This is a genomic window from Tritonibacter horizontis (genome assembly GCF_001518015.1).
GTDB classification, from domain to species: domain Bacteria; phylum Pseudomonadota; class Alphaproteobacteria; order Rhodobacterales; family Rhodobacteraceae; genus Epibacterium; species Epibacterium horizontis.
This window is the reverse complement of sequence record NZ_LPUY01000060.1, coordinates 56,008-105,751: the sequence shown is the minus strand read 5'-3', so window position 1 is coordinate 105,751 and position 49,744 is coordinate 56,008. Positions and strand designations below refer to the sequence as shown.

43 protein-coding genes and 4 pseudogenes (1 of these 47 cut by a window edge) are annotated in these 49,744 nt (G+C 61.6%); 25 read left to right on the top strand and 22 right to left on the bottom strand.

Annotation, left to right across the window (positions count from 1 at the left end; all coding sequences use genetic code 11):
- Nucleotides 1–51 precede the first annotated feature (51 nt).
- The 10 genes from TRIHO_RS24200 to TRIHO_RS10305 all read right to left on the bottom strand — a co-directional run bounded on the left by TRIHO_RS24200 (nucleotide 52) and on the right by TRIHO_RS10305 (nucleotide 9,713).
- Entirely contained in the window at nucleotides 52–288 is a 237-nt protein-coding gene (locus TRIHO_RS24200) for an MBL fold metallo-hydrolase (protein WP_408646186.1), read from the bottom strand.
- Entirely contained in the window at nucleotides 285–530 is a 246-nt protein-coding gene (locus TRIHO_RS24195; protein WP_232367766.1) for an MBL fold metallo-hydrolase, read from the bottom strand. Before TRIHO_RS24195 ends, TRIHO_RS24200 begins: the two co-directional genes overlap by 4 nt.
- Before the next feature lie 139 nt (nucleotides 531–669).
- Nucleotides 670–1,236, bottom strand: a complete 567-nt coding sequence (locus TRIHO_RS10340) for a biotin transporter BioY (protein WP_068242831.1) — start codon at nucleotides 1,234–1,236, stop codon at nucleotides 670–672.
- Between the two features lie 53 nt (nucleotides 1,237–1,289).
- On the bottom strand, nucleotides 1,290–2,456 hold the full coding sequence (locus tag TRIHO_RS10335) for an acyl-CoA dehydrogenase family protein (RefSeq protein ID WP_068242829.1): 1,167 nt from the start codon (nucleotides 2,454–2,456) through the stop codon (nucleotides 1,290–1,292).
- Nucleotides 2,453–4,459, bottom strand: coding sequence for an acetyl/propionyl/methylcrotonyl-CoA carboxylase subunit alpha (locus tag TRIHO_RS10330; RefSeq protein ID WP_068242826.1), 2,007 nt, complete (start codon nucleotides 4,457–4,459; stop codon nucleotides 2,453–2,455). The genes TRIHO_RS10335 and TRIHO_RS10330 overlap by 4 nt, the downstream gene beginning before the upstream one ends.
- The gene (locus TRIHO_RS10325; protein ID WP_068242823.1) at nucleotides 4,456–5,250 is read right to left on the bottom strand and encodes a crotonase/enoyl-CoA hydratase family protein; all 795 of its coding nucleotides are present in this window, start codon (nucleotides 5,248–5,250) and stop codon (nucleotides 4,456–4,458) included. The genes TRIHO_RS10330 and TRIHO_RS10325 overlap by 4 nt, the downstream gene beginning before the upstream one ends.
- A 10-nt stretch (nucleotides 5,251–5,260) precedes the next feature.
- Complete coding sequence (locus tag TRIHO_RS10320) at nucleotides 5,261–6,859, bottom strand: acyl-CoA carboxylase subunit beta (RefSeq protein ID WP_068242820.1); 1,599 nt, start codon at nucleotides 6,857–6,859, stop codon at nucleotides 5,261–5,263.
- A gap of 3 nt (nucleotides 6,860–6,862) precedes the next feature.
- On the bottom strand, nucleotides 6,863–7,492 hold the full coding sequence (locus TRIHO_RS10315) for a TetR/AcrR family transcriptional regulator (RefSeq protein ID WP_068242817.1): 630 nt from the start codon (nucleotides 7,490–7,492) through the stop codon (nucleotides 6,863–6,865).
- A 181-nt stretch (nucleotides 7,493–7,673) separates the two neighbouring features.
- Complete coding sequence (locus TRIHO_RS10310) at nucleotides 7,674–8,504, bottom strand: SDR family NAD(P)-dependent oxidoreductase (protein WP_068242814.1); 831 nt, start codon at nucleotides 8,502–8,504, stop codon at nucleotides 7,674–7,676.
- A 24-nt stretch (nucleotides 8,505–8,528) separates the two neighbouring features.
- Complete coding sequence (locus tag TRIHO_RS10305) at nucleotides 8,529–9,713, bottom strand: lipid-transfer protein (RefSeq protein WP_068242812.1); 1,185 nt, start codon at nucleotides 9,711–9,713, stop codon at nucleotides 8,529–8,531.
- 278 nt (nucleotides 9,714–9,991) lie between these two features.
- On the opposite strand from TRIHO_RS10305, the gene TRIHO_RS10300 reads away from it, so the two are divergent.
- Nucleotides 9,992–10,603, top strand: coding sequence for an acyltransferase (locus TRIHO_RS10300; protein WP_047998020.1), 612 nt, complete (start codon nucleotides 9,992–9,994; stop codon nucleotides 10,601–10,603).
- Between the two features lie 118 nt (nucleotides 10,604–10,721).
- On the opposite strand, the gene TRIHO_RS10295 is transcribed toward TRIHO_RS10300, so the two are convergent.
- The 5 genes from TRIHO_RS10295 to TRIHO_RS10275 are packed head-to-tail and all read right to left on the bottom strand — an operon-like array spanning nucleotide 10,722 to nucleotide 16,922.
- Entirely contained in the window at nucleotides 10,722–12,329 is a 1,608-nt protein-coding gene (locus TRIHO_RS10295) for an acyl-CoA carboxylase subunit beta (protein ID WP_068242809.1), read from the bottom strand.
- Between the two features lie 2 nt (nucleotides 12,330–12,331).
- The gene (locus tag TRIHO_RS10290; protein ID WP_232367765.1) at nucleotides 12,332–12,835 is read right to left on the bottom strand and encodes a biotin/lipoyl-containing protein; all 504 of its coding nucleotides are present in this window, start codon (nucleotides 12,833–12,835) and stop codon (nucleotides 12,332–12,334) included.
- A complete protein-coding gene (locus TRIHO_RS10285; protein WP_068242803.1) occupies nucleotides 12,835–14,304 on the bottom strand; it encodes an acetyl-CoA carboxylase biotin carboxylase subunit in 1,470 nt (489 codons plus the stop codon). Before TRIHO_RS10285 ends, TRIHO_RS10290 begins: the two co-directional genes overlap by 1 nt.
- Nucleotides 14,301–16,115: an acyclic terpene utilization AtuA family protein gene (locus TRIHO_RS10280; protein ID WP_068242801.1), complete on the bottom strand. Its 1,815-nt coding sequence runs from the start codon at nucleotides 16,113–16,115 to the stop codon at nucleotides 14,301–14,303. Before TRIHO_RS10280 ends, TRIHO_RS10285 begins: the two co-directional genes overlap by 4 nt.
- A 21-nt stretch (nucleotides 16,116–16,136) precedes the next feature.
- Complete coding sequence (locus tag TRIHO_RS10275; RefSeq protein WP_047998025.1) at nucleotides 16,137–16,922, bottom strand: enoyl-CoA hydratase-related protein; 786 nt, start codon at nucleotides 16,920–16,922, stop codon at nucleotides 16,137–16,139.
- Nucleotides 16,923–17,058: 136 nt separating this feature from the next.
- Between TRIHO_RS10275 and TRIHO_RS10270 the strand changes: the two genes are divergently transcribed.
- From TRIHO_RS10270 to TRIHO_RS10245, 6 genes are read left to right on the top strand one after another with little or no spacing between them, the layout of a single operon-like run.
- Entirely contained in the window at nucleotides 17,059–18,273 is a 1,215-nt protein-coding gene (locus TRIHO_RS10270; protein ID WP_068242798.1) for an acyl-CoA dehydrogenase family protein, read from the top strand.
- Nucleotides 18,274–18,286: 13 nt separating this feature from the next.
- Nucleotides 18,287–19,486, top strand: a complete 1,200-nt coding sequence (locus tag TRIHO_RS10265; protein ID WP_068242795.1) for an acyl-CoA dehydrogenase family protein — start codon at nucleotides 18,287–18,289, stop codon at nucleotides 19,484–19,486.
- Between the two features lie 11 nt (nucleotides 19,487–19,497).
- Nucleotides 19,498–20,352 (top strand): SDR family NAD(P)-dependent oxidoreductase, encoded by an 855-nt coding sequence (locus TRIHO_RS10260; protein ID WP_068242792.1) that lies wholly within the window; start codon nucleotides 19,498–19,500, stop codon nucleotides 20,350–20,352.
- Nucleotides 20,345–21,148, top strand: a complete 804-nt coding sequence (locus TRIHO_RS10255; RefSeq protein ID WP_047998029.1) for an enoyl-CoA hydratase-related protein — start codon at nucleotides 20,345–20,347, stop codon at nucleotides 21,146–21,148. The genes TRIHO_RS10260 and TRIHO_RS10255 overlap by 8 nt, the downstream gene beginning before the upstream one ends.
- A gap of 11 nt (nucleotides 21,149–21,159) precedes the next feature.
- A complete protein-coding gene (locus tag TRIHO_RS10250; RefSeq protein WP_068242789.1) occupies nucleotides 21,160–21,642 on the top strand; it encodes a PaaI family thioesterase in 483 nt (160 codons plus the stop codon).
- A complete protein-coding gene (locus tag TRIHO_RS10245) occupies nucleotides 21,642–22,043 on the top strand; it encodes a PaaI family thioesterase (protein WP_068242786.1) in 402 nt (133 codons plus the stop codon). The genes TRIHO_RS10250 and TRIHO_RS10245 overlap by 1 nt, the downstream gene beginning before the upstream one ends.
- 18 nt (nucleotides 22,044–22,061) lie before the next feature.
- Here the strand turns inward: TRIHO_RS10245 and TRIHO_RS10240 are convergent, their stop codons facing one another.
- Nucleotides 22,062–23,405, bottom strand: a complete 1,344-nt coding sequence (locus TRIHO_RS10240; protein WP_232367764.1) for a TetR/AcrR family transcriptional regulator — start codon at nucleotides 23,403–23,405, stop codon at nucleotides 22,062–22,064.
- Nucleotides 23,406–23,442: 37 nt separating this feature from the next.
- On the opposite strand from TRIHO_RS10240, the gene TRIHO_RS10235 reads away from it, so the two are divergent.
- The 4 genes from TRIHO_RS10235 to TRIHO_RS10220 all read left to right on the top strand — a co-directional run bounded on the left by TRIHO_RS10235 (nucleotide 23,443) and on the right by TRIHO_RS10220 (nucleotide 27,718).
- A complete protein-coding gene (locus tag TRIHO_RS10235; RefSeq protein ID WP_332307218.1) occupies nucleotides 23,443–24,270 on the top strand; it encodes a glucose 1-dehydrogenase in 828 nt (275 codons plus the stop codon).
- 112 nt (nucleotides 24,271–24,382) lie between these two features.
- Nucleotides 24,383–26,320: an AMP-binding protein gene (locus TRIHO_RS10230; protein WP_068242783.1), complete on the top strand. Its 1,938-nt coding sequence runs from the start codon at nucleotides 24,383–24,385 to the stop codon at nucleotides 26,318–26,320.
- Nucleotides 26,317–27,171, top strand: coding sequence for an SDR family oxidoreductase (locus TRIHO_RS10225; protein WP_068242780.1), 855 nt, complete (start codon nucleotides 26,317–26,319; stop codon nucleotides 27,169–27,171). Before TRIHO_RS10230 ends, TRIHO_RS10225 begins: the two co-directional genes overlap by 4 nt.
- Before the next feature lie 91 nt (nucleotides 27,172–27,262).
- Nucleotides 27,263–27,718 carry a PaaI family thioesterase gene (locus TRIHO_RS10220; RefSeq protein WP_106406181.1) on the top strand — a complete coding sequence of 152 codons (456 nt, stop codon included), beginning with the start codon at nucleotides 27,263–27,265 and terminating at the stop codon, nucleotides 27,716–27,718.
- Nucleotides 27,719–27,745: 27 nt separating this feature from the next.
- Here the strand turns inward: TRIHO_RS10220 and TRIHO_RS10215 are convergent, their stop codons facing one another.
- Nucleotides 27,746–29,266 carry a class I adenylate-forming enzyme family protein gene (locus tag TRIHO_RS10215; protein ID WP_068242774.1) on the bottom strand — a complete coding sequence of 507 codons (1,521 nt, stop codon included), beginning with the start codon at nucleotides 29,264–29,266 and terminating at the stop codon, nucleotides 27,746–27,748.
- 22 nt (nucleotides 29,267–29,288) lie between these two features.
- Nucleotides 29,289–31,289: an NADPH-dependent 2,4-dienoyl-CoA reductase gene (locus tag TRIHO_RS10210; RefSeq protein WP_068242850.1), complete on the bottom strand. Its 2,001-nt coding sequence runs from the start codon at nucleotides 31,287–31,289 to the stop codon at nucleotides 29,289–29,291.
- Nucleotides 31,290–31,417: 128 nt separating this feature from the next.
- Here TRIHO_RS10210 and TRIHO_RS10205 point away from each other — a divergent pair, with 128 nt between their 5' ends.
- The 12 genes and pseudogenes from TRIHO_RS10205 to TRIHO_RS24190 form a co-directional block, all read left to right on the top strand.
- On the top strand, nucleotides 31,418–32,599 hold the full coding sequence (locus TRIHO_RS10205) for an acyl-CoA dehydrogenase family protein (protein WP_068242771.1): 1,182 nt from the start codon (nucleotides 31,418–31,420) through the stop codon (nucleotides 32,597–32,599).
- Nucleotides 32,596–33,375 carry an enoyl-CoA hydratase/isomerase family protein gene (locus tag TRIHO_RS10200; protein WP_068242768.1) on the top strand — a complete coding sequence of 260 codons (780 nt, stop codon included), beginning with the start codon at nucleotides 32,596–32,598 and terminating at the stop codon, nucleotides 33,373–33,375. Before TRIHO_RS10205 ends, TRIHO_RS10200 begins: the two co-directional genes overlap by 4 nt.
- Before the next feature lie 7 nt (nucleotides 33,376–33,382).
- Entirely contained in the window at nucleotides 33,383–34,543 is a 1,161-nt protein-coding gene (locus TRIHO_RS10195; RefSeq protein ID WP_068242766.1) for an acyl-CoA dehydrogenase family protein, read from the top strand.
- Between the two features lie 26 nt (nucleotides 34,544–34,569).
- On the top strand, nucleotides 34,570–35,961 hold the full coding sequence (locus tag TRIHO_RS10190; RefSeq protein ID WP_068242763.1) for a phenylacetate--CoA ligase family protein: 1,392 nt from the start codon (nucleotides 34,570–34,572) through the stop codon (nucleotides 35,959–35,961).
- On the top strand, nucleotides 35,958–37,565 hold the full coding sequence (locus TRIHO_RS10185) for an acyl-CoA carboxylase subunit beta (RefSeq protein WP_068242760.1): 1,608 nt from the start codon (nucleotides 35,958–35,960) through the stop codon (nucleotides 37,563–37,565). The genes TRIHO_RS10190 and TRIHO_RS10185 overlap by 4 nt, the downstream gene beginning before the upstream one ends.
- Nucleotides 37,566–37,575: 10 nt before the next feature.
- Nucleotides 37,576–39,585 carry an acetyl/propionyl/methylcrotonyl-CoA carboxylase subunit alpha gene (locus TRIHO_RS10180; RefSeq protein WP_068242757.1) on the top strand — a complete coding sequence of 670 codons (2,010 nt, stop codon included), beginning with the start codon at nucleotides 37,576–37,578 and terminating at the stop codon, nucleotides 39,583–39,585.
- A gap of 1 nt (nucleotide 39,586) precedes the next feature.
- Nucleotides 39,587–40,546: a hydroxymethylglutaryl-CoA lyase gene (locus TRIHO_RS10175; protein WP_068242754.1), complete on the top strand. Its 960-nt coding sequence runs from the start codon at nucleotides 39,587–39,589 to the stop codon at nucleotides 40,544–40,546.
- Between the two features lie 12 nt (nucleotides 40,547–40,558).
- Complete coding sequence (locus TRIHO_RS10170) at nucleotides 40,559–41,473, top strand: SDR family NAD(P)-dependent oxidoreductase (protein ID WP_068242846.1); 915 nt, start codon at nucleotides 40,559–40,561, stop codon at nucleotides 41,471–41,473.
- Nucleotides 41,473–42,267, top strand: coding sequence for a citryl-CoA lyase (locus TRIHO_RS10165; RefSeq protein ID WP_068242847.1), 795 nt, complete (start codon nucleotides 41,473–41,475; stop codon nucleotides 42,265–42,267). The genes TRIHO_RS10170 and TRIHO_RS10165 overlap by 1 nt, the downstream gene beginning before the upstream one ends.
- 3 nt (nucleotides 42,268–42,270) lie before the next feature.
- Nucleotides 42,271–43,434, top strand: a complete 1,164-nt coding sequence (locus TRIHO_RS10160) for an acyl-CoA dehydrogenase family protein (RefSeq protein ID WP_068242752.1) — start codon at nucleotides 42,271–42,273, stop codon at nucleotides 43,432–43,434.
- A 12-nt stretch (nucleotides 43,435–43,446) separates the two neighbouring features.
- Nucleotides 43,447–44,286, top strand: a complete 840-nt coding sequence (locus TRIHO_RS10155) for an FAS1-like dehydratase domain-containing protein (RefSeq protein ID WP_068242750.1) — start codon at nucleotides 43,447–43,449, stop codon at nucleotides 44,284–44,286.
- Nucleotides 44,287–44,504: 218 nt separating this feature from the next.
- A pseudogene (locus TRIHO_RS24190) lies at nucleotides 44,505–44,803 on the top strand (IS66 family transposase); the annotation flags it as partial.
- Nucleotides 44,804–44,892: 89 nt separating this feature from the next.
- On the opposite strand, the pseudogene TRIHO_RS23265 reads toward TRIHO_RS24190, so the two are convergent.
- Nucleotides 44,893–45,060: pseudogene (locus TRIHO_RS23265) on the bottom strand (Tn3 family transposase); the annotation flags it as partial.
- 62 nt (nucleotides 45,061–45,122) lie between these two features.
- A pseudogene (locus TRIHO_RS10145) lies at nucleotides 45,123–46,006 on the bottom strand (IS3 family transposase); the annotation flags it as partial.
- Nucleotides 46,007–46,072: 66 nt separating this feature from the next.
- On the opposite strand from TRIHO_RS10145, the gene TRIHO_RS10140 reads away from it, so the two are divergent.
- Nucleotides 46,073–47,185: an IS110 family RNA-guided transposase gene (locus TRIHO_RS10140; protein ID WP_068242742.1), complete on the top strand. Its 1,113-nt coding sequence runs from the start codon at nucleotides 46,073–46,075 to the stop codon at nucleotides 47,183–47,185.
- A 256-nt stretch (nucleotides 47,186–47,441) separates the two neighbouring features.
- On the opposite strand, the pseudogene TRIHO_RS10135 reads toward TRIHO_RS10140, so the two are convergent.
- Nucleotides 47,442–47,738 (bottom strand): annotated as a pseudogene (locus tag TRIHO_RS10135) (transposase); the annotation flags it as partial.
- Nucleotides 47,739–47,850: 112 nt separating this feature from the next.
- Here TRIHO_RS10135 and TRIHO_RS10130 point away from each other — a divergent pair.
- Nucleotides 47,851–49,008, top strand: a complete 1,158-nt coding sequence (locus TRIHO_RS10130; protein WP_082705101.1) for an acyl-CoA dehydrogenase family protein — start codon at nucleotides 47,851–47,853, stop codon at nucleotides 49,006–49,008.
- Between the two features lie 18 nt (nucleotides 49,009–49,026).
- Here TRIHO_RS10130 and TRIHO_RS10125 read toward each other — a convergent pair whose 3' ends face one another.
- On the bottom strand, nucleotides 49,027–49,744 hold the 3' portion of the coding sequence (locus tag TRIHO_RS10125; RefSeq protein ID WP_068242736.1) for a CaiB/BaiF CoA transferase family protein. It continues 449 nt past the right edge of the window; the window shows 718 of its 1,167 coding nt (coding positions 450–1,167); its start codon lies off the right edge, out of view; its stop codon occupies nucleotides 49,027–49,029.

Genomic DNA, 49,744 nt, shown 5'->3' with positions numbered 1-49,744 from the left:
GACGCTCTCATGCCCTGGAATCACAAAGCCTGAACGGTCTCGGCTACCCGCTTACATTACGTGATCGCCTGTGAAAAGTACTCCATCCGGCCTCGCGAAGCAGAGGTGATCGCTCGCATGACCAGGTGTGTGCAGGACAGTAAGACCAGCGATCACCTGCCCCTCTTTCAAAAAGCCGTCAGGTTGAAACGCATCGTCAGGAAATGCGCGCGAAACATAAACCAGCAAACCTGTACGTTCGCGCAATGCCGGCACGGCCCCGAAATGATCGGAATGGTGATGTGTCAGGAGAATTCCGGCTGGTTGGCTCCCAAATTCTCGACGATTGCTTCGAAATGTGCACTGTCTTCTGCTGGACCGGGGTCGATAATGAACCGACCGTCAGGAGTATCAATGATATAGCTATTCGTCCCGTGATAGGTCATCTTCCCGGGATTGTTGGCAACGATCCTTAGGATTCCCTCGGCCACCTCTACGCCCTGCGCACGAGGAGGGTCAGGCTCACCGTAAAACATGTTGTTTCTTGTCATTCTTTACGACCATGTATTGATTGCGAACAATCCGTATCATGCAGCTCCGCCTCTTGCTCTTGCACAGTTTCGGAATCCTCAAGCTGGTTTTCAGCGCCGGTCGAACCCGGCACTGGAACAAAGCAACGAAGCCCAGCGTTCAAACACGGCCCCGATTTTGGAACCCTGTATACAGCACCACAGCAATTGCTGCCTTGGCCAGATCTCCAAGCAGGAACGGGTAAAGCCCGGCGTTCATCAATTTTTCTCCATAGCCGATAAAGCCGCCCAGCCAGAAGAGCCCTGTGCAGTACATAAGCATGGAACCGAAAAGTACAGCGACAGTTGCTCTGAATGCAGGCTGAAACCCTCTCAACTTTTGAACCATCCATCCAGCGGCAGCCGCTGCGAGTGCGAACCCAATCAAGTATCCGCCTGTGGGGCCGGCAATATAGACCAATCCGGCCGGCGCGGGAGGCGTGCCAGCGAAAACCGGAAGGCCAAGCGCGCCTTCCAGAAGGTAGAGTACTACAACAAGTCCACCGCGAACTGGACCCAGAAAAAGTCCAAGGCCCAGGACTGCTAGGGATTGGGTCGACATCGGAACCGGGTAGAAAGGAACCACGATTTTCGCGGAGAGTGTCAGAAGAATGGTGCCGATGAGTATAGTTGCAAACTCTCGGGACAGACTTGCGAGTGGTTGGCGTTGAGTAGATTCCAAATTCATTTTGTTAGTCCTTGTGTCAGTTGGTCGTTGATATGGTTTTTGTAATGGTGAGTTCACATCCGCTTGGCGACCTCTTCGAGCATGACCTCGGTGGCACCGCCGCCGATGGCCTGGACACGGGCATCGCGCGACATGCGTTCCACGGGTGTTTCCCGCATATAGCCCATACCGCCATGGAACTGGACACAGTCGTAAAGCACGCTGTTTACCAGCTCGCCACAATAGGCCTTGACCATCGATACTTCTTTGACGCAATCGCGGCCCGCGGCATCTAGTGACGCAGCGTGATAGGTAAGCTGACGTCCCGCTTCAATCCGGGTTTGGCAATCGGCCAATCGCTGGCGCACTGCCTGCTTGTCCCACAACACACCACCGAAAGCCTTGCGCTGCTTGACGTAATCCACAGTCATTTCCAGTGCGGATTGCGCCTCGGCGCAGGCCATTGCACCCAGCACGATCCGTTCGTTCTGGAAGTTCTTCATCACTGAGTAGAAGCCCCGGTTCACCTCCCCCAGCACGTTCTCTGCCGGGATGCGCACATCCTCGAAGATCAGTTCGGCGGTGTCCGAGCACAGCCAGCCGGTCTTGTTCAGCGCCCGGCCGACAGAGAACCCCGGCGTGCCCTTTTCGACCGTGAACATGGTGATCCCGCGCGAGCCCTTGGCGTCCGGGTCGGTCTTGGCGCCGACGAAATAGATGTCGCCATGCACGCCGTTGGTGATGAACATCTTGGTGCCGTTGATCACCCAGTCCGATCCGTCCCGCACCGCGCGCGTGCGCATCCCCGCCACGTCAGACCCGGCGCCCGGTTCGGTCACGGCCACTGCGGCAATCTTTTCGCCCGAGGTGATCGACGGCATCCAGCGCGCCTTTTGTTCGGGCGTACCGGCGTTTTCAAGATGCGGCGAGGCCATGTCGGTATGGACCAGAACCGTGGCCGAAAACCCGCCGAAGGTGGAGCGCCCCGCTTCCTCGGCCAGCACGACGCTGGACATCACATTTAGCCCTGCGCCGCCATATTGCTCGTCATAGCGCATGCCCAGCACGCCCAGATCGCCCATTCGGCGCAGCACGTCACGCGGCACCATGCCATCCCTTTCCCAAGCGTCGGCCTTGGCCGTCACTTCGGTTTCGATGAAGCGGCGCAGCTGCGCGCGGATCATGTTCAGGTCTTCACTGAACGGGCCTGTGGCCGCATCAATCATGTCATGCTTGGTCATTGGGTTTCCTCTGGATCGAGTTTTACAAGGGGCGCTTGCCCGGCGACGGTGTCGCCGGCGGCGCAGTAGATTTCGGCTACGATGCCCGCAAACGGGGCGACCAGGCTTTGCAGCAGTTTCATCGCCTCAAGCACCACCAGTGTATCGCCCGCCGCGACCCGATCGCCGGGCGCGACCCGCAGTTCGACCACTGCACCGGGCATCGGCGCGACAAGCAAGTCTGCCCCGCCGACCTTTCCCGAAGCGCGTTGCAGGTGTCTGTCCTCCAGCGTTTCAATGGCAAACCCGGCCATACCATCCGGCGTTGACAGAAACACCTGCCAGTGTTTTTTCGTGCGGCGCAGGTGCGCGGCGCGGGTAAAGGGCACGCCGCCAACGCGCCCTGTCAGGCGGTCGGCGGTCAGGCCGGGCGCTTCGACGGTAACAGGGGTGCCGTCCGGCAATCTGATCGTCAGATGCCTTTTATCGCCCGCCGCGCTGGTCGGGTCTTCGTCGCCCAAGGCCCAATAGAAGGCAGCGCCGGGCCGGCCTGCGGGCGCGGTCAGACGCCACGCACCTAGACCTTGCCAAGGGGTGTTCCCGGCCGTCGGGACCAGATGCAAATGCAGGGCCAGTGTGGCCAGCGCGCGGCTTTGCGCATCGGGTGCGGGGTGTGCCCACCCGTTCACAAACATCTCGCCAAGCCCGGCGGTGTGATGCCGGATCGCGGCAAAGTCGGGATGAATTAACAAGGCGCGCTGAAACGCCAGGTTCAGCCCCAACCCGCCCACTGCAAAGCCGTCGATTGCGGCCACGCTCTTGCGGATGGCCTGCGCCCGGTCCGGCGCATGGATGATCAGCTTGGCCAACATGGAATCGTAGTGATGGCCGACAGTTGACCCTTCCCCGACGCCCGTATCCAGCCGCACGCCCGAAGGCGGCACCCACAGCGTGATCCTGCCGGTTTCGGGGCGGTAATTCTCGGCCGGGTTTTCGGCGGCAACGCGCACTTCGATGGCGTGGCCTTCGAAGTGTACGTCGGGTTGCTGGAAAGTCAGCCGCTCGCCCCGCGCGATGCGCAACTGCCATTCGACCAAGTCGATTCCGGTGATCGCCTCGGTGACGGGATGTTCGACCTGAAGGCGGGTATTCATCTCAAGGAAGTAATAGGCGCGGCGCTCGGGGTCATATAGGTATTCAACCGTTCCGGCAGAGCGGTATCCGATCGCCTGTGCAAGGCGCACGGCGGCAGCGCGCATATGCTCGCGCAGATCGTCTGGCAGATTCGGCGCGGGGGCCTCTTCGATAAGCTTCTGGTGATTGCGTTGCAGCGAACAGTCCCGGTCGCCGAGATGCACCAGGTTGCCATGCGTGTCGCCCAGCACCTGCACCTCGACATGGCGGGAGCGGAGCGCATAGCGTTCCAAAAATACCGCCGGATCGCCGAACGCACCCTGCGCCTCTGCCCGGGCAGAGGCGATGGCCTTGGGCGCGTCGGCCATGTCGGTGACGAGACGCATCCCGCGTCCGCCACCGCCGGCGCTGGCCTTGACCAGGAATGGCACCCCAAGCGCGCCCGCCTCTTGCAGCAGGCGTGAATCCGATTGATCGGCACCGCGGTACCCGGGCAGCACCGGCACCCCTGCGGCCTCGGCCGCAGCCTTCGCCGCGATCTTGGACCCCATTTGAGCGATGGCATCGGGTTCCGGTCCGATAAAGACTAGCCCTGCGGCCTCGACCGCTGCCGCGAAATCCGCGTTCTCGGACAGAAAGCCATAACCGGGATGCACCGCACCCGCGCCCGTGGCACGCGCTGCCCCCAGGATGGCCGGGACGTTCAGGTAGCTTTCAGACGCAGCCGCCGGGCCGATACAGACAGCGTGATCCGCCTCGGCCACGAAGGGGGCGTCGCGGTCGGCCTCGGAAAAGACCGCAACCGTTTCCAGCCCCAGCTTGTGGCACCCACGCTGGATGCGCCGGGCGATCTCGCCCCGGTTGGCGATCAGGACGCGGGTGAAACTCATTTCACTCTCCACGAAGGCACGCTCTTGTTGAGAAAGCTGTTGATGCCTTCAATGCCTTCCCCGGTTTCCCAGGCATCGGCCAGACGGTCGGCGGTGTAGATCATGTTGGTTTCCAGATCGTGACTGGCGACATAAGCGATCAGCGCCTTGGTATCCGCCACCGCGCCGGGTGCTGCCTGAAGGTGATCGTGCACCACCCGTTCGACGGCGGCATCCAACGCGTTGGCGGCGACGACCTCGGTGAGGAGCCCGATCCTTTCGGCGCGCGCGCTGTCAAAGAGCGCGCCCGACAGCATGGTTTCACGCGCGTGCACCTTGCCGATGCGGGCTACCACGTAGGGCGAGATATTGGCGGGCAGCAGACCCAGTTTCACTTCGGTCAGGCCATAGCGTGCGCCTTCTGCGCCGATGGTATAGTCGCAGACCGAAATCATGCCGACGCCACCGCCATATGCCGGCCCGTTGATCCGCCCGATCAGGGGCTTTTGCAGCGTGTCCAGTCGGCGCAACAGATGCGCGAGCGTGGCGCTTTGTTCGACCCGTTCGGCGCGAGATTTTTCGACGTTTGAGGCGAACCAGTTGAAATCCCCTCCAGCGCAAAAGCTTTTGCCGGCACCGGTCAGGATCACGATGCGCACCTTGTCATCTGAAGCCAGATCCTCGACCGCGTCGAAAAGCTCGGCGATCAGATCGGCGTTCAGCGCATTGTGCTTGTCAGGGCGGTTGAGGGTTACCGTGGCAACGCCACGCGCGTCGGTTTTGACAAGGATGGTTTCATAACTTGTTGTCATGACATCGGCCTCACATTCTGAAAACGGGCGTGTGGCGCCCTTTCTCGGGCACCGACGAGACAATGGCCAGACACAGGCCCAGAACGTCGCGGGTCTGCCCGGGCTCGATCAGCCCGTCATCCCAGAGCCGCGAAGTGGCGTAATACGGATCGGACTGTTCGCCATATTGGGCACGCACCTGCGCCTCGATCTGCGCAAGATCGGTCTCCATCCTTTCAGGCTCGCCGCCTTTCTGGCGGCGCAGCTCCTGCATCACGTTGGTCGCAATGTCCGCGGACATGGTGGCCAACTCCGCCGTTGGCCAGGCAAAGAGGAAATTCGGTGCAAATCCGCGTCCACACATGCCGTAATTGCCCGCGCCATAGGATCCGCCAAGCAGGACAGACAGGCGCGGCACCTTGGCGACGGACATGGCATAGACCAGCTTGGCGCTGTTCTTGGCGATGCCGCCGCGCTCCGCCTCGGTCCCGACCATGAAGCCCGCGATGTTGTGCAAGAACAGTAGCGGGATATTGCGCTGGTCGCACATCGAGACGAACTGCGCACCCTTCAGCGAACTGTCCGACATCAGCGCGCCGTTGTTGGCCAGGATACCGACCCGATAGCCGTGGATCCGCCCGGTGCCGCAAACCAGCGTCTCACCCCAGCCGGGCTTGAATTCGCGGAACTCGCCCGCGTCGATCATGCGCAGCAGAACCTCGCGCATGTCGTAGGGCTGCTTGCGGTCGGCGCTGATGATGCCGAGCAATTCTGACGGATCATGCGCGGGCGGCGCGGGGGCTGCGTCGGGCGGCATCGGGCGCGACTGGCCCAACTCGGCCACGATGTCGCGCATCAGCGCCAGCGCATGGTATTCGTCCTCGGCCAGATGGTCGGACACGCCCGAGACGCGCGAATGCATCTCGGCACCACCCAGCGTTTCGCCATCGGCCACTTCGTTGATCGCCACCTTGACGATAGAGGGCCCGCCCAGATGGATGCGCGCGTTGCCGCGCACCATGATGACCTCGTCCGACAGCGCGGGAATATAGGCCCCGCCTGCCGTGCAGCCGCCGAACACGGCCGATATCTGCGGCAAGCCGCTGGCCGACATGTTGGCCTGGCGATAGAAGGAATTGCCGAAATGGCGGGCATCGGGAAAGACCCGGTCCTGCTCGGGCAGATAGGCCCCGCCGCAATCCACCAGATAAAGGCAAGGCAGCCGGGTTTCCGCCGCGATTTCCTGGGCGCGGATGTGCTTTTGCACCGTCTCGTGGTAAAATGATCCGCCCTTGACCGTCGCATCATTGGCTATGATCATGCAGGGTAGGCCGTGGACGATGCCGATGCCGGTCACGATCCCCGCACCGGGCACCTCGCCGCCGTATTGCCCGTAGGCCGCGAGCGACGACAGTTCCAGAAACGCCGTGCCCGGATCCGCCAGCAAGTCGATCCTCTCGCGGACCAGCAGCTTGCCGCGCTTGCGGTGGCGCTCGACCATGTCGAGGCGCCCGCCCGAGGTGGCCTCGGCAATCCGCGCGCGCAGCGTCTCGACCCGCGCGCTTTGCGCCTGGTGATTGCGTGCGTAGATCTCTGATGCGGTCAGCACTGCTGTTTCAAGGCGCGCCATGTGTCAGGTCTCCTGTCTTTCAAGTATTCCGTTGAGGAACACATCGGCATAGGTGCGTGACAGCGCCTCTGCGCTGCCGCGGTGCGGATCGAACCATTCCAGCGTGGCGTTCAGCGCGCCGATCAACATCAGGCGCAGGCGGCGGATGTCCACGTCGCGTTTCAGCGCGCCGTCTGCCTGAAGCCGGGACAACAGGTTGTCCCATTCGGCCTCATAGGCCCGGCGCGCGTGCAGATTGGCATCGCGGACGGATTGCGGCACCTGCCCGAAAATGCGCACATTGGCCGAGGAATAATCGCTGACGTCCAGAAGCGCGCGCAGATGCGCCCCGATCGCTGCCCGCAGGATCGCCTCGGCGCCGGTGCCCTCGGGCAAGGCGGAAACGGCTTGGCTCATTCCCTCGTGAACGGCCCGAATACCTGTATCCAGAACGGCCGCGATGATCTCGTCCTTGGAGCCGAAATGGTAATATATGCTGCCCGCCTTGATCCCTGCGGCCTCGGCGATCTTTCTGAGCGACACGGACCCATAGCCCTGTTCGCGGAAGAGCCGCGCCGCAACATCCAGCACGCCATCACGCCCGACCGCGCTCCGGGGGATCTCGTTGAGCTTGCGCGCTGTGGTATTCGCCATGGGGTCTCTTTACGGTATATTGCCTAACTAACACCTGTTAGGTAATTGGTGCCGATGAGTCAATCCTCCCGAAAGTGTTGGATTGGAATTTGTGGCGAATCCCGTCCGGGCAATCGTCATACGGCCGCCGGAAATGCCGGTCGCCAGCCAAGGCCCGAATACGTGGTTTGGCTGGCGTGGGTCAGATCGTGAATCCGCCGCCGCAAATGATGTGCTGACCCGAAATGAAGTTCGATTCGGGCGTACAGAACAAATAGACCGCGCCAGCGGCCTCTTGCGGGGTGCCGACCCGGCCCAGCGGAATCATGCGTTCCATCTGGGACAGAAGATCGGGGTTCACGCCGACCTTGATTTCGCGGTCTTCCACCTTGATTGTGCTGTCGCCCGCGGCGCTGCCTTCGGTCAGCCGCGTGCGGATCGGGCCAAAGGCCACCGCGTTGACGTTGACCTTGTAACGGCCCCATTCCTTGGCCATCGTCCGGGTGACACCCAGAATACCGGCCTTGGCGGCGGCGTAGTTGATCTGGCCGGCATTACCGCCTGTCCCCGCGATGGATGAGATATTCACCACCTTGCGGAACACTTCCTGCCCTGCAGCAGCCTCTTCTTTGGCCTTGGCGCTGATCACCGGCTGGGCGGCGCGCAGAATCCTGAAGGGCGCAGTCAGGTGAACGTCGATGATCGCCTGCCACTGTTCGTCGGTCATCTTCTGAACGACGCTGTCCCAAGTATAGCCGGCATTGTTCACGATGATGTCCAGCCCGCCAAAACTGTCCACGCCCGTCTTGATGAAACGTTCGGCGAAACCGTCTTCTGTCACGCTGCCGGCGCAGACCACGGCCTCGCCGCCAACCGCACGAATGGCCTCGGCGGTCTCATTGGCCGGGTCGGCATCCAGATCGTTGACCACCACGCGCGCCCCTTCCGAGGCCAGCTTGAGCGCGATCTCGCGACCGATACCCCGGCCCGAACCGGAAACCAGCGCAACGCGCCCGTCAAGTTTTCCAGTCATGTTTTCTCCTCCCGATTGGTGCTGTCACGCTTTTTCATAAAGCGTGGTCACACAAGCCCCGCCAAGACCCAGATTATGCTGGAGCGCCAGCCGCGCGCCTTCCACCTGCCTTGCATCTGCCTGCCCGCGCAACTGCTGAACCAGTTCGGTGCATTGCGCCAGGCCGGTCGCCCCCAGCGGATGCCCCTTGGACAACAGCCCGCCCGACGGATTGGTCACGAATTTGCCGCCATAGGTGTTGTCGCCGTCATCGACGAATTTTGCCGCATCACCGCGGCGGCAAAGCCCAAGCGCCTCGTAGGTGATCAGCTCGTTATGGGCGAAACAGTCATGCAGTTCGACCACGTCCACATCCTGAGGGCCGATGCCCGCCGCCTCATAGACCTGATCGGCGGCGCGTTTGGCCATCGAATAGCCGACGACCTCGCGCATGTCATGCGCGCCGAAGGTTTCCGGGCCGTCCGTCGTCATGGCCTGAGCGGCAATGCGCACCGAGCTGTCTAGACCGTGCTTGTCGGCGAAGGCCTTGGAGCACACGATTGCCGCAGCCGCGCCACAGGTCGGTGGGCAAGCCATCAGCTTTGTCATGACGCCGGGCCAGACGACCTGTGCCGCCATCACTTCTTCCGGCGTCACTTCCTGCCGGAACAGCGCCACCGGGTTCCTGGACGCATGCCGACTGGCTTTGGCGCGGATTTTCGCGAAGGTTTCCAGCGTAGTGCCGAACTCTTCCATATGCGCTTTGCCCGCGCCGCCGAAATAGCGCAGCGCCAGCGGAATCTCCGTGTTGCCCACCAGCACGTCGGTCTCGGCGTCGAAGGACGTGAAGGGGCTGACCCGATCGTGGAACATAGCGACGATTGCGCCAGGCTGCATCTGCTCGAAGCCAAGCGCCAGAGCACATTCCACCGCACCGCTTTCAACTGCCTGACGGGCCAGGAACAGGGCCGACGAACCGGTCGAGCAGTTGTTGTTCACATTCAGAACCGGTATCCCGGTCATGCCGACGTGATACAAAGCCCGCTGGCCGCTGGTGCTGTCACCATAGACATATCCCACATAGGCCTGCTGAACCTTGTCATAATCCAGCCCCGCATCGGCAAGCGCGGCACGGGTGGCCGCAGCAGCCATCACATCATAGCTTTCGGATTTTCCTGGCTTCTGAAATGGGACCATCCCGACGCCGACGACATAGGCTTTGTCTTTCATTTCTCTCTCTCCCATGCTTGGTCTGGCTATTGTGAACGGTAAGCCATATCAATTTCTAACACATGTTTGATTTTAGCGCTTAGCCTTGATAACTGTCAACATAGCTAAACCGTGATGTAGGGAGCCTGCGTCATTTGCCAACACATGACTGATTTTCTTGACCGCGCGTTCCGCAAGCCAGCACCATTCAGGCGTTCGGATCCCGGCATGACTGTCGATAAACGTCTGACGTCTGGTTCCGGTAACCAGTGGTACCCAACCCACCAAAAGGAGAGATAATGGCGTATTGTTACGAATTCAAAGGGTTCGTGCCCGTTGTGCCCGAGGATACATATGTCCATCCTCAGGCGGTTCTGATCGGAAATGTCATCCTGGGTCATGGATGCTATATTGGACCCGGAGCTAGCCTGCGGGGCGACTTCGGCAGGATCGTGATTGGCGACGGGGCCAATGTGCAGGACAATTGTATCATCCATTCCTTTCCCGGTCGCGACGCGATCGTTGAATCCGACGGTCATATCGGCCACGGCGCGATCCTGCACGGTTGCACAGTGGGTCGGAACGCCCTGGTCGGGATGAATGCCGTCATCATGGATGGCGTAGAGCTTGGTGCGGAATCAATCGTCGGCGCGCAGGCGTTCGTGCGGGGCGAAACGATAGTTCCACCGCGCTCGATGGTGGTCGGATCGCCGGCAAGGGTAATCCGCGACGTCACCGAGAAGGAAGTCGCTTGGAAAACACGCGGAACTGCCGAGTATCAGCAACTCGCGCGCGACTGTCTGGCCGGATTGAAGCCCGTCGAGCCGCTGAAGGCGGTAGAGACCGACAGGCCGCATATGGCCGCCTCCGACGTCGTATCCATTCAGGAGGCGCGGCAGAAGCCATCCTGACCTGTCCGGCAAACCGGACAGGTCAGGGTTCCCGCGTGCCTCAAAAGCCCCCGTTGGCATCGCCTTGACGCGGGACGGCAACTCCGTAATCCAGTGTGCCGCCCTGCCCTTCAAGCCGTCACAGCCGGAATATCCCGTAATGCGGATCGTCGATCGGCGCGTTCAGCGCAGCCGAGATCGACATGCCGAGCGCGTTGCGCGTGTCCGCCGGGTCGAGAATGCCGTCATCCCACAATTCCGAGGTCGAGGTATAGGCCTCGACATCGCGCCGGAACTTCTCCAGCACCGGGTCGCGGATCGCGGCGATTTCCACTTCGGTCAGTTGCTTGCCTTCGCGTTCAAGCTGCCGGATCTTGACGTCGGCCATGGTGTTGGCGGCCTGATCCGCCCCCATTACGCCGATTTCCGCCTGCGGCCACATGAACAGCGTGCGCGCATCCCAGGCCCGCCCGCACATGCCGTAATTGCCGGCCCCGTAGGACGCATTGGCAATCACGGTGAACTTGGGCACGACCGAGCCGCCCTGCGCCATCAGCATCTTGGCGCCGTCCTTGGCGATGCCGCGTTCCTCGTATTCGCGGCCGACCATGTAGCCGGTGATGTTCTGAAAAAAGACCAGTGGCGTACGGTTCTGGTTGCATAGCTGCATGAAATGCGCGGCCTTCAGCGAGCTGTCGTTGAACAGCACCCCGTTATTGGCGAGGATCCCCACTTTGAAACCCCAGATATGGGCAAAACCACAGACCATCGTGGTGCCGTAATCGGGCTGATATTCGTGAAAGCGCGAACCGTCCACGATTCGGGCAAGAACCTCGCGCATGTCGAACTGGGTCTTCCGGTCCTTGGGGATGATCCCGTAAAGTTCCTTGGGATCGTAATAGGGGTCTTCGAAGGCCGCCGTTTCGATGATGGTTTTTGGCATGCGCTTCCACTGGCTGACAATCTCGCGCGCCAGTGCAAAGGCGTGCTGTTCTGTGGCGGCGCGATAATCGCCCGTCCCCGAGACAGAGGTGTGCATCACCGCGCCGCCAAGTTCCTGCACGCCGACCTCTTCGCCGGTGGCCGCCTTGACCAGTGGCGGACCGCCCAGAAAGATCGCCCCGGTGCCCTCGATGATGATGTTGTAATCGCTCAGCGTCGGCACATAGGCGCCGCCCGCGGTGCAATGCCCGCCAACGATGGCAATCTGCGGGATATTGGCCTGGCTCAGCTTGACCTGGTTGCGAAACACCCGCCCGCCCAGATAGCGGTCGGGAAACACGCCGTGTTGCAGCGGCAGGAAGCCTCCGGCGCTATCGCAGATATGGACGACCGGCAAATGGTTCTCAAGCGCGACATCCAGAAGCCGCACGATCTTTTTGACGGTATGCGGATACCAGGCACCACCCTTGACGCTCGCATCGTTGGCGTGGATGGCCACCTCGCGGCCCTGCACGATGCCGATGCCGGTCACCACGGCGGCACCGGGCACGGCGCCATCATATTCGCGGCAGGCGGCCAGCGTCGAGAATTCAAGAAACGGCGTGCCCGGATCGAGCAGCAGCTTCAACCGCTCGCGCACGCCCAGTTTGTTCTGGCGTGCCAAGCGGTCGATGTCCCGTTGGGGCCGCTCGAAACGCGCCGCGTGCTGGCGAGCGTGAAACTCCTTCAGCCGTTCGGACATGGCGGCAAAATTGGCCTTGTAGTCGGCGGCATTGGTGTCGATGTGGCTTTCGATCCGGCGCATTGTCACTCCTCCTGCGGGGTCAGTTGGGCAAGGACGGCCTTTAGGCCGAAACTGTCACCCGCGGTAAAAGGCATTTCGGCAACCACACCGTCGCGCGGCGCGGTCAGGGTGGTTTCAAGCTTCATGCTTTCGATGACCAGAAGCGGCTGGCCTTCTGTAACGGCGTCTCCGGGCTTGACCGCCACCGAAACAACGACTCCCGGCATCGGCGCCAACAGTCGATCACCCCCTGCGGTGCCCTCCCTGCCGCCAAGCCGGTCGTCGGGATCGACCCTCCCAACCTCGAAGGTGCGCCCGTTCAAATGTATGAAGGTAGATTCCGGCCCGACCGCCAGCCGCAACTCATGCGCCCGCCCCCCGGTCCGCAGCACATAAGCGCCCGGCGCGCCAGCCGGGACCAGTTGGCAGGGAACCGCGCCATCTGGCATGTTCAGGACAAAGCGGCTGCCATCATGGGTCAGCCAGCATTCGGCCTCATGGCCGGCGATCATGAATATTCTGCGCATCAGTTTCTCCACCCGCCCATCTTGCGGTGCATTTCGGGTATCTGCATCACGTCAGTCACCAGCCGTTGATCAGACAGGGCCGCCGCCGCCATAAGCAGGGTGGAAACATCCTCGCCCGGTGCGGTCAGCACATCCGCCTGTTCGGCTAAAAACCCGGTTGAAACGTCACCCGAGGCAAAATCTGGATGTGCAAGGATCGCATCCAGGTATCCGGTGTTGGTCGTCACCCCGAGAATCACATAGTTTTGCACCGCGTTCCGGGCACGGGCGATGGCCTGTGCGCGATCCGGGCCATGCACGATCAGCTTTGACAACATCGGGTCGAAATCGGTCGTGACCTTGCCGCCGTCCAGAATGCCACTGTCCACACGGATACCCTCACCGTGGGGTTCGTCCAGCAGCAGGATATCCCCGATCGCGGGGCGGAAATCGGCCGTCGCGTCCTCGGCACAGATGCGCAGCTCAATCGAATGGCCGGTCTGCGGAATATCGGCCTGCGCCGCGCTCAGCCCCTCGCCCGCCGCGATACGCAACTGCTCGGCGACCAGATCGAAGCCCGTGACCATCTCGGTCACCGGATGTTCGACCTGAAGGCGGGTGTTCATTTCGAGAAAGTAGAAGGCCCCGTCCTGCGCATAGATGAACTCGACGGTTCCGGCACCCCGATAGTTGACGGCGCGCGCAATTCCGGCGGCGGTTTCGCAGATCTCGTCCCGTTGTTCGGGCGAAAGCGCGGGCGAGGGCGTTTCCTCGATGATCTTCTGGAACCGGCGCTGGATCGAGCATTCGCGCTCCCAGAAATGGACCACGTTGCCCTGCCCGTCGCCCATCACCTGCACCTCGATATGGCGCGGACGTTCGATATAGCGTTCGACGAAGAGACGACCGTCGCCGAAATACCGCTGGCCTTCGCGGCGGGCGGTTTCGATCTCGGTTTCCAACGTGCTGTCCTCGCGCACGATGCGCATGCCCTTGCCGCCGCCCCCCGCCGAAGGCTTGATCAGCAGCGGATAGCCCAGGGTGCGGGCGCGTTCGACAAAACTCGCCGGATCGTCATCCTCGATCGCCGAAGGGGCAACCGGAAAGCCGCGCGCCTCGACAAAGGCGCGCGCGCGGACCTTGTCGCCCATCAGGTCGATGGTCTCGGAGGTCGGGCCGACAAATGTCACACCGGTCGCTTCCAGCGTCGCGACGAAACCGGCATTCTCCGACAGAAAGCCGTAGCCGGGATGCACCGCATCAGCGCCGATCTTTCTTGCGGCCGCGACGATCTGCGGAATGTCGAGGTACGCAGCGACCGGGGTCGGGCCGTCGATCATCACGACCTCATCCGCGATCAGATGGGCAGGCCCCTCTTGTTCGGCGACGTGGCGCAACACAGCCGTCGCAAGGCCGCGGGCCTTGGCGGTGCGCACCACACGCGCCGCGATTTCACCCCGATTGGCGACCAGGAGTTTTGAAATAGTCATGGTATTACCCTCTCGTTCGGGTCCGGGGTGTTCAGCCCGTCGCGCGCGACCAGGTCGGCCGGCACCGGAATATCGATATCCAGCAGCATCTGGGCAAACCCCTTGCCTTGCGGATCGATGCGGACCGAGGCGATGCCGCCCCCGCCCAGCGATTCATGCAGCAGGAAATTCAGCGAATGGCTTCCTGGCAGGTCGAACCGCTCGACCTTGCCTTCGCAGACATGGGAGAAGTAGTCTTTTACCACCTCTTCGCTGAGAGCCGACCGGATAAAAGGTAGGTAGTCTGGCTTGCGCGCCAGGATACCGATATTGGCGATATCCCCCTTGTCGCCCGACCGTCCCCAGGCCAGATCGACGAGGCGCACCTTGACCGCGTCTGGACCGGGCTCGCGGCTCTCTGCGGGCGGTGCGGCAGGCGGATCGAGGTGGACTGGCCTGGTGGCCACGGTGACGGGAACATCCTGGCCGTCGACCTCGACTGCGACGGGGGTGTCGGCCTTGTCCTGCAGGAACGAGAACAGGCGTACCACCGGCTGCACCTTGGGCCGCCCGGCAAAGAACCCGGTCAGCCCCTGCGCGGTCGAGATGGCCATCGGTGCGATCTCGCCGGCGAAGATGTTGAGCGCGGCGCGGTCGTCGTGCGTCACGCCGATCTTGATCACCACCTCGCGGGTCTGCGCCCGCGCGTTGGCGCCGTAAGCCGCCTCTGCCCCCAGCACTTCGACGCTGACCTGCCGGAAATCGGACAGGTTTCTTTCACGGAAGATCCGGCGGCAACGGGTAACGATGGCCTCGGCCACGCGCTTGCCCTTGGCCGGCGCGTTGATGGCCGCCAAGGTCAGGGAGGAAACCGCGCGCCAGCCATCGGCATGGGTCGCCGACACCTTGTAGCTGCCGGTACGCCCGAGACCCTTGCCGCCTTTGACCAACACCCGATCCGGCCCGACCTGGTCCAGCGTGACCTGCGACCAGTCGCAGATCACGTCGGGCAGCAGGTAGGCGCGCGGATCGCCGATTTCATAGAGCATCTGTTCACCGACCGAACCCGGCACAACCAGCCCGCCCGTCTCTGGTGTTTTGGTCATGACAAAACTGCCGTCTTCCGACACTTCGACGATGGGCATCCCCATGTCGTCCCAGCCCGGTACGTCCTGCCAGTCGGTGAAGTTGCCACCGGTCCCCTGGGGGCCGCACTCGATCAAATGGCCCGCCAACGATCCCTGGCTGAGCTTGTCCCAATCATCGTCGCCCCAGCCAAATTCATGCATCAGCGGGCCGAGCGCCACTGCGCTGTCTGCACAGCGCCCTGTGATCACGATGTCGGCTCCGGCATCCAGCGCCGCCGCGATGGGACGGGCGCCCAGATAGGCGTTCATGCTCCAGATATCGTCTGGAAACGCGACGCCCGAGAACATCTCCGTCTGACCACCGGCGCGGATATCGTCGGCCCGCGCCGACAAATCATCGCCCAGCACAACACCGATGGACACATCTATCCCGGCCTCGGCGGCGACTTTAGCCAGCGCATCGCGGCAGCCACGCGGGTTCACACCCCCGGCATTGGCAACGACCTTCATCCCCTTGGCCTTGATTTCCGGCAACCAGGGTGCCAGCGCCTTGACGAAATCCGGCGCATAACCCGCATCGGGCGACTTGGCGCGGGCTCGCGCCATCAGCGACATCGTCACCTCGGCCAGATAGTCGAACACCAGATAGTCGATCTCGCCTTTGGAGACCAGCTGACCGATCGCTTCAGGCGTATCGCCCCAGAATCCCGATGCGCATCCGATACGCAGTTTTCGATCCGACATGTGCTTCTCCTCTCCGCTTGATCAGCGGCCTGTCCATTCAGGTTTGCGTTTCGCAATGAAGGCGGCAAAGCCCTCGCGCGCATCTTCTGTCTGCGCAACTCGTGGCAACAGGGTTTCGGCAAAGCGCATCTGCTGCGCATAGGTCATGTCTTCCATCGCGTGGCAGGCGTATTTTCCCAGCCGGATCGCGGTAGGCGACTGCGCGGCAATCTGCGCGACCAACTCCGCAACCTTGTCATCCAGCCCGGCAGTATCTGTCACATGGTTGACCAGATCATAGCGCAAGGACTCCTCGGCGGTCAGAGGAACGCCGGTGATGAACATCTCCATCAATCTGCGCCGGGGTAACATGCGGATCATCGGCGGAACGATAGTCATCGGAAACAGACCCACCTTCACTTCAGGCGTTCCGATTCGGGCATGATCGACCATCACGGCCAGATCGCAGGCACAGATGATGCCCGCGCCCGCGCCCATGGCCACACCGTTGATGCGCGCGATGGTTGGCTTTCGGCAGGCTTGTATGGTTTCGAACAATTGCCCGGCGAAATGGTCCGGATAGGCCGGGTCCTGAACAAATGGGCCACCTTCGGCACCCGCCTTGATGTCGCCGCCAGCGCAGAAGGCACGCTCGCCCTCGCCGGTCAGGACGATCACCCGGCATTCCGCGTCGGCCTCGGCCGCCAGAATTGCGGCAATCAGACCCTCTGCCACTTCGCGGTTCAGGGCATTTCGACTGTCAGGGCGGCAGATCGTGATGCGCACCTCATACCCCCGCGACTGCGAACGAACGACATTCTCCACCATTTCCAAGATATCCCCCGTTTTCTGGCCGAACTTGCCCGCAACGTCAGGTCGCGAAAAGCTTGCCTTGAACTATTTTCTAACATGTGTTTGATTTTGGTCAACGCTGTAGATGACATTTTGTTCGGGAGGAAAAAGTATGACCAGTCAGAATGAACTTGCCATGGCTGATCTGGCGGCCATCAGGGCGAATTATTCGCTGACCGATGAGCAGCGCCAGATCGTCGATCATGTGGATCGGGTGTCGCGCGAGGTGCTTCACCCGCTACAGGCACGCATGGACCAAGAGGATTGGTGGCCTGACGATCTTTTCAAGCAGATGGGCGAACTTGGTCTTCTGGGGATCACGGCCCCGGAGGCTTTGGGCGGATCGGGCCAGAACGAGTTTACCCAGGCGTTGGTGTCTGAGGTGATTTCGAAGTGGAACCCCGCCGTCGGCCTGTCGCATGGCGCACATGACAACCTGTGCCTGAACAACCTGCTGCGCAACGGCTCCGAAGCGCAGGTGAAAAAATATGTGCCGGGGTTGTGTTCGGGCGATCTGATCGGCGGGCTGGGGCTGACCGAGCCCGGCGCGGGATCCGATGCGCTTGGCTCCATGGCCACCACCGCCCGGCGCGACGGCGACGACTATGTCATCAACGGCTCGAAGATCTACATCACCAACGGTCCCATTGCCGATGTGATCCTGCTCTATGCCAAGACCGATAAATCCAAAGGCGCCAAGGGCATTTCGGCCTTCATCATCGAAACCGACAATCCCGGGTTCAAGGTGGCGCAGAAACTGGACAAGATGGGTTTTCGCGGCTCACCTACGGGCGAGCTGGTGTTCGAGGATTGCCGCGTTCCGGCATCAGCCATGTTGGGGGTCGAAAACTCTGGCGTTGCAGTGGTGATGAGCGGGCTTGATCTGGAACGCGCGATGGTCGCTTCGGTCTGCGTCGGCATGGCCGAACGTGCGCTTGAACTGGGTCTGGAATACGCGAAGATGCGCGAACAATTCGGCAAGCCGATCGCCAGCTTCCAGATGATGCAGTCGAAACTGGCCGAGATCTACACCGAGGTCGAAACCGCTCGCGCCTTCAGTTATCGTGCCCTGGCGGCCTGTGTCGGCTTGCCGAAGGGTGCTGGGGGTCGCGGCGAGATCCACAAGCTGACCGCGGCCGCCTGCCTTTACGCAGGCGAGGCCTTTAACAAGGCTGTCACCGAAGCCTGCCACATCCACGGCGGCTCGGGCTACATGCAGGACACCGAGATCAACCGGCTGTTCCGCGCCAACAAGCTGCTGGAGATCGGCGCGGGCACCAGCGAAGTGCGCAAGATCATCATCGCCGAAGAACTTTTGCGCGCCTGAGGGGGACGAGACCATGAACAAGCAAATGCGCAACGACATCAATCTTCCGACACATTTCATGACGGACGAACAGCAGGCATTGGCCGATCAGGCCGGAAAGTTCTTCTTTTCCGAGTTCCACCACCTGAACGCGGAAATGGACGACACCGACGACCTGCCGCCTTCGGTCTTTCCCAAGCTGGGAGAGATGGGCTATCTCGGCCTCAACGTACCGCCGGAATTCGGCGGCGCGGGGCTCGACTTCACCTCGGCCTGCATCATCACCGAACAGCTGTCGCGCGCCTCGGCGGCCATCGGGTTGACCCATGTCGCGCATGACAACCTGTGCGTCAACAACATCTACCGAAACGCCAATGACGATCTGCGCCGCAAGTATCTGCCCGGCCTGTGCAACGGCACGCTGGTGGGCGCGCTTGGCCTGACCGAACCGGGCGCCGGGTCGGATGCGCTCGGCTCGATGCGGACCACGGCGAAGAAGGATGGCGATGACTATATCCTGAATGGCACCAAGATATATATCACCAACGGGCCGATTGCCGACTTGGTGCTGGTCTATGCCAAGACCTCGCCCGAAAAGGGCGCCAAGGGCATTTCCGCCTTCATCGTCGAAACTGACACGCCCGGCTTCAAGGTGGCGCAGAAGCTCAACAAGATGGGTTTTCGCGGCTCGCCCACGGGTGAGCTGGTGTTCGAGGATTGCCGGGTGCCCGCGAAGAACATGGTCGGCAAGCTGGACGGCGGCGTTGCGGTGACAATGTCGGGGCTGGATCTGGAGCGCGCCATCGTCTGCTTCAATGCCCTGGGGATTGCGCAGCGGGCGCTGGATATTTCCATCGATTACGCCAAGACGCGCCAGCAGTTCGGCAAACCGATCGCCAGTTTCCAGATGGTGCAGGCGATGCTGGCCGACATGTATACCCAGATCGAGGCGGCGCGCAGCCTGTCGCTGAAGACGGCCGCCATGTGCGAGGGGCTGGAAGAGGGCGAAGGCGGGCGCGGCGAAATTCACAAGCTGACCGCTGCGGCGATCTTCAAGACCGCCGCGGCGACGTCCTTCGTGCTGGACAAGGCGGTGCAGATCCACGGGGGGTCGGGCTACATGCGTGATACCGAAGTGAACCGCCTCTACCGCACCGGACGTGTGCTGGAGGTCGGCGCGGGCACCCAGGAGGTGCGCAAGCTGATCATCGCCGGCGAACTGCTTAAAAACTGAGGGGGCAGAACATGAGCGAAGAAAAAGCACGGCGTTACGCGCCGGATCTCATGGCGGGCCAGGTGGCTCTGGTCACCGGATCCGGCTCGGGGATGGGCCGGGCCACGGCGCTGGAAATGGCCTCCTGCGGGGCCAGGCTGGCCCTGTTCTCGCGCCGCGAAGAGCCGCTGGAGGAGACCGCCGAGATGATCCGCGCGGCGGGTGGCGAGGCCTTTGTCGTGCCAGGCGACACCCGTGACGCGGATAGTATCGAAATAGCGATGGGGCGCATCAAGGACCATTACGGGCGGCTTGATGTTCTGGTGAACAACGCGGGCGGCCAGTATATCGCAGCCGCGCGCGACATCACCAACAAGGGCTTCGAGGCTGTGATCCGCAACAACCTGATAGGATCGTGGCAGATGACACGCGCCGTGGCCGATCATTTCATGTATGAAAACGGCGGCTCCATCGTCTTCGTGACTGCGATTTCAGCGCGCACCGCGCTCACCGGGTTCACCCATACCGTCGCCGCGCGCGCCGGCGTGACGGGCATGATGAAGACCTTGGCCGCCGAATGGGGCGAATACGGGATCCGTCTGAACTGCGTCGCGCCGGGAACGATCAAGACAGAGGCGCTTGGCCGCTATCCCATTCCGCCGGAGCGCTGGAAACAGCTCAACCGCTCGGTCCTGAACCGGATGGGCGCGGCGGAGGACATCGCCGGGACGATCATTTTCCTCGCATCCAAATTGGGGAATTTCATGACCGGCGAAGACATCTATGTAGACGGCGGGGAAACCCTGCACATGGGTCACGATGCCCGTGACATGATAAACCCTGACATGTTCGAGAAACGCGAACGAGGAGATGGAAAAAATGAGTAACCCCCCCGTCGTTCTGGAAATTTCCGACAGGATAGCCACGGTCACGCTGAACGATCCGGAACGTCGCAACCCGATCACCGGAAACGACATGATCGCCGCGCTTCTGGACGCGTTTGCAAAAGTGCAGGCCGACCCGCAGGTCAGCGTCATGATCCTGACCGGTGCCGATCCGGCCTTCTGCGCCGGCGGCGACATCAAGGAGATGAACGATCCCGACAGCATCTTTCGCAAGGAACCGCTTGCGGCGGCGCAGAGCTATGTCGATGGGGTGCAGCGGCTGCCTCTGGCGCTCTACAATCTCGACGTTCCTACCATCGCCGCGGTCAACGGCGCGGCGGTCGGCGCGGGATGCGACCTGACGATGATGTGCGACATGCGCGTCGCCTCGGACAAGGCGCGGTTCGGCGAAGTCTTTTTGAACCTCGGAATCATTCCGGGCGATGCGGGCAGCTGGTTCATGCTGCGCCGTCTGGGCCATCAGAAAGCTGCCGATCTGACCTTCTCGGGCCGCATGATCGATGCCGCCGAGGCCCTGGAAATGGGAATGGTGCTGGAGGTCGTGCCGCATGAGAAATTGATGGACCGCACCCGCGAACGCGCCGCCGTCATCGCATCGAAGCCGCCGCGCGCGGTGCGGATCGCAAAGCGTCTGATGCGCAATGCCGAACGGATGGATCTACCAGATTTCCTGAATTCCGCGGCGGCCTATCAAGCGCTCATGCATCAGACTGAAGACCACCACGAGGCGGTCGCTGCCTTTATCGAAAAACGAAAACCGAATTTCACGGGTCGCTAAAGGAAGATCACATGTCCGATATCACCAAGAGGAAGATGGAGCAGATCGCGCAGATGTGGAATGCGCGCGGCAAGGGTCTGATAAAGCATATGGCACTCCAGATCGAAGAGGTCTCGACCGAAGGCGTTCGAGTTCGGATGCCGTTCAATCCGGAGTTTTGCGTCGACGCGGATCAAACGCGGCTTCATGGTGGCATCCTGACGGCTCTGCTGGACAGTGTGTTCGGTCTTGCAAACTTTGTGGCAATCGAGGGCGTCAGCACCATTGCCACTCTTGACCTTAGGGTTGATTACCTGCGGCCCGCTCGATCGCGCGCGGACGTCATCGTTCGCGCGCATTGTTTTCGGGAAACCCGCCATATCGCCTTCAATTCCGGCAACGTCTGGTTCGAGGGTCATGAGGCCGCTGAAATAGCCCGTGGAACCGCCTCGTTTGCATTGACGCGCGGCAACACCAGCCTGTTTGACGCGATGACAAAAGGAAAAGCCTCGTGATGGATGTGCTATCAGCCAATGCCAACGTATCCCGGGTGCCGTTCTTCCGATTTCTCAATTTTGAGATCCGAAGCTTGGACAGTCTCCATGCCGAGGCGGAAATGACCTTTGATGACCGCCTTATCGGTAACCCGGTCATGGAGTACTACCATGGCGGGATCATCGCGAGCTTCATGGAAGCGACCGCCGCTATCGCAGTTCATCCCGATTTCGCGGACGTCCCGGTCAAGCCGATCAATCTGACCGTCGATTACCTCCGCCCTGGTGTGAAGGGTCCGCTTTATGCCCGCGCTAAATTGACCCGCAAGGGCAAGCGGATGGCGAGCGTCAGCGTGATCACATGGCAGACCGACCGAGAAAAGGCGGTTGCGGAAGGGCTGTACCACTTCCTTCTGGTTTGATCGCAATGGCTGCGCTCATCAGGCTCGCGCGACATTCTCCCTGTCGCAGATCCCTTCAAGAAGCAGCTTGATGAGCATGCCAGAGAACTCAGACAATGAAAGATACCCCGAGCTTCCCTCCTTGTTGGGATCAAACCATTCCACCGTCCAGTTCAAGGCGCCCAACATCACCTGGCGCAGAGGGACAATCTTGATGTCAGATCTTATGGCGTCGTCTTCCTGCGCTTCGCGGAGGATCCTGTCCCAGAGTTTTCCGTACTCATGACGAATTCCCCCGTGACGCTCCCTGAAATGCATGGGAAGCATCCCATAGCTTCTGATGTTTGCAGACGTGAATACGCTTGCCTTGAAGAGAAAATGCAAGTGCGTCCAGATCGCGGTTGCGATCCTAGCATGATGGTCATATGGCGCGTGAAATTCTTGGACTGCTGCGGTGACCCCAGATAGCAAATCGCTCAAGCCGGCGTTCAGAACCTCGTCCACGATCGCGTCTTTGGATTTGAAATGGTAATAGACGCTGCCCGCCTTCATATCCGCTTCATCCGCGATCTGTCTTAGCGTGGTCGCCTTGTACCCTTTGTCTCTAAGAACGCGCGCCGCAGCCCCCAGGATTTCGGCGCGGGTTTTTGCGGCCTTGCCGATGGTGTCTTGCTCTTCAACAGAAGCGGCTTCGCCGCCCGTCTTCTGGCCGTCTGTGTCAGTTCGGTGACTGGGACACATGCCGTCAAGTATCAGTTTGCTCATACGTTCCGACAGGATATGCACCGGATACCGATCCACATTATACCATTCGACGGTCCAGTTCATGGCGCCCAATATGAACTGCCGGATCGCCGTAACGGAAATGTCGTTTCTGAGCCGGCCAGAGTCTTTGGCGTCCTTCAGAAAGCTGCTCCAGACCCCGGCATAGGAGGCCCGCAAATCTCGATGCGGGGCGCGCGCTTCATCCGACAGCATCGGATAGTTCCGGATATTGGCGGAAGTGAAGTCGCTGTCGGTCAGGAGATAGGTCAGGTGGGTTTCGATAAGCAAAGCGAAGGTCTTGCGAAAATCCTCGGGGCGTTGTTTCGCCGCGTGGACGATTTCGCATACCTTCTCGTAAAGCTGCCGCACACCAAGTTCGAGAACCTCGCTCAAAATCTGGTCCTTGGACTGGAAATAATAGTAGATGCTTCCGGCTTCTATGCCGGATTCATGGGCGATGTCGCGCATCGTCGTCGCGTAATAGCCATCGTGCCGAAAAAGTCGGGCAGACGCAGCGAGGATGTCCCCGCGCGTCCTTTCGGACTTGCTCAGCTCATCTTCTGTTTTATTGACCACATCAAGCCGTTGTATCATCCGCTTTCGATAGTTGTCGTCCACAAGGATGTCCATTGAAATAAATCTAACAAGCGTTAGAATGTACGAAAGAACGCCTCGAATCAAGTTCTTTGCCAAGGTGTTAGCGGAAGAGGAGGACATCCATATGCGCGGGTTGAATGGAAAACGTGTCATCGTGACTGGTGGCGGCAGCGGAATCGGGCGCGCGGTGTGCGAACGGTTCGGCGAAGAAGGTGCCGAGGTTGCGGTCTTCGACATGAATGAAGGCGGCGCGCAGGAAACGGTCCGTCTGATCCAGAGCGCCGGCGGAAAAGCCCAAGCTTACAAGGTGGACATCACCGACCGCGCCCAGGTGGACAAGGCGGTGGCCGCGTTCGAGGTCGGTGGCCCGATCAACGTGCTGGTGAACAACGCCGGCTGGGACGAGAACAAGTCGTTCCTCGACAGCGATGCGGATCTGTGGAAAAAGGTCATCGACATCAACCTTTATGGTCCGCTGAACATGCACCACGCGGTGTTGCCCGGCATGGTCAATAACGGCGGGGGCCGCGTGGTCAACATCGCCTCCGACGCCGGCCGTGTCGGGTCTTCGGGCGAGGCTGTCTATTCGGCTTGCAAGGGCGGTATCATCTCGTTCACCAAAACGGTAGCGCGGGAACTGGCGCGCAAGGGCATTCAGTTGAACGCTGTCGCCCCCGGCCCGACCGATACTCCGCTGTTCGCCCAGTTTGCCCAGGGCGAGGCCGGTGCGAAGATCGCCGAGGGTCTCAAACGGGCGATTCCGATGAAGCGGCTGGCGCAGCCGACGGATTATCCTGGCATCATCTGCTTCCTGTCGTCCGACGACGCCGGTTTCATCACCGGCCAGGTGATCTCGGTTTCCGGCGGCTTGTCGATGCACGGTTGACCGTGGGCGGCAATGCCTGTCTCAAGGTATTGCCGCCACGCCGTGTCCAGGGCTAGCTCCCCGACTGGCCGCGCCTGATGTGCGGCCATTTTTCGTTGTAGAAAGGTGGCGAATGTTTCAGCCAGACTCTGACATTCAGCGGTCAAGCACGCTGACCGCATTTCTGAATGACTGCGGCATTGGCAGTTACGAAGATCTCGCCCATCGCGCCAATGAGGAGCCGGACTGGTTCTGGGGCCGGATCATTGACCATGCCGGCATACGGTTCAGCAAGCCGCACACGGTGTTGCGGGATATCTCCGATGGGCCTGAATCGATCAGATGGGCCATCGGAGCCACTTTAAATCTGACGGAAACCTGTCTCGACGCACGGATTCACGAAGGTCTTGGCGAAAAAACTGCGATTGACTGGGTCGGCGAAGACGGAAGCCGCCGCCGCTGGACCTATTTCGAACTTGCCGCCGAAGCCGCCCGCGTCGCCTCGGCCCTTGACGCGCGCGGGGTACAGCCGGGTCAGGCGGTGGGTATCTACATGCCGATGATCCCCGAAATCGAGGCCGCTCTGCTGGGTATTGCCCGGTTGGGCGCGGTCGCGGTGCCGCTGTTTTCCGGCTTTGCGCCGCATGCCATCATCTCGCGCCTGAAGGATGCGGGTGCGGTGGCGGTGCTGACGGCGGATGCCACACCCAGACGGGGCAAGCCGGTCTGGATGGAGGCGATGCTGGCCGAAGCCCTGACCGAGGTGCCTTCCGTTCATACCGTGTTCAGCCTGCGGCGGTTCGGCGGCGCGGTGGCCGATCCGGCCCGCGATCTCGACTGGACCGAAACCGTGGGTGCCGCCGACCCGGATTTCGCAGCGGTTGCCGTCAAGACCGAGGACCCCTTCCTCATCGCCTATACCTCGGGCACGACAGGCCGGCCCAAGGGCGTTGTGCATACCCATCTCGGGGTGCAGGCCAAGGCAACGGCGGATATCCTGCTGTGCCTCGACATGAAACGCGATGACCGCCACCTGTGGATGACCGACATGGGCTGGGTGATGGGGCCGCTCACCCTGCTGTCGGTGCTGCTGTCCGGCGCCACGCTTGTGCTGGCCGAGGGCGCGCCCTCTATCCCCGGCGATCCCTTCAGGCTGTTGCGCATTGCGTCCGAGATGCAGGTGACCCACATCGGCGTTGCCCCCACGCTGGTGCGGCAATTCATGACGCAAAGCCCCGAGCCACTCTCGGCCTATGACCTGGCACCCCTGCGCATCGTCGCCTCGACCGGCGAGCCCTGGACGGAAGACGCCTGGCTCTGGCAACTCGACCATATCTGCCGACGCCGCGCTGTGCCACTGAACATTTCCGGCGGGACCGAGCTTTTCGGCGCGATCCTGACCTCAACTGTGCTGCACGAAATCAAGCCGGGCGGCTTTTCGGCCCAGGCCCTGGGTGTGGGCGCGCGCGTACTGTGCGAGGATGGCCACGAGGCCGCGCCGGGCGAGGTGGGCGAACTGGTCGTGACCCAGCCGCCTCTGGGGCTGACCTCGGCGATCTGGGGCGACCGCGAGCGGTATCTCGAAACCTACTGGTCCACCTATCCCGGCATCTGGCGGCACGGCGACTGGGTGCGCCGCGACCCTGACGGCACCTGGTATATCCTCGGCCGCTCGGACGACACGCTTAACATCGCCGGTAAACGCATCGGCCCGCCCGAGATCGAGGCGGCGCTGACCGGGACTGGAGAGGTGGTGGACGCCGCCGCCATCGCCGCGCCCGACGATATCAAAGGGGTGGCCGTGGTCTGCATCTGCGTCGCGGCGCCGGGTGTGTCACCCGATGCCGTGCTGGTCGAACGGCTCAAGGACCGGGTGGGCGAGGTCGTGTCGAAACCCTTCCGCCCGCGCGAGATCCATTTCGTCGAGGCATTGCCCAAGACCCGCACCATGAAGACGATGCGCCGGATCGTGCGCGCGGCCTTCCTGGGCGAGGATCCGGGCGATCTGTCGTCGATCAGCAACCCCGAAACGATCCGGCCCATTGCAGACCTGCGAAAGGATAAGACATGATCACCGTTTTCGGAGCAACCGGCAACACCGGCTCCCCTCTTGTCGACACGCTTCTGGCGAAAGGCGCCGAGGTGCGCGCTGTCACCAGCAACCCCGCAAGTCTGGACGCTCTGAAGGCAAAGGGATGCGAGGCCGTCGTCGCGAGTTTCACCGATCCCGCCGCGCTGGCGCGGGCCTGTAACGGGGCAGAAAAGATATACCTGGTCACGCCTGCCCATCTGGACATGCGCCAGTGGAAGGCGAACGTGATCGAGGCCGCCAAGGCCGCGGGCGTGCGCCATGTCGTTCTGGCCACCGGGCTGGGTGCGTCGCCCAAGGCGGGGCTGACCTTTGGAAAATGGCACTCCGAAACCCAGGAGCTGCTGAAGCAGAGCGGGCTTGACTGGACGTTCGTCCAGCCGACCTATTTCATGCAGAACCTGCTCTGGCAGGCGGGAAGCGTCGCGAAGACCGGCGTCTATCATGACGATCTGGGCGGGCCCGTGGCCTGGATCGACGCCCGTGACATCGCCGCTGTCGCCGCCGAGGCGCTGACCGGGGCGGGCCACGAGGGCAAGACCTATGGCCTGACCGGCCCCGAGGCCTTGACCGGCGTGGATATCGCGGCAATCCTTTCGGATGTGACCGGACGATCCGTCATCTGCGCGCCGCTGTCGGCCGAAGACTCCAAGGCGACGATGATCGCCGGGGGGATGCAGGACGAAGTGGCCGCGGCGATGGTGGAACTGGCCTCGATCGCCCCCAAGGGCTATCTCGCGGGCATAGAGGCCACGGTCAGCGACGTGCTCGGACGCCCCGCCCGCCGCTTTCGAGAATTCGTCACCGAGCATCGGGATGCCTTCGTCCAGTGACCAGAGGCCTGCGTCAGCTCCTCCGGCGCGGGACGCCATGAATTGCGACCAACCGCCCAGATTGGGATGGCGAAAGAAACGGGACCAGACCTTGCCTAATTTCGAACCGAAGAACCCTGATTTCGATGCGCGCGTGCGCGACAGTTTCAACCGCCAGAAGGTGATGCACACGCTGGGGATCAGCATTGCCGAGCTGTCGCCCGGTCACATTGTGCTGGAAATGGCGCATGAGGATGCGCTGACCCAACAGCACGGGTTTCTTCATGCCGGGATCGTATCGACCGCGCTGGACAGTGCGTGCGGCTATGCCGGTTTTTCGCTGATGCCCGCCGATGCCGCGGTGTTGACGGTGGAATTCAAGATCAACCTGCTCAACCCGGCGGACGGCGAACGGTTTCGCTTCGTTGCCGACGTGGTGAAACCGGGAAGGAACCTGACCATCTGCGAGGCACGCGCCTATGCCACCAAGGGAGGACAGGAAAAGCTGGTCGCGACGATGACCGCGACGCTGATGGCGCTGGTGGGGCGGACGGGCGTGGCGGGGTGACGACCGGGGCCGGGCACCGGACGAGGGTCAGACCTTCAACCGGGCTTCGAGGACATGCCGCTGGACCTTTCCGCTGGTCGATCTGGGGAAATCGTCGAATGCGATGAAATGCAGCTCGCGCGGGCGTTTGTAGCCTGCCAGACTTTCGCGGCACAAATTCATCAGCGCATCCGCATCCGGTCGGTCATTGCCGCAGGCGACAAAGGCCACCGGGGCTTCGCCCCATTTCGCGTCGAACGCCCGCACCACCGCCGCTTCGACAACAGACGGATGCGCCAGAAGCACGCGCTCGATTTCCGCCGGATAGACGTTCTCGCCGCCGGTCTTGATCAGGTATTTCACCCTGTCCACAAAGTCGATCGTGCCATCGGGATTGCGCCGGAACAGATCGCCCATGTGAAAGAACCCGTTGCGAAAGTCTCGGGCATTGGTGGCGTTGGCGTTCCAGTAGCCAGAGAACAGCGTCGGGCCGCGCATCGCCATTTCACCGGGCGTTCCGTCGGGAACGTCGCGGTCTTCAGGGTCAACCAGCCGGACCTCGCAGAATGCGCTGATCCGTTTGGACAGTTTTTCGGGTATGACACCGGGCGCGATCAGACCCGCGGTGCCAGGCGGCAAGCCGGTTTCGGTCGCCCCGAAGGAATTCAGGAAGGGCGTGTCCAGAAGGCTGGTCAACTCCGCGATCTGATGTGGAGGTACCAGATCAGCCATCGCGCCGCAGACCTTGATCCCTTTCACCGGCAGCGGGTTGGCGCGCCGCTCGGCGATGAAGGCATCCAACGCGCCCGGCATCATCACGAACCAGCCGATCCTGTGGCGTGACAGCGCCTCATTGATGACGGCAGGTTGCAACCCGTCCACCATCACCACCGTGCCGCCGCGCAAGATCGTCGCCAGCGCATGATCGGTGGACGCCATGTGAAACATGGGCGCCCAGGCGATGAAGCCGTCGCCGGGATCGAGCGCCAGTTGCGCCGCGAAGACCATGGATCTAGCGATATGGGCGCGGTGGCTGATCAGCGCCCCCTTGGGTCGGCCTGTCGTCCCCGATGTGTAAAGGATTGTCAGCCCGGCCTCGGGATCCTCCACCAGGGTTCCGGTGCGCGGATCTGGTTTGGCCCCAGCGATGGCCGCGTCCAGATCCGGCCCGATCTCCATGCATCGGGTAGCGGAGACCGCATGATACGCGCCGCGCAGGCCGGGTTCGACCAGCGCCAGAACCGGCTCGACCAGATCGATGCAATGCCGCAGTTCATCCGGCGCAAGCCGCCAGTTCAGGCAGGCGACGATTGCGCCGATCCCCGCAGCGGCCAGTTCGGTTTCAAGATATTCCGCCCGGTTGTGCGACAGGATCGCGATCCTGTCTCCGGGCGTGACGCCTCTCGCCAGAAAGACGGCGGCCAGACGATCAACCCGCTCCAGCAACTCGGCGTAGGTCTGCCGTTTGCGACCGTCCTCGACGGCAAGAACCCTGGCACTGTCCTGCGCGCGGCTTCGAAAGATCGAATACAGATCGGCGCGTCCTGCGCGAAAAACCTCTGGCTGCATCGCATCCTCCCCTCATGCCTTTTCAGAGACCCTGCGCCAAACGCACCCCTTCATCAATGGCGCGCAGCGCGTCAAGCTCCGCCGCCTCTTTTGCCCCGCCGATCATCGTGACGGTGACTCCGCGCCCGGCGAGGGCCTCGGCCAGCGCCCGCTCTGGCTCCTGCCCGGTGCACAGCACGATTGTATCGGCGGCGATGACCTTTGGCTTTCCGTCCATGAGGATATGCAGCCCCGCGTCGTCGATACGGTCATAGACCACGCCGCCCATGGCCTCGACCCCGTGTTTGCGAAGCGCGTTGCGCAGGATCCAGCCTGTGGAGACGCCAAGCCCCGCCCCCGGTTTCGAGGTTTTTCGCTGAAACATGATCACCTTGCGCCGCGAAGGTTTCGGTGCCAGCGGATCGCCCGCAAGACCGCCCGGCGCGGCGAATGCCGGGTCTACGCCCCATGTCTCGCAGAATGCGTTGGTGTCGTGGACCTCTGCCGATCCGGTCACGAGGAATTCGGCCACGTCATGGCCGATGCCGCCTGCCCCCATCACCACGACACTGTCGCCCGCAGCACGTTCGCCGGACAGGATCTCGGCATAGGTGGCAACGCTCGGATGGTCCACGCCCGACAGATCGGGAATGCGCGGCGTGACCCCTGTGGCGATCACCACGTGGTCGAAACCGGTCAGATCATCCAGACCGGCCCGCTGCCCCAGGCGCAGCGTGACGCCGTGTTTGTGCATCTGGCCGGAATAATAGCGCAGGGTTTCGTCGAACTCGTCCTTGCCCGGCGCCGCACGCGCCAGGTTCAATTGCCCGCCCAGCCTGTCATGAGCTTCGAACAGGGTGACGACATGGCCCAGCCGTGCCGCCTCGGCCGCCGTGGCCATGCCCGCAGCACCGCCGCCGACAACCGCCACCTTCCGGGGAGTGTCCGTCAGCGTGTCGCGGAATTCGGTTTCGCGGCCCGCCCGCGGGTTGACCAGACAGCTCACCGGCCGGTCGGAAAAGATAAAATCCAGACAGGCTTGGTTGCAGGCGATGCAGGTATTGATCTCGTCCGCGCGGCCCTCGCGCACCTTCTTGACGAAATGCGGGTCGGCCAGAAAGGGCCGGGCCATCGAGATCATGTCTGCCTCGCCAGAGGCAAGGATGTCCTCGGCCAGTGCGGGCGTGTTGATCCGGTTCGAGGCGACCACAGGAATGGACACTGCGGCCTTCACATTGGCCGCCGCCTGCCGCCAGGCACCTCGCGGAACCGGATAAGCAATCGTCGGCACGCGCGCTTCGTGCCAACCGATGCCGGTGTTCAGAATATCCGCCCCCGCCGCCTCGATCTTGCGCGCCAGTGCCGCAATTTCATCGGCGGGCGCGCCGCCCTCGACCAGATCAGCCGCCGAAATCCGGTAGATGACTAGGAAATCCGGCCCGCAACGCTCCCGCACCGCGCGCACGGTCTCGACTGCAAAGCGGTGGCGGTTCTCGGCGCTGCCGCCCCAGTCGTCTTCACGCTTGTTGGTATGCGTGACAGTGAATTCGTTGATCAGATAGCCCTCGGACCCCATGATCTCGACGCCGTCGAACCCGGCGGCCTGCGCATTGGCGGCGGCTTTGGCGAAATCCTCAATGGTGCGGCGGATGTCGGCATCGGTCATCTCACGCGGGATGAAACGGTTGATCGGCGCGCGAATCGGTGATGGCGCAACGCAGCCCTCGATCTTGGCGTAGCGCCCGGCATGAAGAAGCTGCGCGCAGATCAGACTGCCCTCGGCCTGGACCGCCTCGCAGATTGGTCGCAGGTGCAGCGCCTCATCCGGGTCATCTATGCGCGGTCCTTCCGAGTCGAACACCCCCTCGGCATTTGGCGAAAACCCGCCAGTGACCAGAATCGCCGCCTCCCCCCGCGCCCGTTCCGCGTAAAAGGCGATCTGTTTGGCCAGGCTGTCCGGCTCGTTTTCCAGCCGGGTGTGCATCGACCCCATGATGATACGGTTTCGTAACATGTGCGCGCCTGCGCGGATGGGCGAAAGCATGGTTTCGAAGCTTTCCCTCTGCGTGTTTTCCACTGTGAACAGTCTCCTCGAAACTTAGCTTGATCTATATTCTAACATCCGTTAGATTTTTTGGGAAGAAGAGTTTTCGGTCAACGGGAGGAGTACCGATGCAGTTCCAGCCAACAGAGGATCAAAGGGCGTTTCGTGAAGCCGCCAAGCGGTTCGCCACTGAAAAACTGGCACCCAGCTACCTCGCGCGCGCAAGCGGCCACACCTTTGATCGTGCGCTGATCAAGGAGATGGGCGCATTGGGTCTGATCGGGGCCGATCTGCCCGAAGAGTTCGGCGGGCTTGGCGAAAGCTCTGTCACGTCAGGGATGATCGTCGAAGAAATCGCCTATGCCGATTTCAACGCAAGCTATGTCCAGCTCCTCGGCTCTCTCATGGGCGGGATGGTGGCCAAGCACGCCTCCCGCGAGATCGCTTCGGAATGGGTGCCCAAGGTTGTCTCGGGGGATGCTGTCATTGGCCTGGGCCTGACCGAACCGCGCGGCGGATCGGATGCGGCGAACCTGATTCTCAAGGCCACCAAATCCGGCAACGGCTGGCGGTTGAACGGTGAAAAGACCTCCATGAGCTTTGCGGCCCAGGCCGACGCGGCGGTAGTCTTTGCGCGCACCGGCGACCCCGAAGGCGGCTCGCGCGGGGTCAGCGCCTTTTTCGTCGATCTGAACCAGCCAGGTATCAAGCGCACCCATTTCAACGACATCGGCACCAGGCCGGTCGGACGCGGATCGGTGTTCTTCGACGATGTCTTCGTGCCGGCGGAAAACATGATGGCCGAACAGGACCGCGCCTTTGGCACCATCATGGCCGGGTTCGACTATTCCCGCGCACTGATCGGACTGGAATGCCTTGGTGCCGCCCAAGCATCGATGGATGAAACTTGGGCCTATGTCCGCGAGCGCGAAGCGTTCGGCGCACCCATCGTGCAGTATCAGGGCGTAAGCTTCCCGCTGGCAGAGGCCGAAACCCAGCTGACCATGATGCGGCAGCTTTGCTATTACACACTAGACCTGCGCGACCGGGGCCTGCCGCATACGTCCGAGGCGGCGATGTGCAAATGGTACCTGCCAAAAACCGCCTGCGAGATCCTGCACCAGTGTCTGATCCTGCACGGACATTACGGTTACACGACCGACCTGCCCCACCATCAGCGCTATAACGATGTGCTGGGCCTGCAGATCGGCGACGGCACCGCGCAAATCCAGAAACTGGTGATTGCCCGCGAAAAGGTCGGGCGGCTGGCGCTGCAGTATGACAAAAGGGCGAAGGGAGTGTCGAAATGAGTGCTCCGGTCGCCGTAACCATCGAAGGTAGCGTCGGCATCATCGAGCTGGCCCGACCCGAGAAATTCAATTGCCTGTCACTTGACGTGCATGAGCGCATATCTGCCGCGCGCGCGGAATTCGAGGCGAACCCGGATATTCGGGCGATCCTCATCCGGGCGCAGGGCAAGCACTTTTGCACCGGTGCCGATCTGACCGAGGTGAAGGGCAAACTGAACGATCCCGCCGCGCTGGACCATTTCATCGCCTTTGGCATGAAGAACCTGCGTGCGCTCGAAACCTCCTCCCTCCCTGTCGTCGTGGCGGTGCAGGGGTTGTGTCTGGCCGGCGGGATCGAGCTGATGCTGGCTTGCGACGTGTGTTTCGCCGCCGAAACCGCCCAGTTCGGCGATCAGCATGCGCAATTCGGGCTGATCCCCGGTTGGGGCGGCTCGCAGCGGCTGACGCGGTTGATGGGGCAGCGCCGGGCGCTTGACCTGATGTTCTCAGCCCGCTGGCTTGACGCGGGCGAGGCCAAAGAGGCCGGGCTGGTCAACTACATCGTGCCGGATGCGGATCTGCACAAGTCCGCGCTAGAGTACTGCCAAAAAATCGCCACCCGCTCGCGTCCCGGTATCGCCGAGATGAAGCGTCTGGCACGGGAAGGTGCGGACCTGGGCATCGACCAGCAAATGCGGCTGGAGCGTGACGCCGCCGTGCGCGCGCTGCCCAGTGATGACGTGGCCGAGGGGCTCGACGCATTCGAGAACCGGCGCGCCCCCGAATTCAAGACTTGAGGAAAACATGGAATTCACTTTGAACGACGAACAGCGCCAGATCTACGAATACGGCGGTCAGTTGGCGCAAAAATTCGACAACGATTATTGGCTGCGGCATGCCCGGAAACATGAATTTCCCAGGGAGATGTTTAAGAAAATCGCCGATGACGGCTTTCTTGGCATCATGGTTCCCGAAGAATACGGCGGTGCCGGGCTTGGCATGACCGAGATGGCCCTGTTCATGGAAGGCACGGCCAATCACGGCATTCCGCTGCTGATGATGGTGGTCGGCCCGACCATGTCGCTGGCCCATATCGCCAGCCACGGCACCGAGTTCCACAAGAAAGAGCTGCTTCCGGCCGCCTGCCGGGGCGAAATCCAGTTCTGTTTCGCGATCACCGAACCGGGGGCCGGGTCGAACACGATGAAGTCCACCACGCTGGCCAAGCGCCGGGGCAACCGGTTCAGCCTGACGGGGGAAAAGACCTTCATCACCGGGGCCGATGTGTCCGACTATTGCCTGGTTGTGGCGCGGACCAAGCCGCACACCGAGGTCAGCCGCAAGACCGACGGGTTCACCCTTTTTGCCGTGGACCTGAAAAAGAAGGGCGTCGCTCAACAACGAGTGAAGATCTCGATCCCTCTGCCCGAAGAACAGTGGACCCTGTTTTTCGACGAGGTGGATCTGGGTCCCGAGGACGTGGTCGGCGAGGTGGACGAAGGGTTTTCCATCCTGTTCGACAGCCTCAACCCCGAGCGCATCATCCTGGCCGCACTATGCTGCGGCATCGGCCGCTTCGCCCTGAACAAAGGTGTGGTCTATGCGTCCGAACGCAATGTCTTCGGTCAACCCATCGGGGCGCACCAGGGTGTGCAGCACCCGATGGCCAAGGCCTACACCGCCATTGAAATGGCCAGCCTGATGACCCGTCGCGCCGCGTGGGAGTTCGACAACAAGCTGCCCGCGGGGGCCTCGTCAAACATGGCCAAATACTTCGCCGCCGAAGCCGGGATCGAAGCGGTGGACGCCGCACTGCAGGCGCATGGCGGATCGGGTTTCACCGAGGATACCGGACTCTACGAGATGTATCCGCTGGTGCGGCTGCTGCGCACCGCGCCCGTGAACCGCGAGCTGTGCCTCAGCTTCATCGGCGAAAAGGTCATGGGCCTGCCGCGATCCTATTGATCGCCCGGCCCGGAATGGAGGACAACATGCAATTTGGAATGCGCTTCCGGCGGGAGGATGCCGCCGACAAGGTAAACGACCGCTACTGGCACGCGATCGAGGGCACGCCGCTCGAGGAGGTGCGCCGCATTCAGGAAGAGCGGCTGCGCGATCAAATGGCCTATCTCAAGGCGAACTCGACCTTCTATCAGGAGAAGTTCGCCGAGGCCGGTGTGGAATTCGGCGATATCCGCACCATCGAAGACCTGCAAAAGCTGCCCTACACCTACAAGACCGAGATCCGCGAAAGCCTCGCGGCAGAGCCGCCCTTCGGCAAGCACCGCGCCGCGCCGATGGCCGACATTATCCAGATGCAGGCCTCGTCGGGCACCACCGGCAGCCCGTCCTATATCGCGCTGACCGAGGCCGACGCCGAGATGTGGCACGAGATGACGGCGCGCTGTTTCTTTGCCAACGGCGTGCGGCCCGGCGACATGGTGCTGCATGCGTTTTCGCTGGCCAAGGGCTTTGTCGGCGGTATCCCTGTGGTGCAGGGCCTGCAATACATGGGCGCGATCGACGTGCCGGTGGGGGCGGATGGCGGTGTGGAACGGCTGTTGCGCGCCTGTGCGGACACCCGCCCGCGCTGTATCGTCGGCGCACCTAACTTCGTTCTGCATCTGGCCGAAAAGGCTCCGGAAGTGCTTGGCTGCAAGGCCAGCGAGCTGGGCGTCGAGCGGGTGATCGTGGGCGGCGAACCGGGCGGCGGCATCCCGGCGATCCGCGCCAAGATCGAAGCGGCCTGGGGTGCCAAATGCACCGAGATGCTGGGGGGCACCGATCTGGGCGTGACCTATTGGGCCGAATGCGACGCGCAATCGGGCATGCATATGGTCAACATGGACTACATCATCACCGAACTGCTCGATCCCGAAAGTGGCGAGATCATTCCTTGGAAAAAAGGCGCCGAGGGCGAAATGATCTATACCGCGATCGGCCGGCGGGCAAGCCCGCTGGTGCGGTTCCGGTCGGGCGATTATATTGAGGTCATCGACACAGAGTGCTCTTGCGGGCGCACCGGCCCCAAGATCCGTTGCACCGGTCGGACCGATGACATGCTGATCGTGCGCGGGGCCAACGTCTTTCCTTCCGCCATCAACAGCGTCATCACCGAAATGGTGCCGGACACCAACGGCGTCATGCGTGTCGTGGCGGATTTCCAGGGCCACACCACGCAGGGCGCGCTGACAGTGATCGTCGAACGCGGTCCTGCCCGTGATCCGGCGGATGACGCGGCCCTCAAGAACAAGATCGAGCAGCGCTTGCGCGATGCCCTCGTCTTCAAGGCCGACGTTCGCCTGGTCGCGCCGGATACGTTTGAAAAGCCCGGCGCAGCCAAGGTCGCCTTTGTCCTCAGAAAGTACCCGGACCTGCCATGACGAAAATGAAATCCCTTCTCGACACCGGGTCCGACGACTTCCGGAAAAACGACGCGCTTTACCGGGAAAAGGTCGGCGAACTGCATGCGCTTCGGCTGCTACAACGCGTCGGCGGCCCCGAAAAGGCCCGGGAACGGCATGTCAGCAAAGGCAAGATCCTGCCGCGCGAACGGGTCGAGCGGTTGCTCGACCCGGGCACGCCCTTTCTTGAAATCGGAGAACTCGCCGGGCTGAACAAATATGAAGGCGTGCCACCCGGTGCAGGGATCATCACCGGCATCGGCGTGATCGAGGGACGTCAGTGCATGATCATCGCCAATGACGCTACCGTGAAGGGCGGCACCTATTTCGGCATGACCTGCCGCAAACACGTCCGGGCGCAGAAAATCGCCTGGAAAAACCGTCTTCCGGTGATCACCCTGGTCGATTCCGGCGGGGCGTTTCTACCGGAGCAGGCGAGTATCTTTCCCGATGAGGGGCAGTTCGGCTCAATCTTCCATCAACAGATCGGCATGTCGGGCGATGGCGTACCGCAGATCGCCGTGGTCATGGGGCCCTGCACCGCGGGCGGCGCCTATATCCCGGCGCTTTGCGACGAGGTGGTGATCGTGCGCGGTCAGGGCTTCATGTATCTGGGCGGGCCGGAGCTGACCTTTGCGGCGACCGGCGAAAAGGTCGATGCCGAGACGCTGGGCGGCGGCAAGATGCATTCGTCCGTTTCCGGCGTGACAGACCATCTTGCCGAGGATGACGCGCACGCGCTGGCCATCACCCGCGAAATCGTCAGCCACCTGGGCGAAAAGCCGCAGCCGCGCAAGACGCCGACGTCGCCGCGCCCCCCGGCCTATCCGGTCGAGGAGATCTATGGCGTCGTCAGCCGAGACCCAAGGGTGCCGACCGACAACCGCGAGATTGTCGCGCGCCTTGTGGACGACAGCGATTTTCACGAGTTCAAGCCGCTTTTCGGCGACACCATCATGACCGGCTGGGGCCGAATCCATGGCCACGAGGTCGGCATCCTGGCCAATACCGGCGTGCTCTTTGTCGAGGCCGCGCTGAAGGCTACGCATTTCATCAATCTCTGCGTCCAGCGCGATATCCCGCTGCTGTTCCTCGCGGATGTGAACGGCTTCATGGTCGGCCGCGACGTCGAGCAGATGGGCATTGCCAAGGCGGGCGCCAAGATGATCACCGCCATGTCTTCGGCGCGGGTGCCGAAGTTCACCATCATCACCGGCGGCTCTTACGGGGCGGGTTACCTGGCCATGCTTGGCCGCCCGTTCCAGCCGGACGCGATGTTCGCCTGGCCCACGGGCCGGTCCGCGATCATGGGGCCGGAACAGGCCGCCAGCGTGCTGGCGCAGGTGCGCGCCCAGATCAACGAACGCGAAGGCAAGAAATGGACACCCGAGGAGGAGGAAACCTTCAAGGCACCAATCCGCAAGGAATACGAGGATTTCCAGGGGGCCTACAATTTCGCCTCCAACCTCTGGATCGACAGCGTGATCGAGCCAGCCGAGACCCGGGACGTCATGGCGCTGATGCTGGACATCGCTTCGCGCAGGCCCAAGGTCGAAACGCATTTCGGCGTGTTCAGGATGTGAGGCGCAAACCATGAAAATCAAAACGCTTCTTATCGCAAATCGCGGCGAAATCGCCTGTCGGATCGCGCGCACCGCGCGGGCCAGCGGCATCACCCCTGTTGGCGTGCATTCGCAGGCCGACGCCAACGCCCTTCACGTCCGTGAGATCGGCAAATCTGTCTGCATCGGTGCCGGTCCCGCATCCGAGAGCTATCTGAAGATCGACGCAGTCATCGCCGCCGCCAGATCCGTCGGCGCCGATGCGATCCATCCCGGTTACGGCTTTCTGGCAGAGAACGCAGATTTCGCCCGCGCGGTCGAAGCCGCAGGCATGATCTTCATGGGGCCGACACCGGAAACGCTGGAACGCTTCGGCGACAAGGCCAGCGCCAAGGACGCGGCGGTTGCCGCCGGCATCCCGGTTGTCTCGGGCGCCCAGGGCGCGCGCTCCAACCCGCAGGAAATCGCACAGGAAGTGCGCAAGATGGGCCTACCGGTGCTGCTCAAGGCGGTCGGCGGCGGCGGCGGGCGCGGGCAGCGGCTCGTGACAGATGAAGCCACGCTTGTGGAGGACATCGAGGGCGCGCTGCGCGAAGCAAAGTCCACCTTTGGCTCCGAGGGCCTTCTGCTGGAACGCTTTCTGCCCGAGGCACGCCATGTCGAGGTGCAGATCGCGGGCGACGGCAAGGGCCATGTGGTGCACCTGTTCGAGCGCGACTGCACGCTTCAGCGCCGCCACCAGAAGGTCATCGAAGAGGCCCCGGCCTGGGGCTTGCCCCGCACGCTTCTGGACGAGATCGCGCATGACGCGGTGCGCCTGGGCGAAACGCTCGATTATCGCGGTCTGGGCACGGTCGAATTTCTGGTCGCGGGGGACGAGTATTTCTTTCTGGAGGTGAACCCGCGCATCCAGGTGGAACACCCCGTAACAGAGGCGATCACCGGGCTGGACCTGGTCGCGTTGCACCTGCGCATTGCCGAGGGCGCGGGCCTGGGGCTTGTGCAGGGTGATCTGCGGATCAACGGCCACGCCGTCGAAGCGCGGCTTTACGCCGAAGACCCGGCCATGCAATTCGCCCCCTCGACGGGCACGCTGACCACACTCAGCTTGCCCAGCGGTCTGCGGATCGACAGCGGTGTCGAAGAAGGTGACGCGGTGACGCCCTATTACGACCCGATGATCGCCAAGCTGATCGTGCACGCGCCCGACCGGGAAACCGCCCTGGCGCGGCTGGCGACGGCGCTGGACCATGTCGCGGTGGAGGGCGTGGAAACCAACCGTGACTTTCTGACGGCGCTGGCGCGAAACCCCGAATTCGGGCAGATGCAGGTTCATACGCGCTGGATCGACGGCCGACTTGACGCGCTGACACAGCCGCCCCCCCTTACCCGCCCCGAGCGGTGGAAGGCGGCAGCCGCGATTCTGTTCGTGGCAACGTCGCGCCGCGATGCGGATGCCGATCCCTGGAGCAACCGCGATACCTTCACTGGCTGGCGGCTTGGCCTGGGTGGCGATGCGGTTGAGGCGGGACAGCGCGTGACGCTCTCCGATTCCGCCGGTGCATCCGAAGAATTGCGCGTCGGCCCGGTCAAACCGGGTGACAAATACACCGTTATTTCGGAAAACGGCGATGCTACCATGTTGACCGCGCGCGAAATCACGCCGGGTCGATGGCGCCTGAGCGAGGGCGATACCGTCCTTTTGATCGACGCGCGGCTCCACGCCGGGGTGATTGAGATGGACACGCCCGAAGGTCGGCTGATCTTTCGCCCGGCCACGCCGCTGGCCTTTGCCGGCGGCGATGCGGCAGCGGATCGCGCCGTAGTCTCGCCGCTGACTGGCATGATCGTCGAGATCAAGGTGACCGAAGGTCAACCCGTCGCCGCAGGCGACGTGATTGCGGTCATGGAGTCCATGAAAATGGAAATCTCGATCCGCGCTGCCGCAGCCGGGATTGCCAGCAATATTTCCGTCTCGAATGGGGACATGGTTGATCGCGGCCAGGTCATCGCCGAGATACTGCCATCTGAGGAGCAATGAAATGAGCGACTTTCCCAAATTCGTCGAATTTCGTGAGGAAGGCCCGCGCGAGGGCTTTCAGATCGAAAAGAAGATCTACCCGATCGAACAGCGGATCGAACTGATCGATATGCTTAGCGAAACCGGTCTGAAGCGCATTCAGGTCGGCAGCTTTGTCAGCCCGAAATACGTGCCGCAGATGGCGGACACCGGGGAGTTGTTCCAGCGTATCAAGCGCAAGCCGGGCGTGAATTACACGTCACTATGGCTGAACGACAAAGGGTTTCGCAAGGCCCTGACGGCGCATGAGGTCGATATCGACCCGCGCCTGCTGTTATATCCTTCCGAGGCGTTTGCCCAATCGAACAACAATTGTTCCTCCGCGGAAATGCGGGAAAAACAACGCGACTGGGTTCGTCTTTACAAGGAAGAGGGATATACGATCGACGCGGCCTATGTGATGACGGCCTTCGGCTGCAACCTCGAAGGCCCCATCCCGCAAGAGCGCATCTTGGACGATTTCCGCTTCGTTCTTCAGCTGTGCGAAGAAGAGGACATCCCCGTACCGATCCTTGTGATCGCCGATACAATGGGCTGGGGCAACCCCGAAGCGGTCAAGCGCATGATCGGCGCGCTGCGCGAAATGGCACCCGATGCGCGCATCGGGATGCATATCCATGACACGCGCGGCCTTGGCATCGCCAATCTTTACGCGGCCCTGTCGATGGGGGTGGACATGTTCGAAAGCTCGGTCGCCGGTCTTGGCGGCTGTCCCTTCGCGGGCCACGGCCATGCCCGCGCCGCAGGAAATGTCTGCACTGAGGATGCGGTGTTCCTGTGCCACGAGCTTGGCATCGAAACCGGGATCGACCTGGACAAGCTGATCGCTGCGGCGGTTAAGGCGGAAGAAATCATCGGCGCACCACTGATGGGCCGGGTCATGCATACCGGCGGGCTCGACAAGTACCGCAAGGCAAACTGAAGAGGAATGAAGATGGCAAAGGCACTTGACGGAAAAGTGGTTCTGGTCACCGGCGCGGGTGGCGGTATCGGCCGCGATATCGCGCTGATGGCGGCGTCCGAAGGGGCGGCGGTGGTGGTCAATGATCTGGGGGCGTCCCTGAAAGGCACCGGCCAGACCGAAAGCGCCGCTCAGGCCGTCGTCGCAGAGATCAAAGCCGCCGGAGGTGATGCGATCGCCGATGGCGGTTCGGTCACCGACCCCGAGGCCGCGCGTGCGATGATCGAGGCCGGTGTCAAGGAATTCGGTCGCATTGACGCTGTGGTCAACAACGCAGGCATCCTGCGCGACGGGTTTTTCCACAAGATGACATACGAGGATTTCGATGCGGTGGTGAAGGTCCATCTTTATGGTTCCTTCAATACCAGCCGCGCTGCCGCCGATTATTTCCGCGAACAGGAAGGCGGTGCCCTGGTTCACATGACCTCGACCTCGGGTCTGATCGGCAATCTGGCGCAAGCGAACTATTCGGCCGCAAAGCTGGGTATCGCGGCGTTCTCGAAATCGGTCGCGCTCGACATGAAGCGGTGGAGCGTGCGGTCGAACTGCATCGCGCCCTTCGCCTGGAGCAGGATGATCTCGTCGATCAAGACCGAAACGCCCGATCAGGTGGCGCGGGTTGCAAAGCTCAAACAGATGACCCCTGCAAAGGTGGCACCCATGGCCTGTTTCCTCATGTCCGACAAGGCCGATGGCGTCAGCGGGCAGATCTTTGCCGTTCGCAACAATGAGATCTTCCTCTTCAACCAGCCCCGCCCGGTGCGGTCGGTTCATTCCGGCCATGGCTGGACAGCAGATGAAATCGCCGAGCGCGCCATTCCCGCGCTCAGATCGCAGTTCACACCGCTCGAGGTGTCGGCGGATGTCTTTTCGTGGGATCCGGTCTGATGGGGAAGCGCAAGGAAAAGATCACTTCGAACATCGGCTGGAGCACCCCTGACAAGATCTGCGTGCGGGGCCTTGACCTGCCGAACGAGATCCTGGGCCACATGAACCTGGGCGATCTCGCCTTTCTGCAACTGACGGGCCGCAAGGCCACGCCAGAGGAAAGCCGGGTCTTCAACGCCATTATCATTACCCTGGTGGAACATGGCATCACGCCTTCGGCCCTTGCCGCACGCATGACCTATATGGGCGCGCCGGAATCGCTTCAGGCGGCGGTGGCGGCCGGTCTGTGCGGGCTGGGCACGGTCTTTGTCGGCTCGATGGAGGGCGCGTCGAAGATGCTTTACGAGGCGCTGCCGCAGGACAAGCTGGGAACCGGTGTCGATCTGGATGCGCTTGCCGTCGAGACGGTCGAAAAGTTCCGCGCCCGCAAGGCCATCGTGCCGGGGCTTGGCCATCCGGTACACAAGCCGGTTGATCCACGCACACCGCGCCTGTTCCAGATCGCCGCCGAGAATGGCAAATCCGGCGAATATGTCGCTCTGATTCAGAAAATTCAGGGCGTGGCAGAGGCGAAATCGGGAAAGATGCTGCCGATCAACGCCACCGGTGCCATCGGCGCGATCTGCTGCGAATTCGGGTTCCCCTGGAAGATCGTGCGCGGCTTCGGTGTGATGGCGCGGGCGATCGGGCTGGTCGGCCATATCCTTGAGGAAAGCGAAAACCCGATTTCCTATGAGCTGTGGCAGCGTGCCGAGCAGGAAATCCTTGAAACCTCGGGACCGGGAGCGAAATAAACGATGCAGACATCAGCCCCCGAAACCCATGGCGACCTGCGCGATGCCCTGCGCGCGCTTTGTGCACAGTTCCCGCCAGAATATCATCGAAAATTCGGCGAGAACGAAACCTACCCCGTGGAATTTGTCGATGCGCTGACCCGCGAGGGCTGGCTCGCCGCGATGATCCCCGAGGAATACGGCGGATCGGGCCTGGGTCTGACCGAAGCCTCTATCATCATGGAAGAGGTGAACCGCTGCGGCGGCAACGCGGGCCACTGCCATGGGCAGATGTATAACATGGGCACGCTTCTGCGGCACGGGTCGGACGAGCAGAAGCAGAAATACCTGCCCGCCATCGCCAGCGGCGCGCTGCGTCTGCAGTCCATGGCCGTGACAGAGCCGACCACCGGCACCGACACCACCAAGCTCAAGACCACAGCGGTCAGGAAGGGCGACCGCTATGTGATCAACGGCCAGAAGGTCTGGATCAGCCGCATTCAACATTCGGACCTGATGATCCTGCTGGCCCGCACCACACCGTTGAAAGATGTCAAGAAGAAGTCCCAGGGCCTGTCGATCTTCATGGTTGATCTGAAAGAGGCCATCGGCAATGGCATGGAGGTGCGCCCCATCGCCAACATGCCCGGCCACGAAACCAATGAAGTGTTCTTCGACAACCTGGAGATTCCCGCCGAGAACCTGATCGGAACCGAAGGCCGCGGATTTTACCACATTCTTGACGGGCTCAACGCCGAACGCACGCTGATTGCCGGGGAATGTATCGGCGACGGATACTGGTTTGTGGATAAGGCCCGCGCCTATGCCGGCGAGCGTATTGTCTTCGATCGCCCGATCGGTCAGAATCAGGGCGTGCAGTTTCCTATCGCCAAGGCCTATGTGAACGTCGAGGCCGCCAACCTGATGCGCTTCGAGGCCGCAAGACGCTTTGACGCCGGGCAGGATTGCGGGGCACAGGCGAACATGGCAAAACTAATGGCCGCCGATGCCAGCTGGGAAGCGGCCAATGCCTGCATCCAGACCCATGGCGGCTTCGGCTTTGCGCGCGAATACGATGTCGAGCGCAAGTTCCGCGAGGCCCGACTGTATCAGGTGGCCCCGATCTCGACCAACCTCATCCTGTCCTATGTCGGCGAGCATATCCTGGGTATGCCGCGGTCGTTCTGAGGCCAGGGACCATTGAGTGAGATCGACCTTGACGCGCTGGCACCCTGGCTAGGACGCACTGAAACCAAAGAAGACGTCCTGACGCACGGTCTGATCGACAAATTCCGTGCCACGTTCGGTCCGCATCTTTGCGGCGGAGCAGGTGATGTCCCGCTGGGGATTCATTGGTGTATTGCCCTTGATACCGTGCCAGCTGCCGCTCTGTCAGACGATGGCCATGCTGCAAGGGGTGGGTTTCTGCCCCCTGTCCCGCTGCCAGCCCGTATGTGGGCCGGCGGCGATGTTACACATCTCACGCCGCTGAAGATCGGCGAAGCCGTCACCCGCCGCTCGGTGATCGGGGATATAACGGCCAAGCAGGGCCGCAGCGGAACGTTGGTCTTTGTGACCGTAGAACACGAGTATTCGAGCGGCGGCCGGCTTTGTATTCGGGAGAAGCAATCGATTGTCTATCGCGAGATTTCCGCGCCCCGCCCGGTCAAGAACGCGCCTGACGCGAGTGACCCCACCACGCTCAGATCGAGCCTTGCACCGGATCCGGTGCTGCTGTTTCGCTATTCGGCGCTGACGTTTAATGCCCATCGCATCCACTATGACCACGTCTACGCCACCGAAACCGAAGCCTACTCTGGGCTAGTTGTACATGGCCCATTGCAGGCGACGCTGCTTCTGAATCTGGCGGCGGAAGCCTTGAAGCCGTCGCCCCACCGTTTTTCTTTCCGGGGACTTGCACCGCTGACCCTGCCCTGCGAATTGCAGTTGCATAGAGAAGGGGCCGAAACCTCCGGGACAGTCTGGTGTCAGGATCAAAACGGTCTTCGAAGTTTTACCGCAGAATACGCGGCCGACTGATAGGTCGTCTCTTGTAAAGGATTCAATTGCTGACTACGGGCTGTTGACGTTCAGGATTCCCTAGAGCGTGTTGCATCAAATAGTATTCATCGGCCGGGGTGAACGCGTTGTGCTCCGCAAACGCTGCCTCACCCCGACCTATGAATGCTCGATTCCGATTGGATGCAATACGCTATAATCCGTTGACTTCTGATTCGAGGTTGCAAACAGCGGAGAATCGGATCGACGCGATCTTCGATATTGAGCGTGAAATCAATGGCAAGGACGCAGGCACACGTTTGGCCGCGCGACATGAATGATCACGCCCATCGGTCAAAGGTCTGCGCAGCTGATTGATCGCTGAGCGCGGCAAGCGGTCGAAACACAACGGCGTCGCCAAAGCCATCGACTACTTCAGCACCCCCAAGCATGGATGGCGGATGTGCTTGCCCGCCTTCCAAACATCACAGTCTCGCGCGTGCATGAGCTGCTCCTGTGGCACTGGAAGGCTGAAGTTGAAGCTATCAAGGCCGCGTAGCCGCGGCTCTCGCCGGATGCTTACTCCGTTTCTGCGGTTGTCGGGGTCTGATGCCGGAGAGTGCAGAATCCTACGCTAAGGCCGTTTGGTCATCTTTTGGGCCACCTGTATTCGCCGGTGAGAAGGATGTGCGCCCACCCGAGGGGTGAGATATGCGCCAGAAGGTTTGCTGAGCAGTCCAAACCATCACTGTGGCGACTATCGACAGCGTGACCGAGATGTTTGGTGTTCCAGTAAATGATGATGGCGGCGAGGAGGAGAGGTGGCTCGGTTTGTCTGAACAGTTTGGAGCCGTTTTCTAAGTGGATCTTCCGCTCAGTTATGCCGCGACCGGGATTGGCCTGGGCGGGTTGAGATATGCCTGATCGGGTGTTTGCCCGTCCAGAGATGAATGCGGTCTACGGGTGTTGTAGAAGGCGATGTATCGAGCGATGCCCAAGCGGGCGGCCGAGACGCTGTCATAGGCGTGCAGGCACACCTCTTCGTATTTGATCGTCCGCCATAGCCGCTCGACGAAGACATTGTCGCGCCAAGCGCCTTTTCCATCCATGCTGATCTGTATCTCGGCAGCCTTCAGCGCTTTGATGAAGTCGATGGACGTGAACTGGCTGCCCTGTCCGTATTCATGATCTCCGGCTTGCCGTATCTGGCCATCGCCTCTTTCAGAGCATCGAGGCATGGCTCTGTCTCGAGCGTGACCGAGAGCCGCCACGCCAGCACCTTGCGGCTAAACCAGTCCAGGACCGCCGTCAGATAGACGAAGCCTCGAGCCATGGGGATATAGGTGATGTCCATCGCCCAGACCTGGTTGGGCCGGGTCACCGCGAGCTTTCGGAGAAGGTATGGATAGATCTTGTGACCGGGTGCCGGTTTCGAAGTGTTCGGCTTCCGATACAAGGCTTCGATGCCCATCTGCTTCATCAGTGTGGCGACATGGAGCCGACCGGCGCTGAATCCTTCCTGCCGAAGCAGGCCTTTCATCATTCGGCTGCCCGCGAAGGGAAACTCCATGTGCAACTTGTCGATCCGGCGCATCAGCCGCAGATCGTCCTCGCTAACCGGGCGAGGCTCGTAGTAGAGGCTGCCCCGGCTGATCCCGAGAAGCTCGGCCTGCCGGGTCAAGCTCAGCTTGTGGTTTCGATCCGTCATTTCTTTGCGCTCGGCAACAGACCGGCCTTGGCGAGCGCTCCCTCTAAAAAGATCCTATGAGGGCGGAACGCGCTGTTTGGTTAGCCTGTCCGCATCTACTTTTTTGCGGGAGACCAATTCATGGACCATGACCATACTATCGAACCGAAGACATTTGTCGCGATTGAACTGAGCAAGCGCAGCTGGGTTATCGGTGTCGCCAGGCCTGATCGAGACAAGCCTTCCATCTATCGGCTGACCGGTGGCGATACGTCGGGTTTGCTCGCCCGACTACGAAGAACTTCAGATGCCAAGGATATGGTTCTCTGTTTCGAGGCTGGTCATGACGGGTTCTGGCTGGCGCGGTTCCTACAGGCAGAAGGCTATGATGTCCGCGTCCTTGATCCGGCAAGTCTGCAGGTCAATCGCCGGGCCAGGCGGGTCAAGACGGATCGCATTGACGCCTTGGCGATGCTTCGCGCGTTGGCCGCTTTCTATCGGGGTGAAAGACACGTCTGTGCGCAGGTTCGCGTTTTGACCGTTGAAGAAGAGGACGCCCGGCGATCGCATCGCGAGCGCGATAGGCTCATTCACGAGCGAACGGCACACGTGAACCGTATCAAGGGTCTCCTGTTCGCCCAAGGCATTCGGAATGTGGAGCCCCGCTTGCGCCGGACGCGCATAGATTTCAATGAACTCAGAACGGCGGAAGGGCTCCCGATACCACCGCGGCTACGGGCGGAACTGGAAAGAGAATATGCGCGATTGGTCATGGTCGAGGACCAGTTACGCCTGGTGGAGAAAGAGCGGGACACGGCTGATGCGCAGTCGCCTGCCATCGAGCAGAAACGGCTCGATCTTTGTCGGCTGCAGGGCATTGGCGGAGCGGCTTCTGCTATACTTGCTCGCGAGATTTTTGCCCGATCATTCTCGTCGCGACGGCACCTCGCATCGTATCTGGGGCTGACGCCAAGCGCTTATGACAGTGGCACCGTGATCAAGTGCCAAGGCATCTCCAAGGCGGGTAACTCCTGGGCGCGACGCATCTTGATCGAGATCGCATGGCTGTGGCTGAAGTATCAGCCGCATACGACCTTGGCGCGCTGGTACATTCAGCGGACGCAGGGCCAGGGAGCGCGCATCCGCAGGATCATGCTGATCGCTTTGGCGCGTAAATTGGCAATCGCCTTGTGGCGGTATGTGGAAACCGGCGCCTTGCCTGAGGGCGCAAGACTGTCGGCCAAGGCAACCTGATCAACTTCAGAGCTTCAGGTCTCCGGCCAGAGACCTGAGGGCGGGATGACGGGCGTCGTGTCAACGATTGGCGTATCCTTCGAGCGCCGGCAAAAAGTGTGAACCCGTCCCCGATCCGTTCGTGTGAATGCAAGATTGTGGTCAGCCGTCATGGAGCTACCGGATATAAGGGGATGCGGGCGACCCCGCATGATCTTCACGCAGCAATCGATCCGCCCGGAACCGAGACATGGAAACGCTGAGCAAAAGCGCAGCGACCGGCATCTGCGCGCCTGTTGACAAAACTTTCCTCATATAAATCGTTCTCCAATGTCAGTTGGCCGATCTTCGCGTGCAGGGAGGTGATGTCGATCTCTGGCTCCTTGCTCTTCGGCTTGTCATCGAACACATCGGCAACGCCTTCTAGCAACTGGTCCTTCCACTGCTTGATCTGGTTCGGATGCAGGTCGAACTGCGTCGCCAGCTCGCTCATCGTCTTGTCGCCTTTCAGTGCCGCCAATGCGACCTTCGCCTTGAACGCGGCGCTGTGGTTTCTTCTCGGACGTCTTGCCATCTTTCGCTCCTTCTTCCCGGCATCGCTGCCGGATCGGGAGCGGAAAATCCACCTAACTCACCCGTTCAGATTTCCCGAACCATCTCTACCAACCTTAAGAATGGACTCCAATTTGTCTCTGATCACGAATAGTTCGGCCTGGGCTTCGGAAGAACACAAGATGTTCGCGAATAGCACACGCAAGCTTTTTGATGCCGAAATGGCTCCAAACATTGAAAAATGGGCGGAGCAGGGCATTGTCGACCGAGACTTCTGGAAAACAGTCGGTCAACAGGGTGTCATGGGCGGCTCGATTTCCGAAGAATATGGCGGGTTCGGTGGCGGCATCGGGTTCGATGCGATTACCGTTTATGAGCAGGGACGCACCGGTGATACGGGTTGGGGCTATGGCATCCAGTCCATCGTAATCCACTATATCTACGCCTATGGCAGCGAAGAACAAAAGAAAAAGTGGTTGCCGAAGCTAGTCAGCGGCGACAGTGTCGCGGCCATCGCGATGACCGAGCCGGGAACGGGCTCTGACCTCCAGAACGTCCAGACCCATGCGGAAAAGGATGGCAACCATTACAAGATCAACGGCTCGAAGATCTTTATCACCAACGGACATACAGCCGATCTGGTAGTCGTCGTGGCAAAGACCGACCGCAGCGCTGGCGCAAAGGGCGTTTCGCTGATCGTTCTGGAAACCGAGGACGCCGTAGGGTTTCGTAGGGGACGGAACCTGAAGAAGTTGGGCATGAAGGGATCGGATACGGCCGAGCTGTTCTTCGAGGATGTGCGCGTGCCGACGGCGAACCTGCTTGGCCCAGAAGAGGGGCAGGGTTTCTACCAGTTGATGAAGCAGCTGCCATGGGAGCGGCTGATGATCGGCGTTACCGCGCTTGGGTTCATTGACTTTGCCATCGCTGAAACTGTGAAATATGTTCAGGACCGCAAAGCATTCGGCAAGCGGATCATGGATTTCCAGAACACACGCTTCAAATTGGCGGAATGCAAGACCAAGGCCGAATTGCTGCGCTCCTTCGTCAATGACGGGCTCGCGCGTCTCGAAACCGGCGAACTTGATGCGGCCACGGCCTCGATGGCGAAATGGTGGGGCAGCCAAATGCAAAACGAGGTCATGCATGAATGCCTTCAACTGCACGGCGGTTATGGCTTCATGATGGAATACCCGATCGCGCGCCTTTATGCCGACAGCCGGGTCCAGATGATCTATGGCGGCACCAACGAAATAATGAAGGAACTGATCGCACGTTCGCTGGATGTTTGATCCGTCCGGTGCAGGGGGTTATTTTTCACCCGGCCCGAATATCTCTTCGTCGTGCTCCCCCAGCCGGGGGGCAGGGCGGTGGTCATGTCGCGCCGGTGTCGCCGAGAACCGGATCGGCGGGCGTGTCGTCCAGATGGCACCTTCGCTCGGGTGATCCATCTGCTGAAAAAACCCGGTCGCGACAAGGTGGGGGTCGTTCGGCAAATCCGACAGGTTATTCACCGGCATGGCGGGGATGTCGGCGTCCTCCATCAGGGCAAGCCAGTCATCCGTTGTCCGGGTCAACGCAATCTGCGCCACCATGTCGTAGACCGCGCCGATGTTGCGGCTGCGCGCATCCATGTCAGTGACCCAAACGTGGTCGATCATCTCATCGCGTCCGACCGCCTTGAAGAAGCGCGCCCACTGCACGTTGGTGTAGGGCAGAATTGTGATATAGCCGTCCGCCGTCCGAACCGGGCGCCTGTGCGGAACCAGCATCCTTGCATAGCCGAAATCCTTCGGGCTTTCTTCGAAGGTGGCGCCATCCAAATGTTCGACCATTAGAAACGATGCCAGGGTCTCGAACATCGGGACTTCGACATGCTGGGCTTCACCCGTGTGCTCGCGGTGGAACAGGGCCGCCATGACGGCATAAGCGGCTGTCACGCCACCAAGCTTGTCGGCGAGGATCGTCGGAGCATAAGCAGGCGGAGCCTTGGGGTCGCGCAATGTTGCCAAGCTGGCCAGGCCCGAA

Coding starts and splice junctions, on each gene's coding strand:
- TRIHO_RS10170 (WP_068242846.1), top strand. CDS start 40,559: ATGGCAAAGGCACTTGACGGAAAAGTGGTTCTGGTCACCGGCGCGGGT.
- TRIHO_RS10305 (WP_068242812.1), bottom strand. CDS start 9,713: ATGAAAGACAAAGCCTATGTCGTCGGCGTCGGGATGGTCCCATTTCAG.
- TRIHO_RS10225 (WP_068242780.1), top strand. CDS start 26,317: ATGATCACCGTTTTCGGAGCAACCGGCAACACCGGCTCCCCTCTTGTC.
- TRIHO_RS10330 (WP_068242826.1), bottom strand. CDS start 4,459: ATGAGTTTCACCCGCGTCCTGATCGCCAACCGGGGCGAGATCGCCCGG.
- TRIHO_RS10165 (WP_068242847.1), top strand. CDS start 41,473: ATGGGGAAGCGCAAGGAAAAGATCACTTCGAACATCGGCTGGAGCACC.
- TRIHO_RS10335 (WP_068242829.1), bottom strand. CDS start 2,456: ATGACCAAGCATGACATGATTGATGCGGCCACAGGCCCGTTCAGTGAA.
- TRIHO_RS10320 (WP_068242820.1), bottom strand. CDS start 6,859: ATGGCGCGCCTTGAAACAGCAGTGCTGACCGCATCAGAGATCTACGCA.
- TRIHO_RS10325 (WP_068242823.1), bottom strand. CDS start 5,250: ATGACAACAAGTTATGAAACCATCCTTGTCAAAACCGACGCGCGTGGC.
- TRIHO_RS10265 (WP_068242795.1), top strand. CDS start 18,287: ATGAACAAGCAAATGCGCAACGACATCAATCTTCCGACACATTTCATG.
- TRIHO_RS10250 (WP_068242789.1), top strand. CDS start 21,160: ATGTCCGATATCACCAAGAGGAAGATGGAGCAGATCGCGCAGATGTGG.
- TRIHO_RS10290 (WP_232367765.1), bottom strand. CDS start 12,835: ATGCGCAGAATATTCATGATCGCCGGCCATGAGGCCGAATGCTGGCTG.
- TRIHO_RS10315 (WP_068242817.1), bottom strand. CDS start 7,492: ATGGCGAATACCACAGCGCGCAAGCTCAACGAGATCCCCCGGAGCGCG.
- TRIHO_RS10180 (WP_068242757.1), top strand. CDS start 37,576: ATGAAAATCAAAACGCTTCTTATCGCAAATCGCGGCGAAATCGCCTGT.
- TRIHO_RS10300 (WP_047998020.1), top strand. CDS start 9,992: ATGGCGTATTGTTACGAATTCAAAGGGTTCGTGCCCGTTGTGCCCGAG.
- TRIHO_RS10205 (WP_068242771.1), top strand. CDS start 31,418: ATGCAGTTCCAGCCAACAGAGGATCAAAGGGCGTTTCGTGAAGCCGCC.
- TRIHO_RS10215 (WP_068242774.1), bottom strand. CDS start 29,266: ATGCAGCCAGAGGTTTTTCGCGCAGGACGCGCCGATCTGTATTCGATC.
- TRIHO_RS10270 (WP_068242798.1), top strand. CDS start 17,059: ATGACCAGTCAGAATGAACTTGCCATGGCTGATCTGGCGGCCATCAGG.
- TRIHO_RS10235 (WP_332307218.1), top strand. CDS start 23,443: ATGTACGAAAGAACGCCTCGAATCAAGTTCTTTGCCAAGGTGTTAGCG.
- TRIHO_RS10190 (WP_068242763.1), top strand. CDS start 34,570: ATGCAATTTGGAATGCGCTTCCGGCGGGAGGATGCCGCCGACAAGGTA.
- TRIHO_RS24195 (WP_232367766.1), bottom strand. CDS start 530: ATGACAAGAAACAACATGTTTTACGGTGAGCCTGACCCTCCTCGTGCG.
- TRIHO_RS10255 (WP_047998029.1), top strand. CDS start 20,345: ATGAGTAACCCCCCCGTCGTTCTGGAAATTTCCGACAGGATAGCCACG.
- TRIHO_RS10230 (WP_068242783.1), top strand. CDS start 24,383: ATGTTTCAGCCAGACTCTGACATTCAGCGGTCAAGCACGCTGACCGCA.
- TRIHO_RS10280 (WP_068242801.1), bottom strand. CDS start 16,115: ATGTCGGATCGAAAACTGCGTATCGGATGCGCATCGGGATTCTGGGGC.
- TRIHO_RS10140 (WP_068242742.1), top strand. CDS start 46,073: ATGGACCATGACCATACTATCGAACCGAAGACATTTGTCGCGATTGAA.
- TRIHO_RS10195 (WP_068242766.1), top strand. CDS start 33,383: ATGGAATTCACTTTGAACGACGAACAGCGCCAGATCTACGAATACGGC.
- TRIHO_RS10185 (WP_068242760.1), top strand. CDS start 35,958: ATGACGAAAATGAAATCCCTTCTCGACACCGGGTCCGACGACTTCCGG.
- TRIHO_RS10310 (WP_068242814.1), bottom strand. CDS start 8,504: ATGACTGGAAAACTTGACGGGCGCGTTGCGCTGGTTTCCGGTTCGGGC.
- TRIHO_RS10340 (WP_068242831.1), bottom strand. CDS start 1,236: ATGAATTTGGAATCTACTCAACGCCAACCACTCGCAAGTCTGTCCCGA.
- TRIHO_RS10285 (WP_068242803.1), bottom strand. CDS start 14,304: ATGACTATTTCAAAACTCCTGGTCGCCAATCGGGGTGAAATCGCGGCG.
- TRIHO_RS10260 (WP_068242792.1), top strand. CDS start 19,498: ATGAGCGAAGAAAAAGCACGGCGTTACGCGCCGGATCTCATGGCGGGC.
- TRIHO_RS10275 (WP_047998025.1), bottom strand. CDS start 16,922: ATGGTGGAGAATGTCGTTCGTTCGCAGTCGCGGGGGTATGAGGTGCGC.
- TRIHO_RS10245 (WP_068242786.1), top strand. CDS start 21,642: ATGGATGTGCTATCAGCCAATGCCAACGTATCCCGGGTGCCGTTCTTC.
- TRIHO_RS10175 (WP_068242754.1), top strand. CDS start 39,587: ATGAGCGACTTTCCCAAATTCGTCGAATTTCGTGAGGAAGGCCCGCGC.
- TRIHO_RS10295 (WP_068242809.1), bottom strand. CDS start 12,329: ATGCGCCGGATCGAAAGCCACATCGACACCAATGCCGCCGACTACAAG.
- TRIHO_RS10160 (WP_068242752.1), top strand. CDS start 42,271: ATGCAGACATCAGCCCCCGAAACCCATGGCGACCTGCGCGATGCCCTG.
- TRIHO_RS10210 (WP_068242850.1), bottom strand. CDS start 31,289: ATGCTTTCGCCCATCCGCGCAGGCGCGCACATGTTACGAAACCGTATC.
- TRIHO_RS10200 (WP_068242768.1), top strand. CDS start 32,596: ATGAGTGCTCCGGTCGCCGTAACCATCGAAGGTAGCGTCGGCATCATC.